At 68.4% G+C, this 54,129-nt stretch carries 56 protein-coding genes (1 of these 56 only partly in view); 28 read left to right on the top strand and 28 right to left on the bottom strand.

All coding sequences use genetic code 11. The features are described 5' to 3' along the window. Positions 1-137 precede the first annotated feature (137 nt). Entirely contained in the window at positions 138-1,715 is a 1,578-nt protein-coding gene (locus AVE30378_RS23950; protein ID WP_129244275.1) for an autotransporter outer membrane beta-barrel domain-containing protein, read from the top strand. Next, complete coding sequence (locus AVE30378_RS23955) at positions 1,715-2,560, top strand: alpha/beta hydrolase (RefSeq protein WP_129244277.1); 846 nt, start codon at positions 1,715-1,717, stop codon at positions 2,558-2,560. The genes AVE30378_RS23950 and AVE30378_RS23955 overlap by 1 nt, the downstream gene beginning before the upstream one ends. Here AVE30378_RS23955 and AVE30378_RS23960 read toward each other — a convergent pair. Together AVE30378_RS23960 and AVE30378_RS23965 are read right to left on the bottom strand one after the other, a co-directional pair. Next, positions 2,557-3,192 (bottom strand): hypothetical protein, encoded by a 636-nt coding sequence (locus AVE30378_RS23960; RefSeq protein WP_129244279.1) that lies wholly within the window; start codon positions 3,190-3,192, stop codon positions 2,557-2,559. The genes AVE30378_RS23955 and AVE30378_RS23960 overlap by 4 nt on opposite strands. 62 nt (positions 3,193-3,254) lie before the next feature. After that, positions 3,255-3,611 (bottom strand): hypothetical protein, encoded by a 357-nt coding sequence (locus AVE30378_RS23965; RefSeq protein WP_129244281.1) that lies wholly within the window; start codon positions 3,609-3,611, stop codon positions 3,255-3,257. A 294-nt stretch (positions 3,612-3,905) separates the two neighbouring features. Between AVE30378_RS23965 and AVE30378_RS23970 the strand changes: the two genes are divergently transcribed. Both AVE30378_RS23970 and AVE30378_RS23975 read left to right on the top strand, forming a co-directional pair. Next, positions 3,906-4,811, top strand: coding sequence for a PhzF family phenazine biosynthesis protein (locus AVE30378_RS23970; RefSeq protein WP_129244283.1), 906 nt, complete (start codon positions 3,906-3,908; stop codon positions 4,809-4,811). Positions 4,812-5,083: 272 nt separating this feature from the next. Next, the gene (locus AVE30378_RS23975; protein WP_129244285.1) at positions 5,084-5,518 is read left to right on the top strand and encodes a GNAT family acetyltransferase; all 435 of its coding nucleotides are present in this window, start codon (positions 5,084-5,086) and stop codon (positions 5,516-5,518) included. Between the two features lie 34 nt (positions 5,519-5,552). On the opposite strand, the gene AVE30378_RS23980 is transcribed toward AVE30378_RS23975, so the two are convergent. Continuing rightward, entirely contained in the window at positions 5,553-6,506 is a 954-nt protein-coding gene (locus tag AVE30378_RS23980; RefSeq protein ID WP_129244287.1) for a M14 family metallopeptidase, read from the bottom strand. 273 nt (positions 6,507-6,779) lie between these two features. On the opposite strand from AVE30378_RS23980, the gene AVE30378_RS23990 reads away from it, so the two are divergent. From AVE30378_RS23990 to AVE30378_RS24000, 3 genes are all read left to right on the top strand, one after another. Then, positions 6,780-7,646: a MurR/RpiR family transcriptional regulator gene (locus AVE30378_RS23990; protein ID WP_129244289.1), complete on the top strand. Its 867-nt coding sequence runs from the start codon at positions 6,780-6,782 to the stop codon at positions 7,644-7,646. Between the two features lie 169 nt (positions 7,647-7,815). After that, complete coding sequence (locus AVE30378_RS23995) at positions 7,816-8,073, top strand: hypothetical protein (protein WP_129244291.1); 258 nt, start codon at positions 7,816-7,818, stop codon at positions 8,071-8,073. Between the two features lie 125 nt (positions 8,074-8,198). Then, a complete protein-coding gene (locus tag AVE30378_RS24000; protein ID WP_129244293.1) occupies positions 8,199-8,792 on the top strand; it encodes a BPSL1445 family SYLF domain-containing lipoprotein in 594 nt (197 codons plus the stop codon). A 79-nt stretch (positions 8,793-8,871) separates the two neighbouring features. Here AVE30378_RS24000 and AVE30378_RS24005 read toward each other — a convergent pair whose 3' ends face one another. Together AVE30378_RS24005 and AVE30378_RS24010 are read right to left on the bottom strand one after the other, a co-directional pair. After that, complete coding sequence (locus tag AVE30378_RS24005) at positions 8,872-9,105, bottom strand: hypothetical protein (RefSeq protein ID WP_129244295.1); 234 nt, start codon at positions 9,103-9,105, stop codon at positions 8,872-8,874. 123 nt (positions 9,106-9,228) lie between these two features. After that, positions 9,229-9,699 carry an Lrp/AsnC family transcriptional regulator gene (locus AVE30378_RS24010; RefSeq protein WP_102771617.1) on the bottom strand — a complete coding sequence of 157 codons (471 nt, stop codon included), beginning with the start codon at positions 9,697-9,699 and terminating at the stop codon, positions 9,229-9,231. A 160-nt stretch (positions 9,700-9,859) separates the two neighbouring features. Here AVE30378_RS24010 and AVE30378_RS24015 point away from each other — a divergent pair, with 160 nt between their 5' ends. The 6 genes from AVE30378_RS24015 to AVE30378_RS24040 all read left to right on the top strand — a co-directional run bounded on the left by AVE30378_RS24015 (position 9,860) and on the right by AVE30378_RS24040 (position 14,019). Then, entirely contained in the window at positions 9,860-10,771 is a 912-nt protein-coding gene (locus AVE30378_RS24015) for a DMT family transporter (protein WP_129244297.1), read from the top strand. A gap of 97 nt (positions 10,772-10,868) precedes the next feature. Continuing rightward, complete coding sequence (locus tag AVE30378_RS24020) at positions 10,869-11,615, top strand: sulfite exporter TauE/SafE family protein (RefSeq protein WP_129244299.1); 747 nt, start codon at positions 10,869-10,871, stop codon at positions 11,613-11,615. A gap of 38 nt (positions 11,616-11,653) precedes the next feature. After that, the gene (locus AVE30378_RS24025; protein ID WP_129244302.1) at positions 11,654-11,878 is read left to right on the top strand and encodes a hypothetical protein; all 225 of its coding nucleotides are present in this window, start codon (positions 11,654-11,656) and stop codon (positions 11,876-11,878) included. A gap of 354 nt (positions 11,879-12,232) precedes the next feature. Continuing rightward, the gene (locus AVE30378_RS24030) at positions 12,233-12,445 is read left to right on the top strand and encodes a hypothetical protein (protein ID WP_006218759.1); all 213 of its coding nucleotides are present in this window, start codon (positions 12,233-12,235) and stop codon (positions 12,443-12,445) included. Between the two features lie 148 nt (positions 12,446-12,593). After that, complete coding sequence (locus tag AVE30378_RS24035; protein ID WP_129244304.1) at positions 12,594-13,700, top strand: AGE family epimerase/isomerase; 1,107 nt, start codon at positions 12,594-12,596, stop codon at positions 13,698-13,700. Positions 13,701-13,803: 103 nt separating this feature from the next. After that, positions 13,804-14,019, top strand: coding sequence for a hypothetical protein (locus AVE30378_RS24040; protein ID WP_129244306.1), 216 nt, complete (start codon positions 13,804-13,806; stop codon positions 14,017-14,019). A gap of 84 nt (positions 14,020-14,103) precedes the next feature. On the opposite strand, the gene AVE30378_RS24045 is transcribed toward AVE30378_RS24040, so the two are convergent. After that, a complete protein-coding gene (locus AVE30378_RS24045) occupies positions 14,104-15,039 on the bottom strand; it encodes a LysR substrate-binding domain-containing protein (RefSeq protein WP_129244308.1) in 936 nt (311 codons plus the stop codon). 112 nt (positions 15,040-15,151) lie between these two features. On the opposite strand from AVE30378_RS24045, the gene AVE30378_RS24050 reads away from it, so the two are divergent. The 8 genes from AVE30378_RS24050 to AVE30378_RS24085 all read left to right on the top strand — a co-directional run bounded on the left by AVE30378_RS24050 (position 15,152) and on the right by AVE30378_RS24085 (position 22,334). Continuing rightward, positions 15,152-16,141, top strand: a complete 990-nt coding sequence (locus tag AVE30378_RS24050; RefSeq protein ID WP_129244310.1) for a Bug family tripartite tricarboxylate transporter substrate binding protein — start codon at positions 15,152-15,154, stop codon at positions 16,139-16,141. 2 nt (positions 16,142-16,143) lie between these two features. Then, positions 16,144-17,013: an N-formylglutamate amidohydrolase gene (locus tag AVE30378_RS24055; protein ID WP_129244312.1), complete on the top strand. Its 870-nt coding sequence runs from the start codon at positions 16,144-16,146 to the stop codon at positions 17,011-17,013. A gap of 70 nt (positions 17,014-17,083) precedes the next feature. Continuing rightward, complete coding sequence (locus tag AVE30378_RS24060; protein WP_129244314.1) at positions 17,084-17,374, top strand: hypothetical protein; 291 nt, start codon at positions 17,084-17,086, stop codon at positions 17,372-17,374. A 133-nt stretch (positions 17,375-17,507) separates the two neighbouring features. Next, positions 17,508-18,536, top strand: a complete 1,029-nt coding sequence (locus tag AVE30378_RS24065; protein ID WP_129244316.1) for an ABC transporter substrate-binding protein — start codon at positions 17,508-17,510, stop codon at positions 18,534-18,536. Further along, complete coding sequence (locus tag AVE30378_RS24070; protein WP_129244318.1) at positions 18,523-19,539, top strand: ABC transporter permease; 1,017 nt, start codon at positions 18,523-18,525, stop codon at positions 19,537-19,539. Before AVE30378_RS24065 ends, AVE30378_RS24070 begins: the two co-directional genes overlap by 14 nt. Continuing rightward, positions 19,533-20,324: an ABC transporter ATP-binding protein gene (locus tag AVE30378_RS24075; RefSeq protein ID WP_129244320.1), complete on the top strand. Its 792-nt coding sequence runs from the start codon at positions 19,533-19,535 to the stop codon at positions 20,322-20,324. The genes AVE30378_RS24070 and AVE30378_RS24075 overlap by 7 nt, the downstream gene beginning before the upstream one ends. Further along, complete coding sequence (locus AVE30378_RS24080) at positions 20,318-21,757, top strand: c-type cytochrome (RefSeq protein WP_244235128.1); 1,440 nt, start codon at positions 20,318-20,320, stop codon at positions 21,755-21,757. The genes AVE30378_RS24075 and AVE30378_RS24080 overlap by 7 nt, the downstream gene beginning before the upstream one ends. Positions 21,758-21,800: 43 nt before the next feature. Next, positions 21,801-22,334 carry an OsmC family protein gene (locus AVE30378_RS24085; RefSeq protein ID WP_129244322.1) on the top strand — a complete coding sequence of 178 codons (534 nt, stop codon included), beginning with the start codon at positions 21,801-21,803 and terminating at the stop codon, positions 22,332-22,334. A 9-nt stretch (positions 22,335-22,343) separates the two neighbouring features. Here AVE30378_RS24085 and AVE30378_RS24090 read toward each other — a convergent pair whose 3' ends face one another. After that, positions 22,344-23,186 (bottom strand): LysR family transcriptional regulator, encoded by an 843-nt coding sequence (locus AVE30378_RS24090; protein WP_129244324.1) that lies wholly within the window; start codon positions 23,184-23,186, stop codon positions 22,344-22,346. Positions 23,187-23,293: 107 nt separating this feature from the next. Here AVE30378_RS24090 and AVE30378_RS24095 point away from each other — a divergent pair, with 107 nt between their 5' ends. After that, positions 23,294-24,304 carry a bile acid:sodium symporter family protein gene (locus tag AVE30378_RS24095; protein ID WP_129244326.1) on the top strand — a complete coding sequence of 337 codons (1,011 nt, stop codon included), beginning with the start codon at positions 23,294-23,296 and terminating at the stop codon, positions 24,302-24,304. Here the strand turns inward: AVE30378_RS24095 and AVE30378_RS24100 are convergent. Further along, entirely contained in the window at positions 24,253-24,642 is a 390-nt protein-coding gene (locus AVE30378_RS24100; RefSeq protein ID WP_129244328.1) for a Rieske (2Fe-2S) protein, read from the bottom strand. The two genes, AVE30378_RS24095 and AVE30378_RS24100, sit on opposite strands and share 52 nt — an antisense overlap. A 51-nt stretch (positions 24,643-24,693) precedes the next feature. Next, positions 24,694-26,499 (bottom strand): ABCB family ABC transporter ATP-binding protein/permease, encoded by a 1,806-nt coding sequence (locus tag AVE30378_RS24105; RefSeq protein ID WP_165360285.1) that lies wholly within the window; start codon positions 26,497-26,499, stop codon positions 24,694-24,696. A gap of 309 nt (positions 26,500-26,808) precedes the next feature. Between AVE30378_RS24105 and AVE30378_RS24110 the strand changes: the two genes are divergently transcribed. Next, positions 26,809-27,633 (top strand): aldo/keto reductase, encoded by an 825-nt coding sequence (locus tag AVE30378_RS24110; RefSeq protein WP_129244330.1) that lies wholly within the window; start codon positions 26,809-26,811, stop codon positions 27,631-27,633. A gap of 176 nt (positions 27,634-27,809) precedes the next feature. Here the strand turns inward: AVE30378_RS24110 and AVE30378_RS24115 are convergent, their stop codons facing one another. Continuing rightward, a complete protein-coding gene (locus AVE30378_RS24115; RefSeq protein WP_129244332.1) occupies positions 27,810-27,992 on the bottom strand; it encodes a hypothetical protein in 183 nt (60 codons plus the stop codon). Continuing rightward, positions 27,989-29,164 (bottom strand): PepSY-associated TM helix domain-containing protein, encoded by a 1,176-nt coding sequence (locus AVE30378_RS24120; protein WP_129244334.1) that lies wholly within the window; start codon positions 29,162-29,164, stop codon positions 27,989-27,991. The genes AVE30378_RS24115 and AVE30378_RS24120 overlap by 4 nt, the downstream gene beginning before the upstream one ends. A gap of 188 nt (positions 29,165-29,352) precedes the next feature. On the opposite strand from AVE30378_RS24120, the gene AVE30378_RS24125 reads away from it, so the two are divergent. Next, a complete protein-coding gene (locus tag AVE30378_RS24125; protein ID WP_129244336.1) occupies positions 29,353-30,054 on the top strand; it encodes a metallophosphoesterase in 702 nt (233 codons plus the stop codon). Positions 30,055-30,335: 281 nt separating this feature from the next. Here the strand turns inward: AVE30378_RS24125 and AVE30378_RS24130 are convergent, their stop codons facing one another. Both AVE30378_RS24130 and AVE30378_RS24135 read right to left on the bottom strand, forming a co-directional pair. Further along, positions 30,336-32,930 (bottom strand): penicillin-binding protein 1A, encoded by a 2,595-nt coding sequence (locus tag AVE30378_RS24130; protein ID WP_129244338.1) that lies wholly within the window; start codon positions 32,928-32,930, stop codon positions 30,336-30,338. Positions 32,931-33,051: 121 nt separating this feature from the next. After that, on the bottom strand, positions 33,052-33,861 hold the full coding sequence (locus AVE30378_RS24135) for an AraC family transcriptional regulator (RefSeq protein ID WP_129244340.1): 810 nt from the start codon (positions 33,859-33,861) through the stop codon (positions 33,052-33,054). Between the two features lie 165 nt (positions 33,862-34,026). Between AVE30378_RS24135 and AVE30378_RS24140 the strand changes: the two genes are divergently transcribed. Beyond that, a complete protein-coding gene (locus tag AVE30378_RS24140; RefSeq protein ID WP_129244342.1) occupies positions 34,027-35,274 on the top strand; it encodes an MFS transporter in 1,248 nt (415 codons plus the stop codon). Between the two features lie 43 nt (positions 35,275-35,317). Here AVE30378_RS24140 and pgaD read toward each other — a convergent pair whose 3' ends face one another. The 4 genes from pgaD to pgaA are packed head-to-tail and all read right to left on the bottom strand — an operon-like array spanning position 35,318 to position 41,574. After that, on the bottom strand, positions 35,318-35,764 hold the full coding sequence (gene pgaD / locus AVE30378_RS24145) for a poly-beta-1,6-N-acetyl-D-glucosamine biosynthesis protein PgaD (protein WP_129244344.1): 447 nt from the start codon (positions 35,762-35,764) through the stop codon (positions 35,318-35,320). Continuing rightward, entirely contained in the window at positions 35,761-37,098 is a 1,338-nt protein-coding gene (gene pgaC, locus AVE30378_RS24150) for a poly-beta-1,6-N-acetyl-D-glucosamine synthase (protein WP_129244346.1), read from the bottom strand. The genes pgaD and pgaC overlap by 4 nt, the downstream gene beginning before the upstream one ends. Continuing rightward, positions 37,095-39,131 (bottom strand): poly-beta-1,6-N-acetyl-D-glucosamine N-deacetylase PgaB, encoded by a 2,037-nt coding sequence (gene pgaB, locus AVE30378_RS24155; protein WP_129244348.1) that lies wholly within the window; start codon positions 39,129-39,131, stop codon positions 37,095-37,097. The genes pgaC and pgaB overlap by 4 nt, the downstream gene beginning before the upstream one ends. A 10-nt stretch (positions 39,132-39,141) precedes the next feature. Beyond that, positions 39,142-41,574: a poly-beta-1,6 N-acetyl-D-glucosamine export porin PgaA gene (gene pgaA, locus AVE30378_RS24160; protein ID WP_244235129.1), complete on the bottom strand. Its 2,433-nt coding sequence runs from the start codon at positions 41,572-41,574 to the stop codon at positions 39,142-39,144. Between the two features lie 585 nt (positions 41,575-42,159). Here pgaA and AVE30378_RS24165 point away from each other — a divergent pair. Next, positions 42,160-43,374 carry a GGDEF domain-containing protein gene (locus AVE30378_RS24165; protein ID WP_129244352.1) on the top strand — a complete coding sequence of 405 codons (1,215 nt, stop codon included), beginning with the start codon at positions 42,160-42,162 and terminating at the stop codon, positions 43,372-43,374. Here the strand turns inward: AVE30378_RS24165 and AVE30378_RS24170 are convergent. After that, positions 43,364-45,280, bottom strand: coding sequence for a S9 family peptidase (locus AVE30378_RS24170; RefSeq protein ID WP_129244354.1), 1,917 nt, complete (start codon positions 45,278-45,280; stop codon positions 43,364-43,366). The two genes, AVE30378_RS24165 and AVE30378_RS24170, sit on opposite strands and share 11 nt — an antisense overlap. A gap of 188 nt (positions 45,281-45,468) precedes the next feature. Between AVE30378_RS24170 and AVE30378_RS24175 the strand changes: the two genes are divergently transcribed. Further along, entirely contained in the window at positions 45,469-45,924 is a 456-nt protein-coding gene (locus AVE30378_RS24175) for a BPTD_2524 family lipoprotein (protein ID WP_129244355.1), read from the top strand. Between the two features lie 10 nt (positions 45,925-45,934). Here AVE30378_RS24175 and AVE30378_RS24180 read toward each other — a convergent pair whose 3' ends face one another. Beyond that, positions 45,935-46,357, bottom strand: coding sequence for a PaaI family thioesterase (locus AVE30378_RS24180; RefSeq protein ID WP_129244357.1), 423 nt, complete (start codon positions 46,355-46,357; stop codon positions 45,935-45,937). Between the two features lie 50 nt (positions 46,358-46,407). On the opposite strand from AVE30378_RS24180, the gene dinB reads away from it, so the two are divergent. Beyond that, the gene (gene dinB / locus AVE30378_RS24185) at positions 46,408-47,511 is read left to right on the top strand and encodes a DNA polymerase IV (protein ID WP_422393596.1); all 1,104 of its coding nucleotides are present in this window, start codon (positions 46,408-46,410) and stop codon (positions 47,509-47,511) included. Between the two features lie 33 nt (positions 47,512-47,544). Here dinB and AVE30378_RS24190 read toward each other — a convergent pair whose 3' ends face one another. The 9 genes from AVE30378_RS24190 to AVE30378_RS24230 all read right to left on the bottom strand — a co-directional run. Further along, positions 47,545-48,006, bottom strand: a complete 462-nt coding sequence (locus AVE30378_RS24190) for a GatB/YqeY domain-containing protein (protein WP_129244361.1) — start codon at positions 48,004-48,006, stop codon at positions 47,545-47,547. 95 nt (positions 48,007-48,101) lie between these two features. Further along, complete coding sequence (locus tag AVE30378_RS24195; protein WP_244235130.1) at positions 48,102-48,584, bottom strand: excinuclease; 483 nt, start codon at positions 48,582-48,584, stop codon at positions 48,102-48,104. Between the two features lie 8 nt (positions 48,585-48,592). After that, a complete protein-coding gene (locus tag AVE30378_RS24200) occupies positions 48,593-49,816 on the bottom strand; it encodes a beta-ketoacyl-ACP synthase (protein ID WP_129244363.1) in 1,224 nt (407 codons plus the stop codon). Next, entirely contained in the window at positions 49,816-50,547 is a 732-nt protein-coding gene (gene fabG / locus AVE30378_RS24205; protein ID WP_129244365.1) for a 3-oxoacyl-ACP reductase FabG, read from the bottom strand. Before fabG ends, AVE30378_RS24200 begins: the two co-directional genes overlap by 1 nt. Then, positions 50,544-50,999: a hotdog family protein gene (locus AVE30378_RS24210; RefSeq protein ID WP_129244367.1), complete on the bottom strand. Its 456-nt coding sequence runs from the start codon at positions 50,997-50,999 to the stop codon at positions 50,544-50,546. Before AVE30378_RS24210 ends, fabG begins: the two co-directional genes overlap by 4 nt. After that, entirely contained in the window at positions 50,996-52,195 is a 1,200-nt protein-coding gene (locus AVE30378_RS24215; protein WP_129244369.1) for a beta-ketoacyl-ACP synthase, read from the bottom strand. Before AVE30378_RS24215 ends, AVE30378_RS24210 begins: the two co-directional genes overlap by 4 nt. Next, positions 52,192-52,749, bottom strand: coding sequence for a DUF3261 domain-containing protein (locus AVE30378_RS24220; RefSeq protein ID WP_129244371.1), 558 nt, complete (start codon positions 52,747-52,749; stop codon positions 52,192-52,194). The genes AVE30378_RS24215 and AVE30378_RS24220 overlap by 4 nt, the downstream gene beginning before the upstream one ends. 8 nt (positions 52,750-52,757) lie before the next feature. Next, entirely contained in the window at positions 52,758-54,005 is a 1,248-nt protein-coding gene (locus AVE30378_RS24225) for an NAD(P)/FAD-dependent oxidoreductase (RefSeq protein WP_208742432.1), read from the bottom strand. A gap of 17 nt (positions 54,006-54,022) precedes the next feature. After that, positions 54,023-54,129, bottom strand: partial view of an MMPL family transporter gene (locus AVE30378_RS24230; protein ID WP_129244375.1) — the 3' end only. It continues 2,245 nt past the right edge of the window; only the last 107 of its 2,352 coding nucleotides appear in the window; its start codon lies beyond the right edge, outside the window; the stop codon is at positions 54,023-54,025.

Raw genomic sequence — 54,129 nt, forward strand, 5'->3', positions numbered from 1 at the left:
GCACTCCTGATGGCAAATACCTGCCGTCAAGAATACGAAAACTTGCCAAACCCCTCCACGCTATTGCGCGATGAACCAAATTCAATGCCGAGAACAATTTCGCGGTCGATAGCTTCACCGTCGCCTCGGGCGCCCGGTTGAGCACGTCCTTCTATGAGTTCGAAAGCCGCGCCAGGCCTTTCAGCAACCAGGGCCAGGTCTACGTGCTTCCGGGCGCCACCACGGCCATCAAGGGCGATTACGTCCAGTCGCGCGGCGCCAGCCTGGAGCTGGGCGTGTCCAGTCTTCTCGGTATGCCGCTGTACGGGCGGCTGGCGGTCCAGGGCAGGGCCAGCTTCGAGGATGGCACGGGGCTCTTCGTCAACGTGCTCAACGGCGACGCGCTGGGCAACGGAAAGACCCTGGCCTCGGTGATCAGCGCCACCACGCTGGAAGCGACGGATCGCACCTTCGTCACGACGGACAACAGCGAATTGTTCAACTTCAAGACCATCGTCAATGCCGATGGCACGGTGGACCTGCGCACCGTCGTGGACGAAGGTTCGGGCGGCGGTTCGCCCGTGAATTCCGGCGCGCCCAGCCGCGCGGTCTCCAACCGGGTCGCGGCGCAGGGCTTCGGCCAGGGCCTGGGGGCCGCGCGAGTGCTCGATGGCCTGCTGGCAAGCGGCGACAACACTGGCGACATGGCCACTGTGGTGGGCGCATTCGGCAGGCTGGGCAGCCAGCAGCAGGTGGCCGACGCCGTCGTGCAGACGCTGCCGCTCATGAGCGCCAGCCTGAACCAGGTGTCGGTCAGCGGCATGCAAGGCGTAAGCCGCGTAGTCCAGGCCCGGCAGAACGGCATGACCGGCCTGTCGTCCGGCGAAGGATTCCTTGCCGACAAGAACGTGTGGTTCAAGCCGCTGGCTTCGTATGCCGATCAGGACAACCGCAATGGCATGGCCGGCTATCGGGCCGATACCTATGGCTTCGTGCTCGGCGCCGATGCGAAGGTAGGGGAAGCCAGCCGCCTGGGCATGGGCTTTGCCTACGCGAGATCCGACGTGAAGGGCAAGTCCACGGCGGACACCAACAGCGCCGACATCGACGCCTACCAGCTCCTCGCCTACGGCAGCCACGGCCTCGGCGCCTGGCCGAATGCCTGGGTGAGCTGGCAGGCGGACGTGGGCATCAACCGCAATGACGGCCGGCGCTCGATGCGTTTCGGCGGACTCGATCGCACGGCCAAGTCGGATTTCGACAGCACGACCGCGCATCTGGGCGCGGCGATCGGGCGCGGATTCCAGGTCGGCGAGGACACGAGCTTCACGCCGTCGCTGCGCACGGACTACTTCCGCATTCACAGCGAGTCGTACACGGAACGGGGCGCCGGCGCGCTGAATCTGCGCGTGGGCTCGCAGACCAGCGAACAGTTGATCGCCATGGTCGAGGGCCAGTTGCAGCACCGGCTGACGGACCGCGCCTCGCTGACGGCCAGCCTGGGCGTGGGCTATGACATGCTGGGCGAAGGCAACAGCATCGCCTCCAGCTATGTGGGCGGCGGCGCCGCCTTCCAGACGCCGGGCGTCGAGCCTGCGCGCTGGATCGGCCGCGCGGGCCTGGGCCTCGCGTTCCAGGCCGCGGAAAACACCCAGGTTACGGCGCGCTATGACCTGGAGGCCCGCAGCGGCCTGGCGGCCCAGACGGCGTCGATCAACGTCCGCTGGGCGTTCTGATGCGCTTGCCGGCCGTCCTGCTGGCCTGCGCATTGATCGCGGGCTGCGCGGGCACGGCCGTGCAGGAGCGGCGGCAGGCCGCCGCGCGGGTCGCGCAGCAGGCGGGCTGGCAAGGCCTGGAAATGGACGCGGGGGCGTTCGTCCTGGCCGCGTTCGTGCCGCCGGGGTTGTCGCGGGCCGGCACGTTGACGGTGTATATCGAGGGAGACGGGGCGGCCTGGGTGGATGCCGGAACGCCATCGTTCGATCCGACGCCGCGCGATCCGCTGGCGCTGCGGCTGGCCATCGGCGATCCGCGGCGCCAGGCGGTCTACCTGGCCAGGCCGTGCCAGTACGTCGAGGGGCCCAGCCGCCGCCATTGCGAGGCGCATTACTGGACCGCGGGGCGTTTCGCGCCCGAGGTCGTCGCCGCCAGCGGACTGGCCATCGACCGGTTGAAAGCGCGCTATGGCGCCACGCGGATCGAACTGGTGGGCTATTCCGGCGGCGGCGCGGTGGCCGCGCTGCTTGCCGCGCGGCGCTCTGACGTCGCGCGCCTGATTACCGTGGCCGCCAATCTGGACACGCAATCCTGGACTACGGACCTGGGCCTGAGCCCCTTGCGCGGCTCGCTGAATCCCGCCGACGAGTGGCGGGCGCTGTCGGCGATACCGCAGCGGCATTACGTGGGCGCCAGGGACCGGGTCATGCCGCAGGGCATCGCGCGGTCGTATGCCAGCCGTTTCCCCGCCAGCGGCAAACCGGAGATCGTCGTCGTTCCGGACTTCGATCATCGGTGCTGCTGGGAGCAGGCGTGGCCGGCATTGCTGGACGGCTTGCCGCGAGCGTCGGGCGCGGAGCGCTAGAACCACACCGCGGTGACGAGCAGCGCGCAGCCGGCGGTGGCGGCTGCGGCCATGGCCACGGCCAGGCGGACCGCGAGCTTCCGTTCCTTGCGGCCCACGTTGGGGTTGGCGTCGTTGGCGGACCGTAGCTGTTCCCACGTCGATGCGCTGCCGGCTTCGCGGCTTTGGGTGGCGGCGGCATTGGCGCTGGCGCGCGAGATGCGGATAAGCCTGAGCGCGGGATAGGCCAGGACCGCTCCCGCCAGGAACAGGACGCAGGCGCCGGCCGCGCCGGCCGTGTAGGCCGAGCCGCCGCGCGCCGCGAAAAGAACGGCCGCCGCAAGCAATCCGATGAAGTTCAGGCCGGCCAGGGCCTTGAGCGCCTGCACTCCCCAGACGCCGGTGGCTTCTTCGGAGAAGTCGCCGACGGACTGCCAATAGGCGGCGTCCTTGGAGGACGCCTGGAAAAAGAATTCCAGGTCCCGGAGCAAGGCGTCGCCGCGCCTGTCGGCGGGAAGGGCGTCCCGGTGCCATTGGATGGCGAAGTTCCGGCTTCGGTCCGCATCCGCGTGATGCGCGGCCGCCCAGGTCCGAGCCAGGCACACCGCGTCGTCGGCGCTGAGTTCACCCGCGTATACAGCTCTGTCTCTCATTGTGAGCATCCCCATATATGGGATAGTTTACGGCGCCGGCGCGGGCGGCGAGATGCGCTGCGTCAAGCGCGCGCGGTGGACCGGCGGTAGCAGACTTCCAGCAGGCTGTTGCTGCGCAGGGTGATGATCAAGTCGGCACGCGGCCCGGCCAGGGCGCTTGCGGACAGGAGCGCGGCCGCCAGGGTGACGATCCAGTTGGGCAGAAGAAAAAGCAGGTCCCAGCCCGATAGGCGGGGGCTGCAGGGCTGTTTGCGTACCTGGCTGGTCAGGCCATGCGCCCGGCAATGCTGCTGGATCGCGGCCACGGTTTCGCTTATGTCGCCGACGTTTTCCAGGAAGAACCGTTCATGGCGGAGCAGGATGCGTGCAAGCTCGCCGGGCGGCAAGCGGCTCTGGAAATAGGTACGCGCGTTGGCCATCGAGGGTTCCTGCGGTGCGAAACCGGGTTTGCTTGCGGCCAAGCCGGTTTGCGGTTTTTGGCCACAGTCTAGCCGTTTCGCGCGCGGGCCGGCAATGCGCAAACAGCTCGCTCGCATTTGCCCGGCCGGAAACGGCCACGAGACACAAAGCGATCGAGGAATCGATGGCCGAATCGGCCTTGGCGGCCTGCTGTTACGGCTCCGATTCCGCGGCTCTGTGCCTGGCGGGCGGAGCGCCCGCGCCGCACACTTTCCGGGTCGCCGCCACGTCCGCGCGGATCGAGAGGATGCTCCATGCGCTACCGTTATGTCACCGCCGATGTTTTCACCCACCGCGCCTATGGCGGCAACCCGCTGGCGGTCGTGCTTGGCGCCGAGGGGCTCGCCGCCGCGCAGATGCAGCGCATCGCGCGCGAATTCAATTATTCGGAAACCAGCTTCGTCCTGCCCGCCCGCGATGCCGCGCATACGGCCTGGGTGCGCATCTTCACGCCCGACCGGGAGGTGCCGTTCGCCGGGCATCCGAACGTGGGCACGGCGGTGGTGCTGGCGCGCGAGTGGCAGGCGGCGGGGCGGCCCGTGCCGGATGCCTTCGTGTTCGAAGAGGAGGCGGGCCTGGTCCGCATCGCGCTGCGGGCGGGCGCGCAGGGCGTGGAGGGAGCGGAACTGCTGGCGCCGCAACCGCTGTCGCGCGGCGGCGTGGCGCCGGTCGCGGCGGTGGCGCGGGCGCTGAAGCTCGGCGTGGCGGACATCGACACGTCCGAGCATCCGCCGCAGGTGGTGTCGGTCGGCCTGGCGTTCCTGGTCGTGCAGTTGGCGAGCCGCGACGCCCTGCGGCGCGCCGCGCCCGACTCGGAGGGCTACGCGGCCATGCTGCCGCTGGACGGCGCCAAATCCATCTATGTCTACACCACGGACACCGCGGGCGATCCGCGGACAGACGTCCAGGCCCGCATGTTCACCGGGCGCATGACGGAGGATCCCGCCACCGGCAGCGCGACGGCGGCCATGACGGCGCTGCGCGCCGCCTTGCGCGGCGACGGCGTGTTGCGCCTGCGCGTCGGGCAGGGCGTGGACATGGGCCGCGCCAGCCTGTTGTCGGCCCACGCCGAGCCGCGGGCCGACGGTGTGTGGGCGGGCGTGGCGGGCCAGGCCGTGGCGGTCATGGAGGGGACCTTGCCGGCGCCCGACCTGGCCTGAGAGCGGCGCGGCGGCTGGCGGCCTGTTGGCGGCCGCGCCGGCCTCCTGTATGCTTGCGTTCATGGAAGCCCCGCATTTCGCGCCGTTGTCCGGCGCCTCCAACCGACGAATCACTCGACGCCTGCGTTGAGTGGCTGGTCGCATCCGCGCTGAATCTTCAGCGCTTTTCCCCGAAAGCCACGATACCCCTCGTGGCTTTTCTGTTTCCGGCCGTTCTTCCCGCTATCGAGGCGTATCGCAAGGCTTTCGTTTCCCCTACCAAGGAACGAAGCATGAGTTCTCAAGATATCGCCATCCGGCCCTACCATCCTTCCGACGAAGCCGCGATCATCCAGTTGTGGCGCGACTGCGGCCTGACGCGCCCGTGGAACGACCCGCAGAAGGACATCGCCCGCAAGCTGACGGTGCAGTCGGACCTGTTCCTGGTGGGAGAGGCGGACGGCGCGATCGTCGGGACGCTGATGGGCGGCTACGACGGCCACCGCGCCTGGATCAATTACCTGGCGGTGTCGCCGGCGCACCAGCGCCGCGGCCATGCGACGGCGCTCATGCGCGCCGTCGAACGCAAGCTGCTGGAGATGGGCTGCCCCAAGATCAACCTGCTGATACGGTCCGGCAATATCGCGGTGAAGGATTTCTATGAAACGCTGGGGTTCCAGCAGGACGAAGTCATCAGCCTGGGCAAGCGCCTGATCCCGGACCTCTGACGGACCGCGGGCCGGGCGCCTGCCGGCAGGCCCGTCAGACCGCCACGGTCAGGTACACGGCTTCGCGGCCGACGATGGGCATGCGCGTCGGCATGAAGATCGTGCAGTCGTCGCAGGGCGAACGGATTTCCTCGGTGCCGTTCATGGCGATCAGTTCGTCCTTGCCGAAGGTCTCGAAGCCGATGACCGGGCGCGTGAAGGTGAAGTCCGGCGACTTCACCATGTGCACTTCGAGCAGGCGATAGCGCCGCGGGGCCGGGGGCGGCGCCGTGCCGGCCGGGGCGTCGATCAGGCCCAGGTGCGCCAGGAAGCGCAGCGTGACGTCGGTGGCGAGCGCGGCGGCGGACTGCGCGAAATGCTGGCCGCATTCGACCACCAGCGAGCCGCCGCTGTCGGATTCCGGATCGCCGTGGCGGCCATAGCCCATGACGCCCGTGCCGGGGAAGATGCCCGGGGGCATCACGAGGTGGACTTCCGGCGTGCCGACGGCGCTGGCGAGCGCGGTGTTGCGGTCCATCTCCGTGTAGACCCAGAACGGCTGCACCGGCGCGCGCGTGGAGTGGATGTCCAGCACATAGTCGGCGGCGTCCAGCACGGGGCGCAGTTCCCGGGCGCGGCGCAGTTCGGGGCTGTCTTCCGGTCCGTCCAGCATGTCGTCCGACCAGATGCGGTTCAGGTTGTGCACAAGCTGGCGGTTTTCATAGGGGTTTTCGATGTCGAAGGCCTGGTAGGCCTCGACGTGCGCGAAGCTCACCGTCAGCGTGCCGATCTTGGGCCGCACGCCGCTGTCCAGCAGGTGCGTAGCGGCCACCATGCCGCAGATTTCGTTGCCATGGGTGATGGCGTTGATCAGTACGTGCGGGCCGGGCAGGCCCGACTCGAAACGATGGACGTAGGGAATTCCGACGTTGCCCTCGCGGTAGGCCGCGAGGTCGCGCGGCAGGACTTCCAGCGGAGCGGTGTCGGGTTCGAAAGCGGGAGTGTTCATCAGGGTCGGGCCTATTCAGGACGGATGCCGGCGCGGTCGATCAGGTCTTTGTACAACGCCAGGCGCTCGGACATCATGGCGGTGAACTGTTGGGGCGTCTGCGCTTCGAGGGGCAGGACGCCTGCTGTTTCCAGGGATGGTGGCTGCCGTCCTGAAAGCCTCTTGTGGGGATGGCGTGTTTGGTCTACTTTGCAATGAAGATTGCAGATTGAAATATAAGATGCAATGCGCGTTGTGAGATTTGGGGTTATCACCTAGGGCCTGTCCATACCTATGAATTTGAACCAGCGCATCGCCAGCTATGGCAGGAAACTCAGCAAGACCGAGCGCCTGCTGGTCGAGGAAATGCAGGCGCGCTATCCGCAAGGCCTGCTGGAATCGGCGACGGCGCTGGCGAAGAAGGTGGGAACCAGCCCGTCCACGGTGGTGCGCCTGCTGGCCAAGCTGGGCTATGAAAGCTATGCGCAGGCGCAGATGGAGGCGCGTTCGGAAGTGACGGCGCGGCTGGCCTCGCCCGGCGAGCGCGCCGATGCCGTCGGCGCGGACAACCCTACGGCGCGCGCCTGCCTGAACAACGCCTTGCTGCATGACCTGCACAACCTGAAGGAGACGTTCGCATCCATCGACGCGGCGGCCTTCGAATCGGCGGTGCGCCTGCTTACGCAGCGCAAGGCCAGGGTGCACGTGCTGGGGTTCCGGCAGGCCGCGCCGCTGGCGAGCCACGTGGCGCTTTACCTGAACATGTGCCTGCCCGCCGTGAAGCCGATGGCGGCGGCCGGCCCGCTGTCGCTCGAAGACCAGTTGCTCTGGATCGACGAGGCCGACGTGCTGCTGGCGTTCACGTTCAGGCGCTACTCCGTCGCCACGGCCGGCGCGGTGAAGTATTTCCGGCAGCGCGGCGGCAAGGTGGTGCTGATCACGGACTCGGCTTCGGCGCCCGCCGCCGCCTCGGCGCACCATGTGCTGGTCGCGCGCAGTTCCAGCGCCTCGCCCTTCGATTCCTACACGGCGGCGTTCTCCGTCTGCAATGCGCTGCTCGCGGCGGTGGCCCAGCGCCGCAAGCAGGCGCTGGGCGATGCGCTCGAACGCGGCGAGGGACTGTGGGACGCGCAATGGATACGGTCTCCGGGCGCCGAGTAGGCCGGCGCGCAGCGGTCTGAAAAACGGCTGGATCGGGGCGTTTTCAGCGCTTGCAAGATGCGCTCGCACTAGCTGTTCTAGTGCTTGATTACCCCTTGAAAACATTGCTTTCCAAGGCGATTTATTTTTGGCATATTGCGCCCGGATGAGCACATTTCAGGAGGGTGGCATGGGCGCGTGGCCGCGGCGTCAGATCGATGGCTTCCAGGTGGAATGCCAGGTCGTCAGGCTGGACGACGGCGTGCTGGCGATCGAGGTCGCCGTCTGCCGGGCCGAGGCCGCGGACGATGTTCCGCGGCGCTGGTCGCTGCCGCGCTTCGTGACCTTCGCGGACGCGGGGATTGCGCTGCGCCATGCCGAACTGGTGCTGTCGGGCATCGTATCGATCGACGAGTCCACGGGCGAACCCCGCTACGGAATTTTGTAGCAGGAAGTGCAATCCGGCGCGACGCCTCCGGCAGGTTTTGTTTCGTTTGGCACAATCGTGTGCCTTGCGCTGGCGGATTTGCCCGGTACATTGGTAGAGTAGGTGACAACAACAAGGAGAGTTCCATGCTTGATACTTTTCCTGTCTTGCGTCGCGCCGGCCTGGCCGCCGTGACGATCGGCGCGGCCGGCCTGCTGTTTGCCGGCTGCACCACCACCAGTCCCAAGTCCGCCGCGACCGCGAGCGAGCAGCGCCAGTCCCTCAGCAGCGCGGCCGATGCGACGCTGGGCAAGCTCTATGAAGCTTCGCCCCAGTCCAAGGACCTGGTCGCGCGCGCCAAGGGCGTGCTGGTCTTTCCCGACGTGTTGAGCGGCAGCTTCATCGTCGGCGCGGAACATGGCAAGGGCGTGTTGAAGGTGGGCGGCGCGAACGCCGGCTACTACAGCACGACGGCGGGTTCGATCGGCTTCCAGGCGGGCGCGCAATCCAAGGCCATGGTGTTGCTGTTCATGACCGACGAGGCGCTCAACAAGTTCCGCAACAGCAGCGGCTGGACCGTGGGCGCAGACGCCACGGTCGCGGTCGTCAATATCGGCGCCAACGGGCGCATCGATACGAATACCGCCCAGCAGCCCGTCGTGGGGTTCGTGATGAACAACGGCGGCCTGATGGCGGGCGTGTCGCTGGCCGGCACGAAGATCTCCAAGCTGGATCTCTGATCGGGCCTTGCCCGTAAAAGCGAAACGCCGCGGATTTCCTCCGCGGCGTTTCGTTTTGCCGTGCCGCCGCGCCGGCGGCTCAGCCGATCAGCGAGTCGCCGTTGTTGCGCACGGCGCTTTCGCGCTGCATTTCGGCCGCTTCTATTTTCGGATCCAGGCCGCGCCAGCGCCTGATCCGGCCGCGGTTCTCCTCGGGCTCCCAGCCCAATATGCCGTAGCGCGTGATTTCGGTTTCGCCCGTGTCGTATTCCACTTCGAAGTAGCCCTGACGATCGGGTAGCGTGCCGCCAGGGAACCAGTCGGTTTCAGGCATGGTGTGCTCCTTGCTAGACGATGGGAGGGAGGCCGGCGCGGGCTCGGCGGCCCGCGCCGGCGCTTTCATTGTGGGCTGGCCCGGACGATCCCGCAAGCGGCGGGCGGAATTGGCCGGGGCGCTTCAGGAGAGCGGCACCGCGGTGGTGTAGAGCACCTGCTTCAGCGCGAAGCTGGACCGGATGCTGGCCACGCCGGGGATGCGGGTGATGTGTTCGACGATGAGGCGTTCCAGCGCGTCGACGTCGGGAACCAGGGCGCGGATCAGGTAGTCGGCATCGCCCGACATCAGGTAGCACTCCATGATCTCGGGCAGCACGGCGATTTCGCGTTCGAATACGTCCAGCGCGGCCTTGCGCTGCTTGTCCAGGGATATCTGGATGAACACATTGACCTTCAGCCCCAGCTTGCGCGCGTTGAGCAGCGTGACGCGGCGGTCGATCAGCCCTTCGGCCTCGAGCCGGCGGACCCGCGCGAGACAGGGCGACGCCGACAGGTTGACGCGGGCCGCCAGCTCGACGTTGGTCAGGCGCGCGTCGCGCTGGAGTTCGTTCAGGATACGGATGTCAGTGGCATCTAGGTTGATTTCCAGCATAAGTCACCTGGTTGTCTTCAATCGGCAGTTCGGATGTGCTGAGTATGCCGTTTATCGCAGTGAATTGAGGTGAAATGTGCTGGGGTTTACCCTATAGACTATTCCTTCGTTTGGCCATTCGGCCAAAACGCGGAATATTCATGCGGTAAGTCGAGCAGTAATGAGTCAGCAGAGCAGGTGGGTCAGGTTTTTGCCGCTGGTGGGCGCGGTGGCGGTCTGGGGCGGCAATTGGCCCGTCATGAAACTGGGCTTGGCGCACATGAGCCCGCTGTGGCTGGCCGCCAGCCGCTTCGGATCCGCCGCCGCGATCAGCGTGCTGGTGCTGGGCCTGCTGGGGCGCCTGCGCCTGCCCACGCGCCAGGAGCTGCCGCTGGTGGCGGGCGTGGCGCTGCTGCAGATGGGCGCGTTCACCGCGCTGGCCTTGTGGGCGATGCAGTATGTGGCGCCCGGACGCGCGTCCGTCATCGCGTACGCCACCTCCATCTGGGTGATCCCGCTGTCCTCGCTGGTCCTGAAAGAGCGCCTGTCCTTGGCCCAATGGCTGGCGACGGCGCTGAGCTACGCGGGCATCGCCGTCATCGTCGCGCCCGCCTTCAGCCCGTGGCAGGCGCACACCGTCATCGGCCTGGCGATGCTGCTGGGCGCCTCCTTCGCCTGGGCGTGCAACATCATCCAGTTGCGCGGCAGCCGCCACGTCCGGCTGGGGGCGGAAATGATCCCGTGGCAGACCGCCATCGCCGCCGTGCCGCTGGCCGCGCTGGCCTGGATGCGCGACGGCGCGCCGGCGTTCCTCGCGGTGCCGGACGCCTGGCCCGTGATCCTGTACACGGGGCCGCTGGCCACGGCGCTCACTTTCATCGTGGTGCTGGGCATGACGCAGAAGATGCCGCCGGTGGCGACCTCGATCGCGATGCTCTGCGTGCCGGTGATCGGCTTGCTCGTGTCCGCGCTGGTCTTCCACGAACGCATTTCGGCCGACCTGGCGCTGGGCCTGGCCTTGATCGGGGCGAGCGTCGCGGCGTCCGCCGCGGCGGCCCGCTACGGGCGTCCGATGCTGTTGCGCCCGTCGTAGATCGTCCCCGGCCCGCGCGAGGCGCCTTTCGGCGCCGGCAGGCCCTAGAATGGCAGGCGCCGGGGAGGGCCCGGCTTCATGCGGGCGTGCGGCGGATATGGATTCGTTATATGTGTTGGTCGTGGCGGGCGCCATGACGGCGGGTTTCGTGCAAGGCCTTTCCGGTTTCGGTTTCGGCATGGTGGCCATGTCGTTCTGGGCCTGGACGGTGGACCCCAGGCTCGCGGCCGCGATGGCGGTGTTCGGATCGCTGACCGGGCAGTTGCTGGCGGCGTTCACCGTGCGCCGCGGCTTCGCGGCCGAGCGTCTGCTGCCGTTCGTCGCGGGCGGATTGCTGGGCATTCCGCTGGGCGTCAAATTGCTGCCGCACCTGGACCCCTTGGTGTTCAAGGCTTGCATCGGCGGGCTGCTGGCGATCTGGTGTCCGGTCATGCTGTTCGCGACGCGCTTGCCGCGCATCGCGGCGGGCGGGAAGGTGGCCGATGGCGTGGTGGGGGCGGTCGGCGGGATCATGGGGGGCATCGGCGGCTTTACCGGCGTGATTCCCACGCTGTGGTGCACCTTGCGCCGTTTCGACCGGGACGTGCAGCGCTCGGTCATCCAGAACTTCAACCTCTCGATGCTGGCCGTGACGATGGCCAGCTACATCTACGCGGGCGTGGTCACCCGCGACATGCTGCCGCTGTTCGCCGTGATCGTGCCGGCGATGCTGGTGCCCACGCTAGTGGGCACGCGCATCTACGCCGGCATCAGCGATGCGGCCTTCCGCCGCATCGTGCTGGGCCTGCTGACGGCGTCGGGCGTGGCCCTGCTGGTGTCGTCCGTTCCCAAGCTGCTGGCGTAGGACGTGCTATCGTTGGAAGCTTCTAGAGAGAGTCACGCATGGCATTGCATCGTTTCCAGAAAGGCGAACTGGGTCATTGGTTGCGCGTCGTCGCCGACAACGGCGAACCGGGCGCCGAACAGACCGAAGTGCCCGAGCACGTAGCGACGGCGCTGGAGACCTTGCGTTGCATCGAAGCCGGCGCCGACGGGCGTTGGCTCATCACTGGCAAGGGCAGGCTTGCCCTGCGCATGGAAGAGCCGGGCGCCATCCACGTGAGATAGCGCCGCGCGGCGCGGCAGGCCCGGCTGGCCGGAACACAGAGCACGCGTATCGTCCCTCGGCTATGTCCGAAGGCCGCGGTATTGTTGCGTCTCGATCGCCAGCCGTACTGAATTCCGCACAATTTGCGAATGTTTTCGCAGTATTTCTCGCATTTGCGACCATTTGCCACCGGGTACGGGAATCTCCTGAGACAGAATGCGCGATTTGGTCGCTTTCGGCATATCGCGGGCATGGCGTCGCCAGTAAGATGAACTTGCGTGACGTTTGCAGGTCTATTCATTTGCGCGGGAAGAATGCTCCCGCAATGTCACGCGTGGTTCACGCGGTTTAGGTAACCGACTGGGAGGTAGCACATGCAGCATCGTGACCAGGAAGTACTGATCGACGTTTCCACGGCGGCCATGGATACCGGCGGATATGGCGTATTGCTGACGGTAACGGCCGAGGGCGGCACCGAAGTGGATGCCGCGTTTTCCCACTTGGGCAACTGCGCTTCGTTGGACGAAGCACGCGACCGCGCGGAGATCTTCGCGCAGAATTGGGTAGAGGAAAACATCTTCCGATAGGGCATCCTGCCCTGGATGGAACTGATCAGCGGGACCGGTCTGTGCGTGCATGAAACTACGGAGAATGCTCAACGATTTGCGGCGAAAATTTCGGTTATCGTTGCTGCTCCAAAACCTGGGGCCCCGATCGGGCATGCGCCGTTCCAAGATGACTGCCGCACAGACCAATTCCACTCTCGCGGCCCACATCCGCGCATTGCGCGAACATTTCGATTCCGTCATCCTGCCCATGTGGATGGAGCAGGGATTCAATGGCGCGTTGGGCCTGCCCTTCGAATCGCTGGATTCCGCTTCCGGCGCCCCGCTGCCGGCGACGCGCTATCGCGCCATGGCCTGTGCGCGCCAGTTGTACGTCTTTTCCGAGGCGCCGGGCGCAGCCGCCGCCAGGCACGCGGATACGCTCTTCGAATCGCTGCGCCGTGTGTTCCGCGACGAGAAGCATGGCGGCTGGCGCTACAGCGTCGACGCCGAGGGGCGGCCGCTCGATGAAACCCAAGACCTGTATACGCACGCGTTCGTCGTGCTGGCCTGCGCGGCGTACTTCCGCCAAAGCCGCAACGCCGACGCGCGCAAGCTCATGCTGGCCACGGCGTCGGCCATCGAGGCGCGCTTCAAGACCACGGATTCCCTGTATCACGCCGCGCTGAGCGCGGACCTGGACCAGCCCTTGCGCCTGCCGGCGCAGAATCCCATGATGCACCTGACCGAAGCGTATCTGGCGGCCGCGCAAGTGGCGGAGCCGGCGCTGTTCGCGCAGCGCCTGCGCAGCCTGGCGCAAGGCATCAGCCACCGCTTCGTGCACGCGCCCACGCAATGCATTTCGGAAGAGCGGCAGGGCACGGCCGGCAACCGGCTGGAACCGGGGCACCAGTTCGAATGGCTGTCGCTGGTGCAGGGGTCGGCGCCGGTGTTCGAAGGCCTGGACCTGGCGGAATCGCTGCCGCGCGCCGTGCAATGGTCCCGCAGCCATGGCGTGGACGAGGGCGGCGTGGTGGCGTCCCTGGACGAATCGGGCGCCGTGATCGACGACACCCGCAGGATCTGGGCGCAGACCGAATACCTGCGCGTGTTGGCGGTGCAGGGCGATCTGCCCGCGCTGGCCGCCGGCCTGGCCGCTTTCCGGTCCCGTTTCCTGCATCCCGGGGGTTGGTACGAATGCCTGGACGCGGGCGGGAAGGTCGTGCGCCCCGACATGCCTTCGACTTCGCCCTACCACCTGGCGACCTGTCTGTCGGCGCTGCCAGACGTTGTTTAATTGCGGCGTTAACAATTATTTGCGGTCCTATAGACATAAAGCGATAGAAAAGCATTGGTGAAATCCCTTACAATTTGGTAACTATGTTTGTGGGGAAGCATCAATGAGCGTTATGTGCTTGGCTTGCCAACGCATTAACCCGGGGCTTGCTGGCGTTGCGCCGCATGCCCAACTCGGACATCAAGGATTCACCAATCCAACCCAGAGAGGGCGCGAGGAAAGCCGCGAGGACCATTTCCGCTGCCTGAATTGCGGCGCCAAATGGCTGCGCGAAACCGACAAGTGGGGCGTCGACCTCGGCTTCAAGCTGGCGCCGTGAACATAGCGCCGCGCGATTGAAAACGGGCTCCGGAGGAGCCCGTTTTATTTGGAATAATAGGCCGGGGCCGGCGGGAAACCGGTGTTATCCCGGCGCGCCGGCCGCCAGCACGTCGGGATCGCGGCCGGCGGTCTCCAGCAGCCACAGCCGGAAACAGGCCAGCGCATAGTGATCGCGGCGCTGGGCCGGGGCGCACAGGTGGTAGCCGCGGGCGATGCGTATGGGCAGGTCGGGGAAGGGGGCCGCCACGCGCCCGGCCTGCAGGTCGTCGCGGACCAGGCAGCGCTGCAGGACGGCGATGCCCATGTCGGCCATGACGGCGCGCACCAGGATGGACACCTGGTCGAAACCATTGGACAGCTTGACCGATTCGCGGGGAACGCCGGCGGCGGCGAACCACTGCGCCCAGTTGTCCACGCCATTCGAGTGATACAGCAGCGCTTCGCCGAGCAGGCCGGCGGGCGTGTTCCAGAGCCCCTGCGCCCGGCGCGCGGCCAGCCGGCCGGGGTGGCAGATCACGACCATCTCGCGGCCGATCACATAGTCGGCATGCCAGCCGGGCCATTGTTCGGGCGTGCCCGACAGGATGCTGGCGTCGGGCGTGGCGCCCGAGAAGTCTTCGTTGCGGCGATACGCCGCGAAGCTGAGCTGGATGTCGGGGTGGCGCTGGTGGAAGTCGGGCAGGCGCGGCACCAGCCAGGCGCTGGCCAGCGTGGGGACCGAGGACAGCGTAAGGCGCAGCCGGCGGTCGTCGGCGCGCAGTTCGGCGCTGAGCGCCTCGATCGCCTGCAAGGGGGCCTGGGCCCCGTCGTACAGGCGGCGGCCGGTGTCGGTCAGGGTCAGGCCGTGGGCGTTCCGGTGCATCAACGGCTGTCCGAAATGCGCTTCCAGCCTGGCGATGGCGCGGCTGACCGCGCCCTGTGTGACGCACAGGGCCTCGGCGGCCTGCGTGAAACTGCCCAGGCGCGCCGCCGTCACGAAGGCATGCAGTTCGGACATGGATGGCGATTGCAGGCGCATCCAGCATGACCTTTGGTAATGAAAGAGTGCAATATAGTCGTTTGAAAGGGGACCGTAAAGTTCGGACACTGGCGGCCTTGTCGATAGACCTTCACCTTTCGGAGCCATCCCCATGTCCCGCCGCCTTTTCGGCCGGTCCGCGCGCTTCGCGCTCGCCGCCTTGTTCGCCAACCTGACCTTCGCCGGCGCCGCCCAGGCAGCCGACTATCCCGTCCGTCCGATCAAGCTGGTGGTGCCCTTCGCCGCGGGCGGTTCGACCGACATCGTGGCCCGCCTGGTCGCCGAGTACGCGGGCCGCGACCTGAAGCAGACCATCGTGGTCGAGAACAAGGCCGGCGCGGGCGGTTCGCTGGGCATGGAGCAGGTGGCGCGCTCGACGCCCGACGGCTACACGATCGGCATGGCCACCATGAGCACGCACGGCTCGAACCCGGCCGTCTACCGGAAGATGAACTACGACCCGGTCAAGGATTTCGTGCCGGTGGCCAACGTGGTGGCCGTGCCCAGCATCTTCGCGATCAACCCGAACGTCCCGGCCAAGAACATGGCCGAATTCGTGGCCCTGGCCAAGGGCGCGCCGGAACGCTACAGCTTCGCCTCGCCGGGCGTGGGCTCGCTGGGCCACGTGAACATCGAGAACTTCATGATGCTGGCCGGCATCGAGCTGCTGCACGTGCCGTACCGCGGCGCGGGCCCGGCGCTGAACGACGTGATGGGCGGCCAGGTGGACGCGATCACCGACAACCTGTCCTCGACCTTGCCGCAGGTGCAGGGCGGAAAGCTGCGGGCGCTGGCGGTGCTGGGCGCCGAACGCTCGCCCTTGCTGCCGGACGTGCCGACCTACATCGAACTGGGCTACCCCGACATGGGCACGGGCGGCTGGTTCGGGCTGGTGGCGCCCGCGGGCACCCCGCAGGCCGTGGTCGACCGCCTGAACCAGGCCGTCCGGGCCGCGCAGCAGGATCCGGAATTCCGCAAGAAGGCCGAGGACGTAGGTGGTACGCTGATGCCCACCACGCCCCAGGAATTCCAGGCGCAGATCGAGCAGGCCCTGGCCCGCTACGCCAAAGTGGCCAAGACCGCGAACATTCAGGCTGATTGACGATGACCCACGCCGACTTCGACGCAGTTTCCGTGCATGAACCGGCAGGCCCGGCATTGCCCCTGGTCTGCGATTCGCCGCATAGCGGCGAGCGCTATCCCGGGGATTTTGGGGCGGCGGCAACCCTGGCGCAACTGCGCCAGGGCGAGGACACGCACGTGGACGCGTTGTGGTCGGCGGCGCCCGCCCTGGGCGCGACGCTGATCGCCGCGAACTTTCCGCGCGTCTATATCGATCCCAACCGCACGCTGCAGGACCTGGACCCGGAACTGCTGGCCGAACCCTGGCCCGAGGCCCTGGATCCGGGCGAGAAGACCCGGCTGGGCAAGGGCCTGATCTGGCGCAGGATGGACAAGGCGACGCCGATCTACGACCGCAAGCTGACGCTGGCCGAGGTGCGGCACCGCATCCAGGCGTACTACCAGCCCTACCATGCGGCCCTGTCGGCGGCGATCCAGCGGGTGGTCCAGCGGTTCGGCGCCGTGTGGCACCTGAACCTGCATTCCATGCCCAACGACGCCTACGAGCGCCTGGGCCGCCAGAGCGAGCATCCGCTGGCGGACTTCGTGCTGGGCGACCGCGACGGCACGACGTGCGAACCGGAATTCATCGCGTTGATCGAAGCGGCGCTGCGCGACAAAGGGTATACGGTTGCGCGCAACGATCCCTACAAGGGCGTGCAACTGATCGCGCAGATCGGCCAGCCGGCCTTGAACCGCCATAGCCTGCAGGTGGAGATCCGCCGCCCGCTGTACATGGACGAGGCCACGCGCGAGCGCAATTCGGGTTTCGCGCCGCTGCAGGCCGACCTGTCCGACGTGCTTGCGCAGGTGGCGGCATACGTGCGGGCGCGCCAGGCCGCGCCGACTTAAGTTTTCAGATGACGGGCCGTAGTCTGTAACAGGAGCCGCGCCGCTTTCGGAGCGGCGATACGGAGCCGCCATGGCTGAGAAGATCATCAATGGGTTCTCGGTGGTCGCGTACGCGACGCAGCCCGAGGGACGCACGCCGCCGCGCGCCTTTCTGGAAACGCGGCGGCTCGGCAAGAAGGACGGCGCGGAAATCGAGGCGGGCGGCCAGGATGACGATTCCGAGCCGGACAACCAGGCGTTCGAGATCTTCGCGAGCCGCCGCTTCCGCAGCACCGTCGAAGCCATGTCGGCCGCGCGCAACGCGCTGGACCGCATCGAGGACGTGGACGCCGACGGCGTGCCGGACCACCTGCCCGAATAGCGGCGCGCGCGGGCGAGGCCGGCCGCCGCCCCATATTGTTATCCCGACTTTGTATTTGTCGAACCCCTGAGCGCAGGCCGATGATGCCGCATGGCAATCATCGCCATTCACAGTCTGCTCAAAAGGAAGGTTGATGAATACGAACGTCCATTCCGGCGCCCTGGCGCGGGGGCTCTCGCGTCGCGCGCTGTTGCGCGCCGCCGGCATCGCGGGGCTGGCCGCGCCGCTGGGCATGCTCGGGTCGCGCGTGCTGGCGGCCGGCGGCGCGCCGCGCGAATTCAAGATTGCATGGAGCCAGACCGCGGTCTGCCAGTCGCCCGTATCCGTGGCGCTGGAGCGCGGCTTCTTCGACAAGTACGGCCTGAAGGTCGAGCGGATCAACTTCAGCGGGTCCACGGATCAGTTGCTGGAGGCGATCGCGACCGGCCATGCCGATGGCGGCATCGGCATGGCGCTGCGCTGGCTCAAGCCGCTGGAGCAGGGCTTCGACGTCAAGCTGGCGGTGGGCACGCATGGCGGCTGCATGCGCCTGCTGACGGCGGCGGATTCGCCCGTCAAGAGCGTGAGCGACCTCAAGGGACGCCGCGTGGCCGTGTCGGACCAGGCCAGCCCGGTGAAGAATTTCTTCGCCATCCGCGTGGCGCAATTGGGCATCGATCCCGAATCGGTGGACTGGCGCCAGTATCCTCAGGACCTGTTCGGCGAAGTCCTGCGCAAGGGCGAGGTCGACGCCATCGCCGGCGACGATCCGCTGATCTACACGCTGCGCGAAGACAACAAGCTGCGCGAGATCGCGACCAATATCGAGGGCGACTACGAGAACCGCACGTGCTGCGTGCTGGGCTTGCGCGGCGACCTGGTGCGCAACGATCCCGAGGCCGCCGCGGCCATCTCGCGGGCGGTGATCGACGCGCAGCGCTGGACCGCCTCCAATCCGGACGAGACGGCCCGCATCTTCGCGCCCTACGTGCCCGGCAAGGTGCCGGCCGAGCGAGTGGCCGCGATCCTGCGCAGCCATAGCCATGGGCACGCGTCGACCGGGGCCGCGCTGCGCGAGGAGATCGTGGGCTACGCGAAGGACCTGAAGACCATCAAGGTGCTCAGCCCGGGCCTGGACATCGACAAGTACGCGCTGGCGGTGGTGCCCAATGTCCTCGGCTGACGTGCTGCCCGCGGCCGCGGCGGGCGGGAACGCGGCGCCGCGCGGCTGGCGGGTGTGGAAGACCGGCGTCGCGGCCGCGGCGCTGTGGGCTGGCGTGGGCGGCGTGACGCTGGCGTGGCCGAACGTGCAGGTGGGCTTTTCGTCCTGGGGCTACACGCGCGAATTCGGCGCGGCGGCGGTGGCGCTGGCGGCGCTGCTGTTGCTGGCGGCCGTGCCCGGCGCCGGCCGGCTGCGGCCGGTGCGCGCCCTGCACCGGGCCGGACCCTGGCTGTCGGCGCTGGCCGTGGCGGTGGGTGCCTGGGAGATCGCGACGGCCAAGCTCGCGCTCCTGCCCAGCCCGTTCTTCGCGCCGCCGCAATCGCTGATCGAGGTGTACGCCACCGACTACCAGCGCCTGGCCGACAGCCTGGCGAATTCGCTGTGGCTGCTGGCCAACGGCTTCCTGCTCGGCGCGGCGGCGGGATTCCTCACGGGGGTCGCGATCGGCTGGTCGCGGGGGCTGGGCTACTGGGTGCATCCCGTGCTGCGCTTCCTGGGGCCGGTTCCTTCCACGGCGCTGCTGCCGATGGCGTTTTTCTTTTTTCCATCGAGCTGGTCGGCCGCCGTATTCCTGATCGCGCTGGCGACCTGGTTCCCGGTCACGGTGCTGACCTGGTCGGGCGTGGCCGGAGTGAACCGGGCGTACTACGACGTGGCCCGCACCATGGGGGCCAGCGAATGGTTCCTGGTGCTGCGGGTGGCGATTCCGGCGGCGCTGCCGCAGGTCTTCGTGGGCTTGTTCATGGGGCTGGGCGCGTCGTTCTCGGTGCTGGTCGCGGCCGAGATGATGGGCGTCAAGTCGGGGCTGGGCTGGTATCTGTCGTGGGCGCAGGGCTGGGCGTCCTACGCCAACATGTACGGGGCGCTGATCGTGATGGCGCTGGTGTTCTCCGGGCTGATCAGCCTGCTCTTCCTGGGGCGCGATCGCCTGTTGGCATGGCAGAAGGGAGTCGTGAAATGGTAGGGGCGGCGGTGGCGGAAAGGCCGGATGCGCGCGGCGCGGCGCTGGCCGTGCGCGGCGTGAACCATCATTTCGATCTGGATGGCGCGGCCCTGCCGGTGCTCGACGGCATCGACCTGGACGTGAAGGCGGGCGAGTTCGTGGCCTTGCTGGGCCCCAGCGGCTGCGGCAAGTCGACGCTGCTGCGGCTGGTGGCCGGCCTGGAGCCGCCGGCCGAGGGCGGCCTGCTGGCGGACGGCGAGCCGATAGCGGGGCCGTCGCCGTCGCGCATCGTCGTCTTCCAGGACCCCACGCTGTATCCCTGGCGCACGGTCTGGAACAACGTGGCCCTGGGCCTGCAGGCGCGGGGGCTGCTGAAGGCGCAGCGCGGCCGGGTGGACGACGCCCTGCACCGCGTGGGCCTGAAGGCGTTCGGCCAGGCATATCCGCACCAGTTGTCGGGCGGCATGGCGCAGCGCGCCGCGCTGGCGCGCGCGCTGGTCAACGACCCGCGCATCCTGATCCTGGACGAACCGCTGGGCAAGCTGGATTCGTTGACCCGCATCGCCATGCAGTCGGAACTGGTGGAACTCTGGCAGCGCTCGGGCTTCACGGCCCTGCTGGTCACGCACGACGTGGAAGAGGCCTTGTTCATGGCGTCGCGCATCGTGGTGCTGAGCGAGCGGCCCGCGCGGATCAAGGCCGAGATCGTGAACGACCTGCCATACCCGCGGCACCGCGGAGATCCGCGCCTGGCCGAGCTGCGCCATCGCGCGCTGGCCCTGCTGGGGCTGGATGCGACGTGGTGAACACCGGAGGGCTGGCGCTCGCCGCCGTGGCGGCCGGCGCCGCCATGCTGGCGTGGTCGCGGTCCGCGCGGCGCGTTCCGCAGGCAGGCGCGGCGGGGCCGGGCCTGCCATGGCTGGCCGCGGGGGCGCTGGGCGCGGCGGGCGGACTGCTGGTCCTGGGATGGCGGCAGGCGCAAGGCGTGCCGGGCCTGCTGGGATCGCGCCTGGGGCACCTGGTGCTGGCGGTCGTGCTGGTCCTGCTGCTGGCGGCCGTGGGCGCGGCCTGGCTGCATCGGCGCCAGGCATCCGCGTCCGCCGCCGAGCGGCCCGCCTGGCGGCGCCTGGAAGCCATGCTGACCGGCGCGCTCGCGCTGCTGGCGCTGGTTTTCGGAACCGCGATATGGCGGTTGCCCGGCGAGGCGCTGGCGATCGCCCACTGGCCCTTCGCTTGGCGCTACGACCCGGACCTGCCCGTCAGCCCGCACACCTGGCGCCGGCTGTGGGCGGCGCTGGCGCAGACCGGGGCCGCCGCGGTCCTGCTGGCGGCCGCGCTGGCGGCGGGGCGTTGGCGCCTTGCGTGCCTGGCCGCCGCCGCCGCGCTTGCGCTGGCCGCGGACTGGCCGCGTCCGCAGATGCTGTTGACCGAAGCGAACCGCTCTTCCTATCAACGTTCCGCGCTGCCGTTCTCCGACGCCAATCTGCTGGACGGCGGGCGCCTGTACCAGGCGCATTGCGCCGCCTGCCATGGCGCGGCGGCCGACGGGCGCGGCGAGCGGGCGGCGGGGCTGCCGGTGTGGCCGAGCGTGCTGGGCCCGGCGCTGTTCGAGAACCGGCTGGAGGGCGACCTGCACTGGCGGGTGGCCGAGGGCGGGCAGGTTCCGTCCGGCCGGCCCGCGATGCCGGCGTTCGGGCAGGCACTGGATCCGCGGCAGATCTGGCAGGTGCTGGATTACTTGCGCTTGCGGGCGTACGCGGCGGGCGGGGGCGCCGGGATGCCGGCCGTTCCCGCGCCGGTCGTGGCGCTGGACTGCCGCGATGGGCGCGCAACGCGCCTGAGCGGATTGCGCGGATTGCCCCTGCGCGTGGTCGCGTATGCGCCGCGGGCCCCCGAGGAACCGCAGGATCCGCGCCTGCTTACCGTGGCGTTGACGCGCGACGGGGCGGGCCGGCCGGACGCGGACTGCGTGGCGGCCGGCGCCCAGGCCTGGGATGCGTACGCGCTGGCGGCGGGCGTGCCGCCGGACGAACTGGCGGGCGCGCAGTTCCTGGTCGACCGCCGCGGCTGGCTGCGGGCGCGCCGCCTGCCTGGCGCGGCGCCGGCCTGGACCAGCGCCGACAACGTCTGCGGGCCCGCCGGACGCATGGAAGACGGGTCGGCCGGCGGCCTGGGCGAACTTTTGCTGGCGATGGATCGTGCGCCCATCGCCTTGCCGGATATCCGCCGCGAACAGTAGGCGCGTATCCCAGCACATTCCAATCCTATGCGAGGTCTGCAAGATGAGTACGTTGAACGAGTACCTGGGCCAGAAGCGCGATGCCGTGCTGGCGCGCAACGCGCGCGATCCGCAAACGCTGGCGCCGGTGAAACTGCGCGCGCAGGTCAGCGCCGAAGGACGCAGCGGCGTGCGCCGCATCCGCATCCGGGACCACCAGGTGGTCAGCGACAGCCCGGCGGATTTCGCCGGCTACGACCTGGGGCCCAGTTCTCCCGAACTGCTGCTGGGGTCGCTGGGTAGCTGCCTGACGCACATCTTCCTGATCAAGGCGGCGGAACTGGAACTGCCGCTGGAATCGCTACAGGTGGAGATCGAGGGCGACCTGGATCCGCGCGGCGGCAAGCCGGGCTACGAGAAGGTCCCGTTCTTTCCGCACAATATCCGCTACACGGCCCACATCGTCTCGCCGGCCGACGAGAGCGCGGTGCGCGCGGTGCACGAGGCGGTGGAGCAATGGTGCCCGATCCTGAACCTGCTCAAGCAGCCGCAGCCGCTGGAAGGCAGCGTGCGGCATACGCGCCCGGCCGCGAGCTGAGGCCGGGGGTCAGGTCAGCGTGCTGCGCATGAGGATGTCGGTCAGCGCGCGGGTGGGCCGGTTCGGCGAGGGCGCCGAAATCACGATGAATTCCACCTGCGGCAGCGCCGGCAGTTGCGCGGCGCCCGCGGGCGCGGCCAGCCCCGCGGTGGACAGGTGCGAGGGCTGCACGGTGATGCCCAGGCCCGCGCGGGCGGCGGCCTGGCAGCCGGCGTAGCTGGTGCTGGTGCAGACGATCTGCCAACTGCGCCCGGCCCGCGCGAGCGCGTCCAGCGCCAGCGTGCGCGTGACGCTGGGCTCGCGCAGCAGGATCAGCGGCAGCGGCATGTCGGGCGCCACGCGCAGCCCCTCCTTGGCCTGCCACAGCAGGGCTTCCTTGTGCAGCGTCTGGCCGCGGCGGTCGCCGCGGCGGCGCTTGCCGATCATGACGTCCAGCCCGTTGTCGTCCAGCAGCTTGTATAGCTCGCTGGTGACGCCGATGGTCAGGTCCAGTTCCACTTCGGGGTGGGCCAGCCGGAAGGCGGCCAGCACGTCGGGCAGCGGGCCCATCGCCAGGTCGTCCGAGGTGCCCAGGCGCACGCGGCCCCGCAGGCGCGGCGCGTCGAACAGGCGTTCGGCCCGTTCATGGGCGTCCAGGATGATTTCGGCGTGCACCAGCAGGCTGCGGCCGTCGCTGGTGAGGGCGAGCGAGTGCGTGTCGCGCAGGAACAGGCGGCGGTTCAATGCCAGTTCCAGTTGGCGGATGTGTTCGCTGACGGTCGGCTGCGTCAGGCCCAGCCGCCGCGCGGTTTCCGTGAAGCTGGGAGCGGCGGAGGCGGCGGCGAAGGTTTTGAGCCACAAGGGATTGAGCATTGTGCCTGGTCATAGGGTATTCCGATGACAGTTAAAGTACTCAATGGCCTTCACGATGACAAGCCGCGCGCCTATAGTTTTCCGCAAGTTCCACGGAAATCCCTGCCATGCGCCGCTTTCTTCCCGACCAATTCACGCTCGTCCTGATCGCCACCGTGGCCTTCGCCAGTGTCTTCCCGGCGGTGGGCAAGGGGGCGTCGTTCATGATGGTGGCGAGCAACCTGGCGATTTCGCTGCTGTTCTTCCTGCACGGCGCGCGCCTGTCCACGGAGGCCATCGTGGCCGGGGTGAAGGACCTGCGCCTGCACGCGCTGATCCTGGCCTGCACCTTCCTGCTGTTTCCCGCGCTGGGGCTGGGCCTGCGGGCGCTGTTTCCGGGCCTGCTGGCGCCGGCGCTGTGGCTGGGCGTGCTGTTCGTCTGCACCTTGTCCTCCACCGTGCAGTCTTCCATCGCCCTGACGTCCATGGCGCGCGGCAACATCCCGGGCGCGATCTGCGCGGCCACCGCGTCGAATCTGCTGGGCACCGTGCTGACGCCGCTGCTGGTGGCGGTGCTGCTGCACCGCCAGGGCGGGGGCCATGGCCTGGCCGACGCCGGCCGCATCCTGTTGCAGCTACTGCTGCCGTTCGCGATGGGCAGCCTGTTGCGGCCGTGGATCGGCGCCTGGGCCCAGCGCAACAGCCGGACGCTGGCGAAGGTGGACCGCAGCTCCATTCTGCTGGCGGTCTACACCGCGTTCAGCGAAGCCGTGGCGCAAGGAATCTGGCATGCGTTCCCGGCGATCGACATGGCATCCATGGTGCTGGTGAACGCCTTGCTGCTGGGGTCGGCGCTGTTGATCACGACGTGGGGCGCCCGCAAGCTCGGATTGTCCAAGGAGAACGAGATCACGCTGGTCTTCTGCGGTTCGAAGAAGTCGCTGGCCTCGGGCATCCCGCTGGCCACCGTCCTGTTCGGCACGTCGCAGATGGGGGTGGTGGTGCTGCCCCTGATGATCTTCCACCAGATGCAGTTGATGGTGTGCGCGGTGCTGGCGCGCCGCTATGCGGAGCGGCCGGTTCCCGGTCAGGCGGCCGCGTCGTCCAGCGGCCGGATCTTGCCGGCGGGCCGCCAGTAGACGCCGCCCTCGCGTTCCTCGACCGACAGCGCGGTCAGTCGGCCGTTCTTACAGGGTCCGCCCACGCACAGGCCGGTGTCGGGCTGATAGGTGGCGCCGTGGCGCGCGCACATGAGCAGGTCGCCCGCGCGGGTGAAGAAGCTGCCTTCCCAATCCAGTTCCACGCCCACGTGGGCGCAGCGGTTCAGGTAGCCGTGCACGCGGTCCTGGTAGCGCACGAAGAACGCGGTCGTGCGGCCGGCGCCATCGGACACGGGGACTTTCACGCCCAGGCCGCCATTGACGAGGTCGGTGGCGGCGCAGACGCGGACTTCGGGGGCGGCGGGAGAGTCCTGCATGGAAGGCCTGGAAATCAAAGGGGAGGATAGTCGTCCAAGGGGGTGGGCTTGTCAATCCGCCGGGACGGCGGGGGCGCGTTCCTGCTGGCGCGCCCACATGCTGGCGTACACGCCGTCTTGCGCGAGCAGGTCGGCATGGCGCCCGCGCTCGACGATGCGGCCTTCGGCCAGCACGATGATCTCGTCGGCGTCCGCCACGGTGGACAGCCGGTGGGCGATGATCAGGGTGCTGCGGCCCTGGCTGACTTCGCGCAGATTGGCCTGGATCTCGCGCTCGGTGTGGGTGTCCAGCGCGCTGGTGGCCTCGTCGAACAGGAAGATGGCGGGATTCTTGAGGAGGGTGCGGGCGATCGCCACGCGCTGTTTTTCGCCGCCGGACAGCTTCAGGCCGCGCTCGCCGACCAGGGTCCGGTAGCCGTCGGGCATGGCCATGATCAGGTCGTGGATGTGCGCCAGGCGGGCGGCCGCCTCGATTTCTTCGTCGCCGGCTTCGGGGCGGCCGTAGCCGATGTTGTAGCGGATGGTGTCGTTGAACAGCACGGTGTCCTGCGGCACCACGCCGATCGCCGCCCGCAGGCTGGCCTGCGCGACGTCGCGCACGTCCTGGCCGTCGACCAGGATCGCGCCGCCGTCGGCGTCGTAGAAGCGGAACAGCAGGCGGGCGATGGTGGACTTTCCGGCGCCCGACGTGCCCACGACGGCCACCGTCTTGCCGGCGGGGATGGTGAAGCTGACGCCCTTGAGGATGGGCCGGCGCGCGTCGTAGCCGAAGCGCACGTCGCGGAACTCCACCTGGCCGCCCGCCACGCGCAGGGGCCGGGCGTCCGGACGGTCGGCCACTTCCCGGTCCTGGCCCAGCAGCTCGAACATGCGTTCCATGTCGACCATGGCCTGCTTGATTTCGCGGTAGATGAAGCCGAAGAAGCTCAGCGGGGAGTACAACTGCAGCAGGTAGGTGTTGACCAGCACGAAATCGCCCAGCGTGTAGCGGCCCTCGGCGATGCCGGTGGCGGCCATCCACATGACGAGGGTCAGCCCGGCCGAAATGATCGCGGCCTGGCCGATATTGAGGATCGACAGGCTGACCTGGCTGCGCACGGCGGCGCGTTCGTAGCGGGTCAGCGACGCGTCGTAGCGGCGGGCTTCGTGCTCTTCGTTGCCGAAATACTTGACCGTTTCGTAGTTCAGCAGGCTTTCGATGGCCTTGGTGTTGGTTTCGGAGTCGGTCTCGTTCATCAGGCGCCGGAACTTGGCGCGCCATTCCGTGACGACGAGGGTGTAGCCCATGTACAGGATGACGGTCGCGCCGGTGGCCAGCGCCAGCCAGGCGTCGAACATCTTCCACAGCACGATGCAGACCAGGCCGATTTCGAAGAAGGTCGGCAGGATGTTGAAGAGCAGGAACGACAGCAGCGTCTGGATGCCTTTGGTGCCGCGCTCGATGGCGCGGTTCAGGCCGCCGGTCTGGCGTTCCAGGTGGAAGCGCAGCGCCAGCGCGTGCAGGTGCCGGAAGATCTGCAGCCCGACCGCGCGGATGGCGTGCTGGCCGACCCGGGCGAAGATCGCGTCGCGCAGTTCGGAAAACAGCAGGGAAAGCACTCTGGCGCTGCCATAGGCCAGGATCAGGCCCAGGGGCACCGTGACGGTCCCCGGCGCGCCCTTGCCGAGTTCGTCCACGGCCTGCTTGTACAGCAGCGGCACGTAGACCGTGGCCGCCTTGGCGGCGAACAGGCACAGCAGCGCCGCGACCACGCGGGCTTTCAGGCCCGTCCTGCCGGGCGGCCAGAGGTAGGGGAAGAGGGTGCGCAGCGTATGCAGATTGCCGCCGTTCTTGGGCCGGGTTTCAGGAGGATTCATGGGGCGGGTGAGGGTGGTTGCGCAGGGCCGGGCGCGGGGCGGCGGGCCGGGTGAACGGCATTATCGGGCACCTGCCGCATTCTTGCCCGGGACCGCGGCGCGCTGGCCCTGGGGGTATTATCGGGATCATGGCGCCGGGATGGGCAGGTCTCTCCCGGCGCTTCCAATCCGGTATCGCGACACGGGCGCAGCCTGGAGGGCCCGCATTTTTACTGTTCCAACCAAGGATCGAGCCCGGCTGCCCCTTGGTTGCGCGACCTGGCGCGTATTCGCCGCGCGAGCGTCGCGTTGCAAGCTACGGAGGGTCTTATGGCGAAAGTACCCGCAGTGAAATTGAACGACGGCGGCAGGATCCCGCAACTGGGCCTGGGCGTCTGGCAGGTTCCGGACGAGCAGGCGGCCTCCAGCGTGAAAGAAGCGCTGGCGGCAGGCTACCGCTCCGTGGACACCGCGGCCATCTACGGGAACGAGGCCGGCGTGGGCGCGGGCCTGCGCGGCTCCGGCGTGGCGCGCAAGGACCTGTTCATCACGACCAAGCTCTGGAACGACCGGCACGGCTACGACGAGGCCCACAAGGCCATGGACGAGAGCCTCGGGAAGCTGGGCCTGGCGTACGTGGACCTGTACCTGATCCATTGGCCGGTCGCCGGCGGCGAGACGTTCCTGGATGCCTGGCGGGCCATGATCGAGATGAAGGAAGACGGCCGCGCGCGCTCGATCGGCGTGTCCAATTTCACGCAGGCCAACCTGGAGCGCCTGATCGACGCCTCCGGCGTCACCCCGGCGGTGAACCAGATCGAGCTGCACCCCGGGTTCCCCCAGCGCGGCTTGCGCGCCTTCCATGCCAGGCACGGCATCGCGACCGAATCCTGGAGCCCCCTGGCCCAGGGCGGGGTGGCCAAGGAAAAGGCCATCGTGGACCTGGCGCGGAAGTACGGCAAGTCGCCCGCCCAGGTGACCCTGCGCTGGCACCTGCAGAACGATCTGATCGTGATCCCGAAGTCGGTCACGCCGGCCCGCATCCGCGAGAACATCGACGTCTTCGACTTCGAATTGTCGGCGGCGGACATGGCCGCCATCGACGGCATCCCGGACGGCAAGCGCCTGGGACCGGACCCGGAAACGTTTGGGTAGGATGGGTGGAGCGCGAGAGTTCTTAAGCTAGAACACCGCCCTCCAGCGCGCGCAACCCATGCGGCCGTAGGCAGATTGTGCCTGGCATCGGCCGGAAAACAAGCGATTGCGGCCGCATGGGTTGCGCGCGCTGGATACCTGAGTTCTTGCCCAGGAACTCTCGCGCTCCACCCATCCTACTTGATCGGGAATGCCCAGTAGCGCACGATCACCACCAGCAGGATGGCCAGGGCGACCCAGGACGCCCAGTGCCAGCCGCCGGTGCCGAGCAGGGCGGCCATCAGGCCGAACACGCTGAGCACGCCCAGCACGATCGGCGCGCCCCAGACAAACATGAAACCGCGGGTCGTCTTCGTCATGCGGGGGTCCTGTCGGGAATGGCGGCGGCCTGGTGCTTGCGCACGAGTTCGGCGATGCGCGCGTCGGTGGCGCGGCGCCGCGCCAGCCAGAGATAGAGCCCGCTGACCAGGACGACGATGGTGATGATGTCCAGCAGCGCCCAGAGGATCTTCAGGGGCATGCCGGCGTAGTCGCCGAAGTGCAGCGGGCGCGACAATTCAAGGGCGGTCAGGTACCAGGGCATGCGGGCCACGGTCGTCAGTTCGCCGGTCTTGCCGTCAATCAGGACGGGCGTGTTCAGGCGCGAGGTCAGCGGCGAATCGCCGCGCATCCAGGCGATGTAGTGGTGGGGGCTGCCGAAGGCGTTGCCGGGGAAGGCGATGAACGACACTTCGTTGCCGGGCAGGGCCTTCCTGGCCGTGTCGGCGGCGGACTGGGCCGAGGCCAGTTCGGTGGGCACCGTCTCGCCCTTGTAGGGTTCCAGGATGCGCACCAGTTCAGTGGACTGCCACAGGCGGAACAGCGGCGTCGACAGTTCGTTGATGACGCCGGTGACGCCCACCACGAAGGCCCAGACCAGCGTCACGATGCCCAGCAGGTTGTGCAGGTCCAGCCATTTCAGGCGCGTGGAACGGGCCGCGCGCACCGTGCCGAATTCCAGTTTCTTCATGAACGGGCCGTAGAGCACGACACCGGAGACGATGGCCACGCAGAACAGCAGGCCCATGAAGCCCAGGAACAGCTCGCCGGGCAGGCCGGCGAACAGGTCCACGTGCAGGGCCAGCATGATGCCCATGAACGAAAAGCGGTCCTGGGCATAGGGCGGGCCGTCCAGCAGCACGTCGCCCGTGCGGCCGTCCATGCGCACGGCGTGGCCGGACACCTGGCCGTCGCCGGGTTTCTTCGCCATGCCCACGTAGACCTGGGGTTCGTCGGGATCGAAGAACAGGTAGTCGACGGCTTCGCCCGGGTACATGGACTTGGCGGTGCCGATCAGTTTGTCGAGATTGGCGGGCGGCGTCGAGGCGGGCACGTCCGACAGCGGTTTGCCGTCGTCCAGCCAGTGTTCGATCTCGTGATGGAACACCAGGGGCAGGCCCGTCAGGCAGATGATGAGCAGGAAGATCGTACAGACCAGGCTGGTCCATTTGTGGACCAGATACCAGGTTTTGATGGTGGACGCGGCTGTCATGGAACTGGGCAGTGGCGGTTCACGCGGCCCTTCGAGGCGCGTGTTGGGGAAAGTCCCGACATTATCACGAATAATATCGATTCTCGTCACGTGGTTTTTCCACGGCGTGGCGCGGGCGCGCGGCGGGGACGGATCGAAAGCGGGTTAAAAAGAAGGTTCAGGCATCAATACGGTGGTAGTTCCGGATCATGGAGCAGCGTTTTCTCAAAGTCCCGCGCAACGAGCACGGCCGCGATTTCGCGGTGGGCGACCTGCACGGCCATTTTTCCCGCCTGGAGGACAGCCTGGACCAACTGGGCTTCGAGCCGTCCAGGGACCGGCTGTTCTCCGTGGGCGACCTGGTGGACCGCGGCCCGGAAAACGAGGCCGCGTTGGATTGGCTGGCCCGTCCCTGGTTTTACGCGGTGCAGGGCAACCACGAGGACTACGCCATCCGGCACGTGCGCACGGGGCGGGTGGACGTGGAGAACTGGCGCGGCTACGGCGGCGGCTGGTTCCTGGATTTGCCGCCGGAACGGCAGGAGGTCTTCGCCGAGGCCTTCGCGCGGCTGCCCATCGCCATCGAGGTCGAGACCTCGGCCGGCGCGGTGGGCCTGCTGCACGCGGACTGCCCGGTGCTGTTCTGGCCGCGCCTGGAATCCGCGCTGCAGGACCGCTACCAGCGCACCAGCGAGGCCTGCCAGTGGTCGCGCGACCGCCTGCGGCAGATGAACCGGACCGGCATCCAGGGCGTGCGGGCGGTGGTGGCGGGGCATACCCCGGTCGCGGCGCCGCTGCTGCTGGGGAATGTCTATCACATCGACACCGAAGGGTGGAAGTCCGGCTACTTCACGTTCCTGGAACTGGAGACGCTGCAGGCCTGGCCGCGGGAGGTGGTGACGGAAGCTTGATGCTCCGTGTGTCAGACACCAGCCGAGCCTTCCGTGTGTCAGACACGGTGGTGTCTGACACCGGCTGAATGTGAAACGCCTTCCGAAGTATCAAGCACCTGGCCAGTGCGATGGGTGTCAGACACCCGGAAACGTTGTTGCGGCCTGGCGTCTGTCTCGTATGGGTGTCTGACACCTGCGCGAGCGGTGGCTGGGTGTCAGACACCCGTGTAGCGCCGTCTCGAGCCTGTCGCGTTTTGCCGTACGGGTGTCTGACACCCGCGGGAGGCACTGCGATCAGGCTAGAGCGGCCGCGCCACGACCGTTCCGGGGCCGCTGACGGCGCCGGGTTGCGCGGGGGCGTCGGCGTCGACGCGCGGCACGGGGATGGGCGGGAAGAACGGCGTGTTGCCGGCCGGCGCGCCGTCGGCGCGGGGGACCGGGATCGGCAGCGCCTGCGGCGTCTGGACGGGGGCGTCGAGCGGCGCCGCGCCGCCGTTGGGCGGCAGCGGCTTCACCGAGGTGTCGGCGCCGTCCGTCGAACGGTTGTTGTTGAGGAAGTCCGTCAATTCGTCGCCGGACGACAGGTCCAGCGACGCCACGGCCTGCCCGGGCGGGAATTCCGAGAAATAGTATTCGCCGTTGTCCACCAGCAGCCCGTCGGGGCGCGGCGCGGGCTTGCCTTCCGGGACGCCCTTGAGCACCGGCTGCATGTAGTCCAGCCAGGTGGTCAGGGCCAGGCCGCTGCCGAACTCGTTGGTTCCCAGCGAGCGGGGCTGGTCGAAGCCCATCCAGACGGTGGTGGCCAGGTTGGGCGTGAAGCCCGAGAACCAGACGTCCACGGCTTCGTTGGTGGTGCCGGTCTTGCCGCCCACGTCGTTGCGCTTGAGCACCTGGTGCGCGCGCGCGGCCGTACCGCTGACCGTGACGCCGCGCAGGATGTCGTCCATGACCCAGGCGGTGCGCGGGTCGATGGCGCGCGCCTGCTCGTCGCCGGCGACGACCGGCTGCGCCTGCATCAGCACGTGGCCGGAGCGGTCGGTGACGCGGTCCACCAGGTAGGGGGTGACGCGGTAGCCGCCATTGGCGAACACGCCGTAGGCGTTGACGACCTGCAGGGGCGTGGCGCCGCCCGCGCCCAGCGCCAGGGGCAGCACGGCGGGCCAGCGGGATTTGTCGAAGCCGAAGCGGGTCAGGTAGTCCTGCGCGTACTGCGGCGTGATGGCCTGCAGGATGCGGATCGACACCATGTTCCTGGAGCGCACGAGGCCCTGGCGCAAGGTCAGCATGGGCTCGTACTTGTTGCCGTCGTTCTTGGGCTGCCAGGCCTTGGAGCCGGTCTGTTCGGCGGTCAGCATGAAGGGCTGGTCCGAGATCTGGGTGGCCGGCGTCAGGCCGCGTTCCAGGGCGGCCGCGTAGACGAAGGGCTTGATGTTGGAGCCGGGCTGGCGCCAGGCCTGGGTGACGCGGTTGAAACCGCCGCGGTTGTAGTCGAAGCCGCCGATCATGGCGCGGATGGCGCCGTCCTGGGGCGCCATGGACACCAGCGCGGCCTGCAGCGCCGGCATGTTGATGATTTCCCAGTTGTCGCCGTTCTTGTGGAGGTACACCACCGAGCCGCGGCGCAGGCGCTGGCTGTCGCCGGCCTTGGGGTTCAGCGCGCGGGCGACGACCGCCAGGGCCTTCTTGTCGGAGATCGTGACGATGTCGCGCGCGCTGCGGGCCAGCGTCACTTCGGTGGGGCTGGCGGCCAGCACCACGGCGGTCAGCAGGTCTTCGCTGTCGGGCGTCTTTTCCTGCACCCCGTCCAGGATCTCGTCCAGCGCGGCCGGGTCCTTTTCGACGCCTTCGGGCAGGTCGATCTGGTCTTCCGGGCCGGGATACGGCGCGCGGCGCGTGTAGTCCAGCACGCCGTCGCGCACCGCGAGGTAGGCGGCTTCCTGGTCCTTGGAGTCGATGGTGGTGTAGACGTCGATGCCCTTGGAATAGGTTTCTTCCTGGAACACGCCGTACATCAACTGGCGGGCTAGTTCGGCGGGATACTCGCCGTGCACCGCGAAGCCGCGCGCGCTCGTGCCGTCCGCGCCGCGGATGGTCAGGCGCTGTTTCAGGGCTTCGTCCGCCTGTTCGGGCGTCAGGTAGCCGAGCGTCTTCATGCGGCCCAGCACGTAGTGCTGGCGGATCTCGGCGCGCGGGAAGTTGGTGATGGGATTGAAGCGCGAGGGGGCCTTGGGGATGCCCGCCAGCATGGCGGCTTCGGCGGGGGTCACTTCGGACAGGGGCTTGCCGAAATAGGTGCGCGAGGCGGCCGCGAAGCCGTAGGCGCGGTGGCCCAGGTAGATCTGGTTCATGTAGAGCTCGAGGATCTGGTCCTTGGTGAGCTCGGATTCGATTTTGAAGGTCAGCAGCAGTTCATAGAACTTGCGCGAATAGGTCTTTTCCGAAGACAGGTAGAAGTTGCGCGCCACCTGCATGGTGATGGTGCTGCCGCCCTGCGTCTTGGATCCCTTGACCACGTTGGTCAGCACCGCGCGCGCCACGCCCATCCAGTCCACGCCGCCGTGGCTGTAGAAGCGGTCGTCCTCGGCGGCCAGCACCGCCTGGCGCATCACGGGCGGGATCTCGTCGAAACGCAGGACGTTGCGGTGTTCTTCGCCGTATTCGCCGATCAGCACCTTGTCCGCCGTATAGATGCGCAGCGGCACCCGGGGGCGGTAGTCCGTCATGGCGTGCAGGTCGGGCAGGCTGGGCCATGCCAGGGCCAGCGCCAGCCCGAGCAGGACGGCGCCGCACACGCCGGCGCCGGCGGCGGCGATGCCCGTCTTGACGAGGAGTCGTTTCCAGGGGAAACCCGGTTTGCCGCCCGGGGTGGCGGGAGATTGCTGGGGGGTGCTCATTGCAGGCGATTCTAGGACAGAACGGTATAGACCGCCCAGCGTGCAATAAGGTTTCGGTAACCAAATTTGTATCGCGGGCCGTGACAAACGGCAAGGCCGGCTGCCGCGGCCGCGCGCCCGTTCACCCTTTCGGGGCCGGCCGCAGGTAACGCTGGGGCGGCGCGCCCAGCGCGCGGTGGAACATGGCCGAGAACGCGCTGGCGCTGCGGTAGCCCAGGCCGGAGGCGATCCGCGCGATGGGCTCGCCGAGGGACAGGCGGCACACCGCGTCGGCCAGCCGCACCTGCTGCACCCACTGGCGGTAGTTCAGCCCCAGTTCGGCCTGGAACAGCCGGATCAGCGTGCGGGCGCTGGCGCCGACCTCGCTGCCCCAGTCCTCGATGCCGCGTTGCAGGCCCGGCTGGTCCAGGATGGCCGCGCAGATGGTCTGCAGGCGGCGGTCGCGGGGCCAGGGGATCTGGATCGGCGCGACGCGGGCGGCGGACAGTTCGGACAGCGCCAGGGCGGCGATCTGCTCGGCCCGGCCGCCCAGCGGGTAGTCGATGGGTTCCGCCGTGAGCGCCAGGACCAGTTCGCGCAGCAGCCCGCTGACCTCGACCACCTGGCATTGGGGCCAGTAGCGCTCCGCGGCCTCGGCCTGGAGATAGAGCGAACGCATGGAGACGGCGCCCACCATGTCCACGCCGTGCGGCACGCCCGCCGGCACCCATAGCGCGCGCAGCGGGGGCAGGGCCCAGAAGCCGCTGGGCGTGGTGACGCGCATGATGCCCTCGACGGCGTAGATCAACTGGGCCCGGGGGTGGGAGTGGGTGCCCGTCTGGGCGCCGGCGGGGAACTCCTTGGCCATGGCCGTGACCACGCGCGGCCGGTCCTGGTAGTCCTGCGCGTTGACGCTGCGGGCGGGGTCGGGCAGGGCGGGGCGTGCGGGCATGGGTGTCACTTCCGACATAAGGATGAGCAGGATGCCAAAAGGGCGATATCCGCATTTTGTCACTTATACGACGAAAATTGGCATGTCGGGCCGGCGCGGGATTCCTACACTGTCCACAGGTCCCGGCGCGGCGCCGGGCAGGCCATCCCATTATTGTCCGAGACCATGAACTCCGCCCAGAATCCCGCTGCCGTTGCCGACGGCAATCCCGCCCCGCCCGCGGCCCCGGCCGCCGCCTCGGATCCGTCCACCGCCTTCAAGGTGCTGGGCGCGATCAGCGTGGCGCATCTGATGAACGACATGATCCAGTCGATCCTGTTGGCCATCTACCCCATGCTGAAGGATTCGTTCAGCCTGTCGTTCGCGCAGATCGGCCTGATCACGCTGGTGTATCAATTGGCGGCCTCGCTGTTGCAGCCTTTCATCGGCTTCTACACCGACCGCAATCCCAAGCCGTATTCGCTGCCGGTGGGCATGGGTTTCACGCTGGTGGGGCTGCTGATGCTGTCGGTCGCGCCGTCGTTCGGCTGGCTGCTGGCGGCCGCGGTGCTGGTGGGCACGGGCTCGTCGGTGTTCCATCCGGAATCGTCGCGCGTGGCGCGGATGGCGTCGGGCGGCCGCCACGGGCTGGCGCAGTCGCTGTTCCAGGTGGGCGGCAACGTGGGGTCGGCGCTGGGCCCGCTGCTGGCCGCGCTGTTCATCATTCCGCACGGGCAGCGCAGCGTGGCGTGGTTTTCGCTGGCGGCGCTGTTCGGCATCGTGGTGCTGACGGGCATCGGGCGCTGGTACAGCGCCAACCGCGTCAGGCTCAAGCCGCGGGCGCGCCGCGAGGGAGCCGGCCACGGGCTGTCGCAACGGCAGGTGATGGGCGCCCTGGCCGTGCTGGGCGTGCTGGTGTTCTCCAAGTATTTCTACCTGGCCAGCCTGAACAGCTATTTCACCTTCTACCTGATGGACAAGTTCACCCTGTCGGTGCGCGAGGCGCAGCTCTTCCTGTTCCTGTTCCTGGCCGCGGTGGCGGTGGGCACCCTGGTGGGCGGCCCCGTCGGCGACCGCATCGGCCGCAAGATCGTGATCTGGGTGTCGATCCTGGGCGTGGCGCCGTTCACGCTGCTGCTGCCGCATGCGAACCTGTTCTGGACGGGGGCGCTGGTCGTGGTCATCGGCATGGTGCTCGCCTCCGCCTTTTCAGCCATCGTGGTCTACGCGCAGGAACTGGTCCCGGGCAAGGTGGGCATGATCGCCGGCCTGTTCTTCGGCTTCGCCTTCGGCATGGGCGGCGTGGGCGCCGCGGCGCTGGGCAAGCTGGCGGACGCCACGAGCATCGGCTACGTGTATCAGGTCTGCGCCTATCTGCCCTTGCTGGGCGTGGTGGCGATCCTGCTGCCGGACGTGGAAAAGGCGCGCGCCTGAGCCGGCGCGCGAGGGGCGGGACGGCGCCGTCCCGCCTTCGGGCTCAGCCTGTCCGCAGGGCGTTCAGGAGGGGGCTGCGGGTGTCGATGCTGGTGATTTCCCCGTCCTCCCCGTGGTGGACGACGGCCGAACGGCTGGACCGCAAATGCGTTAGCTGCGCCGGCGTGAGGGCGAAGCTCATCGCCAGCCCGTGGTCGCTCAAGGGCTTGATCGGCTTGCGGCGGTCCTTGCCGGAAAAGCGGCGATGGTTGTAGACCGCCCACGCCACCAGCACGGCGGCGTTGGCCGCAGCGAGCAGGGCATAGCCCGACAGCGTGCGCAGGGTGGGCACGAAGGCCGGCCACGGCGACATGCCGGGGCCTTCCGCCGCGCCGCTCAGGATGGCCAGGATGCCCGCGCCGAACAGGTAGACGAAGGCGAACCAGCCGATGCCGGTCAGGACGAGGTCGAACAGATAGCCCGCGCGGGACCGTTGCGTGGTGATGATCATGATGCGTCCGGTGATTTGATGCCCCGGTCCGGGCTGGTCCAGCGCGCGCGCTGGGCCTGCTTGCGGAGCATGACTTTGGGGAAACTGACGAGGGTGGTGAACAGGCTCACCATCCAGAAGGCCAGCGGATACCAGATGACCCAGTACAGGGCGCGCGGCAGGCCGGGTTCGTAGCGGCGGTCGATCAGGATGCTGACGGCGAATTGCAGCAGGCACACCATCGCGAGCATCATGCCGGTGAAGGCGGGAGGCATCAGGCTGGCGATGTGCATGTTGTTGGGCAGATCGACCACCTGGCTGACGGCCCACAGCAGCACCGATATGGCGAAGGCGAAGGCCCAGGCGGTGGACAGGCAGAATTCCGCCACCAGGGGCCACAGCCGGCGATGGCGCCAGCTCCAGATGGAGCGCAGGTTCTTCAGGAAGACCTCGGCGCCGCCCTGCGCCCAGCGCAGCCGCTGCTTCCACAGCCCGCGCAGGGTCTCGGGCATCAGGATCCAGCACAGTCCGCGCGGCTCGTAGAAGATCGACCAGTGGTCGCGCTGCAGCTTCCAGCTTATGTCGATGTCTTCGGTGATCATGTCCAGGCTCCAGTAGCCCACGCGGTCCAGCGCGGCGCGGCGGAACGCGGCGACCACGCCGGACACGGTGAAGACCTGTCCATAGACTCGCTGCGTGCGTTTGATGAGGCCGATGATCGAGGAGAATTCCCCCACCTGGATCCGGCCTATCATCGTCGAGCGCGTGCGGATGCGCGGGTTGCCGGTGACCGCGCCCACGCGCGGATTGTCGAGCAGCGGCGCCACCAGATAGGCGGCCGCGTCCGGATCCAGCATCGCGTCGCCGTCGATGCAGACCAGGTATTCGCTGCGCGCCGCCAGCGCGCCCATGCGCAGTGCCATGGCCTTGCCCTGGTTCTGCGCCAGGTGGACCACGCGCAGCCGGTCATGGATGGATGCCAGCCGGTCCAGCATGTCCGCCGTGCCGTCGCTGGAGCCGTCGTTGATGGCGATGACTTCGATGTGCGGATAATTCTGGCCCAGCGCGGCCAGCAGGGTCTCTTCGCCATGGTCCGCCTCGTTGAAGCAGGGCACCAGGATGGAGACCAGCGGATTGCCCGCCAGCGGCGGCGGCTCGCGGTCCTTGCCCCATTGCCAGTGCCGCTCCCAGTGCCACCAGAAATAGAGGCCGCCGGTCATCCACATGCCGGACATGAACAGGGGGTAGAAGAACACGAAGCCCAGGAGCGCCTCGCCGGTCAGCATCAGGGTGAAGCCGAAGGGCGCGCCGAGCATCGCGCAGAGAATAATCAGGGCGATCAGTCGGTCTATCATCGGATGGGATACCACGCATCGGAAATGGCGGGCCGGATGTCTTGCAGCCGGGGCTGGTCTTGCGAGAAGTCGTCGGGGTAGTAGCCGAAGCTGCGGGCGCCGCGCAGTTGCAGGCGCTTCATCCAGCCGGCGAGCACGGCGGTGTCGACCGGCGCGGCTTCCGGACGGCCGGGGCCCGTGCGCCAGTCGCGCGCCTGCAGTTCGAACACGGTCCTGTCCAGCGCGCCGGGCCGCCTGGCGACGGCGTCGACCATCCGGTCCAGCCAGGCGTTTTCGCGGTTCTCGGGCACGTTCTCCATGCGCGGCATGGCCATCGGCGCGGTCCAGTCGTAGGAGCCCAGGAAGTCGTCCAGGTTCTGCGCGAACCAGGTCTCGCTGGCGGGGTTCAGGATGGGTTCGGCGTAGATATTGCGGGCCGTCTTGATCTGCGGGCCGCGCACCGCGCGCACGCGTTCGGCCAGCTCGGCCGTGAAGTCGACCAGCGCGCGGCTTTTCAGGCGCGTCCAGCGCTGCAGCGTGTCCGGGTCCGCGCGCAGTTCGGCGACCGACCCGGGCAGACCGGCCTTGCGGTAGGCCGCCAGGGCGCCGGGGCTGGCGTCCTCGAAGTCGCTCAGGACGGCATCGTCATGGAACAGCACGCCGTCGAACAGGGTGTAGCGCGCCAGGTCCTCGTACAGATCGCCGATGCGCCGGCGCGCCACCGGATCGAAGGGCGACAGGCGCAGGTACTGGTCCGGATCCGGCGCCGGGGCGGCGTCGGGATGGGCGGGATCCCAGCGCGTGACACGCCCGATGGAGGGGTCGAGGTCGACCGCCAGCACCGGCATCCAGGCATAGACATTCACGTGCGCCCGGTTCTGCAATTGCCAGGAAACGCGGTTGAACAGGTCCGCGCGCATGGGCAGCCAGCGGTTGGGGAAGTACACGGACTTGACCAGCCCGTCGGCCTCGGGGTCGGCGAACGCCTGCAGGAACACCGTATTGATCTGCATGTCCACGATGCGCTGCACCAGTTCGCCCAGGTTGCGGTCGGCTTGGTCCGGATCGGGATCGTAGACATAGTCCAGGTCCACGTGCGCCACGCGCATCATGGGCAGGGCCTCGATGCCCGCGATGCTGTCGGCGAAGGGCCGCAACCGCGGGTCGTTGGCCAGCAGCAGGCGCGGCGTCGACATGAGGCGGGACACCCGGCTGGGGCCGTCCTCCAGCGTGAGCGCCATCCGGTAGCCATGCTCGTCCGCGATCTTCAGGGTCGAGCCGCCTTCGGCGCCGTAGGGCCACACCCAGACGCGCGGCGACTTGCCGGTGGCGCGGCGGATCTTGTCGGTGATTGCGGCCACGTCCCGTCCCATGCGGGCCTGGAACTGCGCCTCCGATTCGTACTGGCGGCCGCGGCCGTCGTAGACCCGGATGGCGGCGGCCGGTTCGGTGTTGCCTTGCGGATTGGCCAGCGCGCCGTAGTGGGAGGCGTCCGTGTGCGCGGCGATCTCCACCAGGCCGGACTGCGAGATCTCGCGGACCTCGTTCCAGTCCAGGAAGCGGCCGCGCGGCTGGGGGCTGCCGCCGAAGTCCACCTGCCTGCCGGCGGGCGTATCCATCCACATGCCCACGGGCGCCAGCAGGGCCGGCCACCGATAGGCTTTCAGGATGGGCAGGACTCGGGTAAGGAAGCTGCGGTAGCCGTCGTCGAAGCTCAGCAGCACGGCCCGCTCGGGCAGGGGCTTGCCGCCATTGCGCGCGTCCAGGATCTGGTCCACGGACACGGCCTGGTAGCCGTTCTCGCGCAGCCAGGCCAACTGGTCGACCAGGCGGTCGGTGCGCACGCTGAGGAAGCCCTGGTCGGGGTCTTCGTCTTCGACGTCGTGGTAGGCGAGGGCCAGGAACTGGCCGGATGCCCAGGGCTTGTCGACGGGTGCGACGGTCCGTTCGGCCGGGGGCGTGTAGACGGGGATGTCCTTGGCGCAGGCGGTCAGGAGCAGGATGACCAGCAACAGCAGGCCCGCCAGGAGGACACGGGTATGGGTTTTAAGCATGGAGGCGGTCTCAGAAGCGGTAGGCGAGGTCGAAGACGATGCGCAGTTCGCGCTCGCGGTCGCCGTCGTACGGGCGGCTGATGCCGGTGATCATCGCGCCCATGTCGAGCACGTCATTGGCGCGGTAGCGCTGGCCGTAGCCCAGCGCGATCACGCCGCCGGTACCGTAGCCCTGCTGGGCGTACGCGCCGGCGCCGACGGTGCCGATCTGTTCCCAGGCGGTTTCGTAGCGGCGGTACAGTGTGTGCGTCAGCCGCAGGCCGGGCAGCAGCATCAGGTCGGAGCGCGGATTGAAATAGGGCACGTCGCTGCCGCCGCTGTTGCGCTGCGTGGAGATGTCGAATTCCAGGTCGGCTTTCAGGTGCGGCGCGGTGTAGACGCGCTCGCGTCCGTTCAGGCCGAGCGACCAGCGGTCGTTGCCGTCGCTGAAATGCGAAGGCGACAGCGACAGCGTCCATTCGCGGCGCTCGTTGGCGAGCCAGCGCACGTATCCCGACAGGCTGTTGGACGTGACCCCGCTGGCCAGGGCGCGCAGCGGCGTTTCGCGCGACATCAGTTCGGCCGAGCCGCCCACCTGCCAGTGGTCGTCCACGTCATAGGCGGCGGTCAGGCGCAAGCCCGGCTTGACGCCATGGCCGTAGTCATGGGTGGAGACCTCGCCCTCGACCGTCAGGTCGCGGCCGCGCCATTGCACGCCGGTGCGGACCCAGCGGTAGGTGCCGCGGCCTTCTTCGAAGTCGCCGGCCGCGTATCCGCCTCCGCCGAACACGCGCCAGTTGTAATCCAGCGGCCTGGAGTACAGCACCGCGTCGATGCCGAAGTCGCCGCTGCCGGAAACCGGGCTGTCCGATGCCAGTCCGCGATAGCCGTTGATCTGGAGTTCGGCCTTGTTGTGCACCTCCCATTGCCGGGCGAGCCGGCGCGACACCAGGTCTTCGGGGGCGCGCGCGAGGGTGTCCCGGCTCAGGGCCTCGGCCTGGCGCCATTCCTGCAGTTCCAGCGCGCCGAAGCCCTGGCCGTTCTCCACGCCCAGGTTGCGGGGCGTCAGCGTCTCCGCCATTTTCAGCGTGCGTTCCGACGCGCGCGGCAGCGAGCGAGCCCGGTACGTCGCCGCCAACTGGGCGAGCAGGGTGGAGTTGTTGGGCGCCTCGCGCACCATGTCTTCCAGGCCGCGCTGGGCGGTCTCGGTGTCGTCCGACATCAGGCTGGCCGCGGCGTCGGTCTGCAGGCGTTCCAGGTGCAGGTCGTTCGGGATGCGGCTGGGCTGGCCCTTGGCGTAGACCCAGGCCGGATAGCCGTCCCGCATGGCGTCCAGCGTTTCCGAGGCTTCCTCGAACGTTTCGGCTTCGGCCAGGGAGTAGTACAGGCCGGTTTCGTTGTTCAGGCGGTCCTCGGCGTCGTCGTCGCGCGTGGCGCCGCCGGCGGCGACCTGCCGGTAGATGTCGCGGGCCTTCTCGGGCTCGCGCAGGTACAGGTAGGCCGACGCGACGTCGTTCAGGGCGTAGCGCGGCACCTCCGCGCCTTCCGCCCGCAGCGCCTCGTATTCGCGCACGAGGTCCGCCATGCGCACGCGGGCATGCAGGGCGTGGAGCCGGTCGATGCGCGCGCGCAGCACGTCGCCGCGGGCGGTTTCGCCCGCTTCGCGCCAGGCGGGAATCAGTTCGTCGTAGCGGGCCAGCGCGCGGTCGGCGATGGTGAAGCGTCCGGCCTCGCCGCGCGTGGGCATGGAGGCCAGGCGCACTTGCTGGGCCACGGCGTCGGCTTCCAGGCGCCGCATCTGCGCGGCGTCGAGCAGGCCGGGATGTTCGCGGGCCCGCGCCAGCGCCTCGGCCGGCATGCGGGCGCGCTGCAACGCGTGGACGTATTCGCGCTGGACGTAAGGCGCGCCGGGGGCGATGGCCAGGGCCTGGTCGGTCTGGCGCAGGGCGTCGAACGGGCGGCCCTGGCGGGCGTGGACGTAGGCGAGCGCCAGGCGCGCATCGGCGTCCCGGGGCTGGCGTCCGACCCAGCGCTCGCCCGCCGCAAGCGCGGTTTGCGCCTGGCCGGCGTCGGCCAGCGTCATGATTTCGCCGGCCTGGAACGCCGCCAGCCGGGGATGCCGGCGCAGGCCCGCCCGGTAGGCGGCCAGCGCCTCGGGCCAGCGCCGCAGGTCGCGGTAGGCGCGCGCCGCGGCGAGCTGGACGTCGGCGGGCGGGGTGGCGCCGGCCGGCAGCGTTTCGTAGGCGGCGGCCGCTTCGGCCGGCCTGCCGGCCCAGCCGGCGATGACGATGCGGTCGAGGATGGCCCGCTGGCCGGCGGCCGGACCTTGCTGGCGCAGCATGGCCAGCGCGGGTTCGTATTCGCCGGCGCGGGCGCGGGCGATCAGGCTGTCGTAATCGTCATTGCCGGGGCTGGCCAGGGCCAGGGCAGGCGCCAGGGCGGCGCAGGCGGCAAACAGGCTCAAGCCCGCCGCGGCAATGCAGGGAGATGGCGGCCGGTCGGCGGCTTTCTCCGTGGGTCTTCCTTTGCATGGCATCTGTAGTACTTCCGCAGTTGCAACTAAGGGCGTTCGCGACCTCCGCCGGATGCGCGCGGCCGGCACGACGGCCGGACGCCTCGCGGGCGCAAGGCGCCGGCGACGGAGATGGAAACATGGGTTTTGGTTGCGCGGCGCCCGCTTCGGGGACCTTCGCACTCGCGCAATGGGAGTGCATGGCTAGTACGCGCCACGCCCGCAGGGCGTGGTTGCGGCGCTCTCGCGGCGTCGTCAACAGGACGGACTTTAGGGGTTTTCGAAGAAGTTAACTGTCAATTACTGCAAAGAGAGGGCCGCGCGGGTCGACCTTGACGTATTCTTCATCGCTCGTACCGCGTCCGTCTTGGCGCGGACACGGCGGCTGCGGGCCTATGCACAAGCGTGCCCCTTTGCCGCACAAGTAACAAAAAGCATCAAAAATGCTGAGGTGTAACGCGTTCCGCGGTGCGGACCCTGGGCAACGGCAATTCCGAGCGACGGCGGACGCCGCGAAAGCGCGAGCCGGCAAGAACCATGACGACTTCCTTATTCTTCCTGATGTGGGGCCTGGCCACGGGATTGGCATTGCCATTGTTCGTGCCCTTCCACGCCAGCAACGTGGGGGGCATCAGGGCGTTCACGGCCGCCAACGCGCTGGCCGTCCTGTCCCTGCTGGCGTATGCGTCCTCGCGGATCCTTCCGCCGGGCGTCTACGTGATCGTGTCGAACGCGGCATGGGTCTGCGCGCTGAGCCTGGTCTACGTCGGCGTGCGGCTGTTTTTCGGCCTGCGTCCGCAAGTCCTGCGCACGGCCGGCCTGGGCGCGCTTTGCATCCTGGCGTTCGCGTTGCTGCTGTACGGCGGAGACGACCTGCGCGGACGCATACTGCTGTTCTCCGTCTATACCTGTACGGGCGCCCTGGCGACGGGGCGGGTGATTTTCCAGCAGCGCAAGCGGCTCAAGACCCGCGGCGTGATGCTGTACCTGATGCTGGCGATCTTCGGGCTGGCGGGGCTGCATGCGCTGCGCGTGGCGGTCTATACCATTGGCGGGCAGATGCCCGTGTCCTTGCTGGATCCGTCGCCCTGGGCCCTGTTCTTCATCGTCTGCGGAGTGGTCACCGTGCCGGCGCTGTTCCTGGCGCTGCTGCTGTTGGTCCAGACCAGCCAGTCCGAGCAGATGCAGGCCGCGCTGACTTTCGACAGCCTGACGCGGGCCTATTCGCGGCGCAGCATCCTGGACGAACTCGGCCGCGAGCTGCGGCGCTGCAAGCGCGTCGGCGGAAAGCTGGCCGTGCTGGTGCTGGACATCGACCATTTCAAATCCATCAACGACCGCTACGGGCACGCGGGAGGCGATACCGCGCTGCGCCACTACGCGCAGGTCGTCCAGCGGGCCGTCCGGAGCAGCGACCGCTTCGGCAGGCTGGGCGGCGAGGAATTCGTGCTGCTGATGTATGACTGCGACTCGGCCCGCGCGCTGGTGCAGGCGCAGCGAGTGTGCGACGTCCTGCGCGACGCGCCCCTCTACCTGCAAGGGGCGGAAGTCCCGATGACGACCAGCGGCGGCCTGGCCGTGTACCTGCCGGGCGACACCGCCGACGGCATCCTAGCCCGCGCCGACGCCGCGCTCTACCGCGCGAAGCAGCAGGGCCGCGACCGGGTGGAGATGGCCTGGCCCGGGCGCGCCCCGGGCCGCCCGGCGGACGCGGCGCCGGCCGCCCACGAGGGCGCGGAGTCTACGGTTTGAGGTGTTCCTTCAGGAACTTTTCCATGGCCTCGTAGAACTCGAACTTGTTCTCGTCGTTGTGGAAGCCGTGGCCCTCGTTGTCCTTGACCATGTATTCGACCTCGACGCCGCGCGCGCGGAGCGCCTTGACCATCTGGTCGCTCTCGTCCTTGTTCACGCGCGGATCCTTGGCGCCCTGCGCCACGAACAGCGGCGTCTTGATCCTGTCGGCGTGCAGGGCGGGGGAGGTCGCGGCGAGGCGTTCGCTGTCGCGCTCGGGGTCGCCCACCATGTCCTGCATCTTGGCCAGCATGGGCTTCCAGTACGGCGGAATCGACTTCATGAACGTGAACAGATTGGACACGCCCACGTAATCGACCGCGGCCGCGTAGAGGTCCGGCGTGAAGGCGACGCCGGCCAGCGTGGCGTAGCCGCCGTAGCTGGCGCCGTAGATCCCGATGCGCTTGGGATCGGCGATGCCTTGCCCCACCAGCCATTGGACGCCGTCCGTGATGTCGTCCTGCATCTTCAGGCCCCATTGGCCGAAGCTGGCTTCCCAGAAGGCGCGCCCATAGCCGGTGGAGCCGCGGAAATTCATCTGCAGCACGCAGAAACCGCGGTTGGCCAGGAATTGCACCTCGGGGTTGTAGCCCCAGCCGTCGCGCGCCCATGGGCCGCCATGCGGATTCACGATGCAAGGCAGGTTCGTGGGGGCGCGCCCGGCGGGCAGCGTCAGGTAGCCGTGGACGGTCAGGCCGTCGCGCGTCTGGTAGCTGATGGGCTGCACGCGGGACATGTCCGCTTCGGGGATGGCCGGGTTGATGTCGGCCAGCTTGGTCAGCGTGTCGGAGGCGGCGTCGTAGATGTAGCGCGAACCGGGAGTGCGGTCGTTGTAGGCGGCGACGATGAACTTGTTTTCGTCGCGGTTGGAGCCCTGGATGGCGAATTCGTAGCCTTCCAGCCTGGCCGACAGCTTCTTGAACAGCGTCTCGGTCTCGGCGTCGAAAAACCGGTACTGCGGCTTGTCGGTCTGGTAGGCGGCCAGCGTCAGCACGCGGCGCTTGCGCGAATAGGCCGCGGCGTCCAGGTCCACCGTGTCGGGGGTGAAGATGGTTTCTTCGACGTCGGGCGCGGCCGGGTCGATGACCACCAGCGCCAGCTTGTCGCGGCCGCGGTTGGACAGGGCGTAGAACTTCTTGTCGTCGAAGGTGAAGAACGCCGGGCTTACGCTGGTCCGGTAATCGGTGGTGATCAGCGGACGGAACTCGGAGGCTTCGTCGTCGCGGTAGAGCAGGGTGGTGTTCAGCCCGTCGCTGGCGACCGCCGCGCGCACCTTGCCGGCGTGGTCGGTCTGCCAGCCGACGATATTGCCGGGATTCTGCGCCACCAGCACCGCCGCGCCGGTGTGGACGTTGACGCGGTAGACGTCGAAGACCTCCGGGTCGCGCTGGTTGTGGCTGATCAGGACGTGGTCGGGGTCGTCTTCGAGGTCGTCCTCGATCCCGGCGCGCACCCCTTCGTAGGGCGTCAGGTCGGTGATCTTGCCGGTCTTGGCGTTGACGGCCAGCACGTGGAAGTTCTCGTCGCCGCCGAAATCCTTCTGGTAGAGCACCACATCGGCGCCTTTCCAGAAGAAATTGCTGATGTCGCGCGCGGTTTCGCTGGTCAGTTGGCGGGGGTCTCCCACCGGCGTGCTGCCTTGCAGGGGCTGCACATAGATGTTCATGCGGGCGGGGTTGCCGTCCACGCTGGTGGGCTGCATGAAGCCCAGCGTCCTGCCGTCATCGGCCAGCCGGAAAAAACCGCGTTCCGGATTGCGGAAGAAATCCTTCAGGGGGTAGGCGCGGGGCGGTTGCGCGGCGCTGGCGCCCAGCGATGCGCTGACGATGCCGGCGGCCAGGACGGTGCGCTTCAGGAATGAGAACAAGGGGAACCTCCGAGGTTGCTGCGGCCGCGGGCAGGGCCGGCTGCCGGCTGGTCCACCGATAATGCCATAGCGGCGCCGGCGGTGTCGAACCGCCGGCGCGCGAGGTCCCCGCCCCGCCCCGGCTCCCGGCGGGCACGCGTGCCGGGCCGATATGCGGGATAATCGCGGGCACTGATTTGGAGATACACATGTACAGGAATCTGGTCGCGGCATCGGCGCTGGCCCTGGGCCTCGCGGGATGCTCGATGGGCATTTCGCAGAACGGCTCGTCCCCGCACAGCGAGTTCAAGGCGCCGGTGGCCTTCAAGGACGCCTACGCGACGGCGATCCGGCAATCCCGGGATTGCCTGCGCAGCACGGACAACGCCTACCGCGTGATAGCCGACCTGAACGAAAGCGCGCAGTCCGGCGTGGTGCGGGTGCTGGCGCCCTACACCGACAATGAAATGTCGCGGGTCGAACTGAAGGCCGCCGGCGCCAAGAGCACCGACGTGCGCATCGCCATGTGGGGCAAGGGCACCTGGGACGCCGCGGCGATGCGCGCCATGCAGGATGCCGTCTATTACAGCCTGGTGTCGTGCAGCAGCTACATGCCGCTGGATCCGCGCCCCAAGGTCAAGCCCTCGCGCGACCTGAAGGACTGAGCCAAAGGCGTCAATCGCTGCCCGGGCGGCGGCGGATGATCTTGAACGTGGCGGTGGCGCGCGCGACCAGTTCGCCGTCGGCGCGCCGGACGTCGCCCTCGCAGAAGGCAATGGAGGCGCCGCGGCGCAGGCAGCGCCCCTCTATGGTCAGGTCGCCCGTGCCGGGCGACAGGAACGAGGTGTTCATGTCGATGGTGGCCATGCCTTCCAGGCCGTCGGCCGAGCCGCGGGCGGCGGCGCTGAGTGTGAAGTCCAGCACGCTCATCAGCGTGCCGCCGTGCACGTCGCCGCGGCTGTTGGTCAGGTCCTGCCGCCAGGGCAGGGTGGTGCGGGCGTAGCCCTGCTCGATGTGCTCGGGCACCAGGCCGAGGAAATTCATGAAAGGAATGGCGAGGCCGAAGTAATCGGTCTGGGCAGTTGCGGATGCAGTCATGGAACCGTTATGGACGGAAAGGGATAGCGGGTTGTCGCCGGTCATAATATATGTTTTTGCCACGGGGTTTCAGGGTGTCTGAGGCGCGCAAGATCGTGCATGTGGACATGGACGCGTTCTATGCGTCCGTGGAGCAGCGCGACAACCCGGACCTGCGCGGCCAGCCGGTGGTGGTGGCCTGGACTGGCCCGCGCTCGGTCGTCTGCGCCGCCTCGTACGAGGCGCGGCGCTTCGGCATCCATTCGGCCATGTCCGCGGCGCGGGCGGAACGGCTCTGTCCGCACGCCGTCTACGTGCCGCCCGATTTCAACCGCTACCGCGAGGTCTCGCGCCAGGTCCGGCAGATATTCGCCAGGCACACCGACCTGATCGAACCCCTGTCGCTGGACGAGGCCTACCTGGACGTCACCGTCAACAAATGCGGGCTGCCTTCGGCCACCGAGGTGGCCCAGGTCATCCGTCACCAGATCCGCGAGGAAACCGGCCTGACTGCCTCGGCCGGCGTGGCGCCCAACAAATTCCTGGCCAAGATCGCCTCGGACTGGAACAAGCCGGACGGCCTGTTCGTGGTCCGGCCCGGCAAGGTGCTGGCCTTCCTGGAGCCCCTGCCGGTGCGCAAGGTGCCGGGCGTGGGCAAGGTCACCCAGGCGCGGCTGGAGCAATTGGGCATCCATACGGTGGGCGACCTGGCCACGCACAGCGCCCAGGAACTCGAACATCATTTCGGCCGCTACGGCCGGCGCCTGTACGAATTGGCGCGCGGCATCGACGAACGCGAGGTGCAGACCGACGCGCCCTTGCAGCAGGTGTCGGCCGAAACCACGTTCTCGCAGGACGTCCGCCTGGACGCGCTGGGCGAGGCCATCGACCGCATGGCGCAGAAAGTGTGGGACCAGGCGCTGAAGAAGGGCGCGCTGGGCCGCACCGTGGTGCTCAAGCTGAAGACCGACCGCTTCCGCATCCTGACGCGCAGCCAGACCAGCCTGAACCCGCCGGGCTCCGCGGCCGAGCTTGCCGCGGCGGCGAAGCTGCTGTGCGAACGCGTGGAACTGCCGCCGGCGACGCTTTACCGGCTGGCGGGGGTGGGAATGAGCAATTTCGCCGATCCGGCGGAGTTGTCGCGCCAGCCGGACCTGTTCGGGGGCGCGTTCTGAGGGCGCGCCCGCGCGCGGCGGGCCGCCCGGAGATCAGGCCAGGCGGGCCTTCACTTGCTGCGACAGCGCGGTCATGTCGGCGCGGCCGGCCAGGGACTGCTTGAGCAGGGCCATGACCTTGCCCATGGCGGGCGCGCCCGTCACGCCTTGCGCGGCCACGTCGGCCAGCGCGGCGTCGATGGCGGCGGAGACTTCCTCGGGCGTGGCGGCCTGGGGCAGGAATTCCTGCAGCACCGCCAGTTCGCCCTTTTCCTGCTCGGCGGTTTCCGTGCGGCCGGCCTGTTCGAACGCGGCGATGGATTCGCGGCGCTGCTTGACCTGCTTTTCGATGATGGAGGTGATCTCGGCGTCGGTCAGGTCGCGGCGTTCGTCCACTTCCTTCTGCTTGACGGCGGCCAGGAGGAAACGCAGCGTGGCCAGGCGCTCGGCGGCCTTGGCGCGCATCGCTTCCTTGACGGAATCGGAGAGGCGGGTCTTGAGCGTAGCTGTGCTCATGGGTGAACCTTTGTGGTGTTGCGGCAAAGAAACAGTGTAAACCGGCGGCCTGCGGTTCGCCCCCGGGATGTTCGGCGGAGCGGTCGGACCCGTCTCTACTTTACCTTGGCGAGATCGCCGCGCAACGCCACGCCCGCGACCATGGCGCCGGCATGGCACTCGTAATCCGTCTTGCTGCTGTATTCGCTCTTGCGATAGTAGCTAACGATGTTGGTGACCGCGTTCGCGCCCGCCTTTTTCGCCGCTTCGTGCAGCGCGATGACGGCGGATTGGGCGACCCACAGGCAAGCCTCTTCGTCTTTCTTCGCGAACGCATTGGTCTTGCGGTTGGTGACGACGTTCGCTTCCAGCACCTTCCCCCTGGGTCCGGTGCCCGCCAGGTAGAAACTGACGCTGCCGTCGATTTTTCCGGCCGCCTGCGCGGCTTCGATCGCCGGCTTCAGCGGCAGGTGGACAGTGCGGTCCGCCGCGACGGCTTGCGTGGAGCAGACGAGCGACAGAGCCAGGGTTCCAAACAGCTTGTTAGACATGTTCATGGCGGGGATTCCAATGGTGAAACGGGAAAAAAGCGGCGGCATGGGGCAACTCAGCGCCAGCGGCGGAAAATCAGCGACGTGTTGATCCCGCCGAAGGCGAAGTTGTTGTTCATGACGTATTCGTTGTTCATGCGGCGGCCTTCGCTGAGGTAGTCGAGCTCACCGCAGCGGGGGTCGACATTGCGCAGATTCAGCGTCGGAGCGTACCAGTCGCCGTTGAGCATTTCGATGCTGAACCACGACTCCAGCACGCCGCAAGCGCCCAGCGTGTGGCCCAGATAGCTTTTCTGCGAGCTGATCGGCATGCGGCTGCCGAACAGGCCGTGGGTCGCTTGCGTTTCGGCGATGTCGCCCTGTTCGGTGGCGGTGCCGTGGCCGTTCACGTAGCCGATGGCCTCGGGCGGCAGGCCGGCGTCCGCCAGCGCCATCTCCATCGCGATGCGCATGGTCTTCGCCTCCGGGCGCGTGATGTGCGTGCCGTCCGAATTGCTGCCGAATCCCACGACTTCGGCGTGGATGCGCGCGCCGCGCGCCAGCGCGTGGTCCAGCGATTCCAGGACCAGCATGCCTCCGCCTTCGCCGATCACCAGGCCGTCGCGGTCGCGGTCGTAGGGGCGCGGAGTGAGTTCGGGCGTGTCGTTCTTCTGGCTGGTCGCGTAGAGCGCGTCGAACACCAGGGCTTCGCTCGCGCAGAGTTCCTCCGAACCGCCCGCCAGCATCAGGTCCTGGCGTCCGTACCGGATCGCCTCGTAGGCGTAGCCGATGCCCTGGCTGCCCGAGGTGCAGGCGCTGGAGGTCGGGATGATGCGGCCCTTCAGTTCAAAGAAGATGCCCACATTGGCCGCGGTGGTATGGGGCATCATGCGGACGTAGGAGTTGGCGTTCAGGTCGTCGGTGACGCCGTTGAGCAGCATGTTGCCGAACGCGCGGATTTCCGCCGTGCTGCCCACCGAAGAGCCGCAGGCCACGCCCATGCGGCCATCGGCGATGGCGGGATCGCCCAGCAGCGCGGCGTCGGCCAGCGCCAGTTCCGCGGCCCGCACCGCCAGTTGCGACACGCGCCCCATGCTGCGCAGTTGCTTGCGGGTCCAGTGCGAGGGCACCTGGAAGTCCTCGATGGGGCCGGCCAGGCGGGTGTTCAGTTCCGCGTAGCGCGACCAGTCCGGCATGATCCGGATGGCGCTTCGGCCCGCCTCGAACGCCTGCCGCACGCTGGTCCAGTCGGACCCGAGCGCGCTGATGCCGGCCATGCCGGTGATCACGACCCGTTTCATCAGCACAGCCCTCCGTTGACGGCAATGACCTGGCGCGTGATGTAGGCCGCGCCCGCGGACATCAGGAAGACGACCGCGGCGGCCACTTCCTCGGGCCGCCCCATGCGTTGCGCGGGCACGGCCTTCAGGATTTCCTCGACCGGCACGTGCTCGTCGATCATGTCGGTATCGATCAGCCCGGGCGCCACGCAGTTCACGGTGATCTGGCGCTTGGCCAGTTCCACGGCCAGCGCCTTGGCGGCCCCGATGAGGCCGGCCTTGGACGCGCTGTAGTTGACCTGGCCGCGGTTGCCCACCAGGCCGGATACCGACGCCATGCAGACCACGCGGCCCGGCGCGCGGCGGCGGATCATGGGCATGGCCAGCGGGCTGAGCACGTTGTAGAAGCCGTCCAGGTTGGTGCGCAGCACTGCGTCCCAGTCATCGCCGCTCAAGGCGGGGAACGCGCCGTCCCGCGTCAGGCCGGCATTGAGGACCACGCCGTAATAGGCGCCGTGCCCGTCGATGTCGGCCTGCAGCGCGGCCGCGCATTGCTGGCGGTCCGCCACGTCGAATTGCAGCACGCGCGCCTGCCGGCCTCGCGCCTGTATTTCGGCTTGCACGGCTTCGGCCTGGCCGCGTTGCTGGCGGCAGTGCAGCACCAGATCATGGCCGGCGTCGGCCAGGGCCAGCGCGATCGCGCGGCCGATGCCGCGGCTCGAACCGGTTACGAGGATGGGGGCAGCGCTCATTCGGGTGACTCTTCCTGGATAAAAGCGGCGGGGTCCTTGGGCTGGTAGACATTCAGCCTGGCCTGGGCCAGCAGGCGGGCTTCATCGTGCAATTCGCATTCGAAGACGCTCATGCCGCTGACGTCGACCAGCCCCCGGCGCACGTGGATGGTGAGGCGGGCGCCGGCAGGGATCGCGTCGGCGTGGCTTTCGTAGCGCCTCGTGCCAAGGAGGAAGCCCAGTTTGACGGGTTCGCCCGCCTGGCGGGCCTGGCAGCCGGCCCAGGCGCCCACGGCCTGGGCCATGAGTTCCATGCCCAGCCAGGGCGGCAGCGAGCCGTCGGGCAGGGAGTAGGGGCCGGGCCTGACGACGGCCAGCGCGCAGAGGCTGTCCGCATCATAGCTGCGGACCTGGTCGAGCAGGATCATGTCGCCGGCGTGCGGCAGCAGGCTGGCGATGGACCACGGGATCATGGCTGCGCTCCGAAGAGCAGGCTGACATTGTTGCCGCCGAATGCAAAGGAGTTGCTCATCGCCACGCGCGGCCGGCCCTGCGCGTAGCGGTGGGCCGCCGTGCTGAATTCCAGCGCCGGAAGCGCCGGATCGGGCACACCGTCCCAGACATGGGGCATCAACCGCCCGCCGGTATTGCCGGAGGACAGGGTCGCCCATGCCAGCGCCGCTTCCAGCGCGCCGGCGGCGCCCAGCGCGTGGCCGGTGAGCGCCTTGGTCGAGGAGCAGGGCACGCCCTGCGGGAAGACGGCGTGCATCGCGTGGCTTTCCATGGCGTCGTTGTGCGGCGTGCCGGTGCCGTGCAGGTTGACCCAGCCGATCTGGCCGGCCTCGATGCCGGCCGATTCCATGGCGGCGAGCATGGCCTGGCGCGCGCCGGCTCCGGTCGGCTCGGGCGCAGACATGTGCCAGGCGTCGGAACTGGCGCCGCCGCCGAGAAACGCCACGGAGCGGGCGTCGGCCCGTTCGCGCTCCATCAGGAACAGGACGCCGGCCTCTCCGATATTGATGCCGCGGCGGTTGGCCGAGAACGGCAGGCAGAGCGCGTCGTCCAGGGCGTCCAGCGTGGCGAAGCCATTGATGGTGAGCCGGCAGAGCGTGTCCGCGCCGCCGCAGACCACCGCGTCGCACAGGCCCAGTTCAAGCAGGCGGTGCGCGGACAGCAGCGCGCGGGCGCTGGAAGTGCAGGCCGTGGACAGAGTATAGGCCGGGCCGCGCGTCCCCAGCCAGTCCGCGAAGAACGCCGAGGGAGACGAGAGGGCCTGGCGGCGATAGTCGTAGTCTTCAGGCCAGGCGCCTTGCGCCGCCAGTTGGCGGAAGGCGGGGGCGTTGTCGTTTACGCCGGAGGTGCTGGTGCCCAGCACGACGGCAACGCGCCCCGGGCCATGCCGCGCGACGGCGCCGCGCAATTGCGGTTCGATCTGCAGCGCCGCGGCCAGCAGCAATTGATTGTTGCGGCTGCGGTGGTGCGCGGGCAGGGCTTCGCCAATGGGAGGCAGCGTTCCGGCATGGCCGCCCAGCGTCAGCGTGCGGCCCTGGACCCAGCCGGTCCGCGCGCGCATGCCGGAGGTGTCGCCGGCAAACGCCGCTTGCGCCACGGCGTCCATGCCCGAGCCCAGCGCGCACACGACGCCAGGCATGCCCAACCAGGTGTTCATGGCTGTTCCTTCAATGGCGAAATCCGCCAGGTAATGCCGTCGGCATCGACGACGGTGAACGTGTCGGCTTGCGCGGCTTGCGGCCATCGCACGGTCCAGCGCGGGCGGCCATGCTGCCGCAGTTCGCGCTCCGCCGCGCCGTCTTCCTGGGCGCGCGCGCGCCAGTTGCCCGCGCCATAGGCGGCGTCCAGCTCCGCCTCCGGCGTCCAGGCGAATATCAGGGCGGCGAACAGGTCGCGGGCCTGGCTGTTCGGCCTGACGAATCCGTCATTGCGCCATCGGCCGTCCTGAAGCATCTGCCTGGCCTGGGGCACGCCCATGGGGTCGAACAGCGACCAGCGCAGGGCCGGGCCTTCGCGCTGCACCACCAGCAGCGTGTCCAGGGACGGCTGGCCGGCGGCCGCCTGCTCGACATGGAGCCGGCGCGGCAGCGAAAACGTCGCGTCGCGCCCGGGCACCGGCGGCGCGCCCGCGCAGCCCGCCAGCAAGGCCAGCAGCGCCGCCGCGGCCAGGGCGCGGCCGGTCGCCAACAGGGAGCGGGGGCTGGCTGCCATCGGACGGATCACGCGGATGCCGGCTGCGCTTCGGCGCCGCGGCAGAGTTCGCTCAGTGTGCGCAGGCGGCGCTGCGGACTGGCGACAAAGGGATTGGTCCGGTCCCAGGCGTAGCCCGCCAGGATGGAACTGATCATACGGCGGATTTCCGGCTGCGCGTGTTCGTAGAAAACCACGTCCTGGAATTCGCCCGAGTACCAGCCCTGCACGTAGGCGCGGAATGTTTCCACCCCCACCATGAGCGGATCGGCGAACTCGGCCTGCCAGTCGACCTGGGCGCCGGTCAGTTGGCGGTGCAGCGCATCGGCGGCCAGCTTGGACGAGCGCAGGGCGATGGTGACGCCGGAGGAAAACACGGGGTCCAGGAACTCCGCCGCGTTGCCCAGCAGCGCATAGCCGGGGCCGTGCAGCCGCTGCACGCTGGCCGAGTAGCCGCCGATCGTGTTGGCGGGGGTATCCCAGACCGCGTTCTTCAGGATGCGTTTCAGGTTCGGCGCGGCGTCCGCCATCGCGCGCAGCGTGGCCATCAGGTCCTCTCCGGGGCCGCCGAAGAGAGTCTCGCCGCCCACGACGCCGAACGAGCAGCGGCCATTGGAGAACGGGATCAGCCAATACCAGATGCCGCGTTGTTCGGGATGCACGCTGATCAGGATCTTCTCGCGGTCGAAGCCGGGGTCGTCGATGCGGTCCTCGATATGGGTGAAGATGGCTTTGCGCGGCGGCATCGAGGACGGGCGTTCGAGGTCGAGCAGGCGCGCCAGCACGCGTCCGTAGCCGCTGGCATCGAGGACGAAGCGGGCCTTGACCTGGTACGACGCGCCGTCCGCGCCGCGCACGTCGAGCAGCGGACCGTCTTCGCCGAAGTCGGCCGCGGTGACTTCCTGCAGATAGCGCACCTCCACGCCCTGGCGCGCCGCGTCGTCGGCCAGCACCTTGTCGAAGTGCGCGCGTTGCACCTGGAACGTGGTGCCGGGGCCGGGGGTGAACTTGTCGCGGAAGTCGAAGTAGGTATAACGGTCTCCGCAGGCGAAGGCGGCGCCGTTCTTGACCTGGAAGCCGGCGGCCTGGACGGCCGGCAGCATCCCCGCTTCCTCCACGAATTCCAGGCAGTGGGCGAGAAGGCTCTCCCCGATGGAAAAGCGAGGGAACTGCTGGCGTTCCAGCATCAGGACGTCATGCCCCTGGCGTTTCAGCAGGGCGGCGGCAACCGCGCCGGCCGGGCCCGCCCCGATTACTACGACTTCCCGATGTTCCATATCCAATGTATCCACATTCAGTGATTGACGGAGGAGTGCTGCCCGGCCTTCCGGGGCCGCCGGATCCATGGCGCCCACAGCAGCGAAAAGGCGACTCCGAGCGCCACCGCCAGTCCGAAATTGG

It is taken from the genome of Achromobacter veterisilvae, from assembly GCF_900496975.1.
GTDB classification, from domain to species: domain Bacteria; phylum Pseudomonadota; class Gammaproteobacteria; order Burkholderiales; family Burkholderiaceae_B; genus Achromobacter; species Achromobacter veterisilvae.

Excerpts from the sequence above, each read along its gene's own strand:
- AVE30378_RS23955 (WP_129244277.1), top strand. The coding sequence starts at position 1,715 with ATGCGCTTGCCGGCCGTCCTGCTGGCCTGCGCATTGATCGCGGGCTGC.
- AVE30378_RS23960 (WP_129244279.1), bottom strand. The coding sequence starts at position 3,192 with ATGAGAGACAGAGCTGTATACGCGGGTGAACTCAGCGCCGACGACGCG.
- AVE30378_RS23965 (WP_129244281.1), bottom strand. The coding sequence starts at position 3,611 with ATGGCCAACGCGCGTACCTATTTCCAGAGCCGCTTGCCGCCCGGCGAG.
- AVE30378_RS23970 (WP_129244283.1), top strand. The coding sequence starts at position 3,906 with ATGCGCTACCGTTATGTCACCGCCGATGTTTTCACCCACCGCGCCTAT.
- AVE30378_RS23975 (WP_129244285.1), top strand. The coding sequence starts at position 5,084 with ATGAGTTCTCAAGATATCGCCATCCGGCCCTACCATCCTTCCGACGAA.
- AVE30378_RS23980 (WP_129244287.1), bottom strand. The coding sequence starts at position 6,506 with ATGAACACTCCCGCTTTCGAACCCGACACCGCTCCGCTGGAAGTCCTG.
- AVE30378_RS23990 (WP_129244289.1), top strand. The coding sequence starts at position 6,780 with ATGAATTTGAACCAGCGCATCGCCAGCTATGGCAGGAAACTCAGCAAG.
- AVE30378_RS23995 (WP_129244291.1), top strand. The coding sequence starts at position 7,816 with ATGGGCGCGTGGCCGCGGCGTCAGATCGATGGCTTCCAGGTGGAATGC.
- AVE30378_RS24000 (WP_129244293.1), top strand. The coding sequence starts at position 8,199 with ATGCTTGATACTTTTCCTGTCTTGCGTCGCGCCGGCCTGGCCGCCGTG.
- AVE30378_RS24005 (WP_129244295.1), bottom strand. The coding sequence starts at position 9,105 with ATGCCTGAAACCGACTGGTTCCCTGGCGGCACGCTACCCGATCGTCAG.
- AVE30378_RS24010 (WP_102771617.1), bottom strand. The coding sequence starts at position 9,699 with ATGCTGGAAATCAACCTAGATGCCACTGACATCCGTATCCTGAACGAA.
- AVE30378_RS24015 (WP_129244297.1), top strand. The coding sequence starts at position 9,860 with ATGAGTCAGCAGAGCAGGTGGGTCAGGTTTTTGCCGCTGGTGGGCGCG.
- AVE30378_RS24020 (WP_129244299.1), top strand. The coding sequence starts at position 10,869 with ATGGATTCGTTATATGTGTTGGTCGTGGCGGGCGCCATGACGGCGGGT.
- AVE30378_RS24025 (WP_129244302.1), top strand. The coding sequence starts at position 11,654 with ATGGCATTGCATCGTTTCCAGAAAGGCGAACTGGGTCATTGGTTGCGC.
- AVE30378_RS24030 (WP_006218759.1), top strand. The coding sequence starts at position 12,233 with ATGCAGCATCGTGACCAGGAAGTACTGATCGACGTTTCCACGGCGGCC.
- AVE30378_RS24035 (WP_129244304.1), top strand. The coding sequence starts at position 12,594 with ATGACTGCCGCACAGACCAATTCCACTCTCGCGGCCCACATCCGCGCA.
- AVE30378_RS24040 (WP_129244306.1), top strand. The coding sequence starts at position 13,804 with ATGAGCGTTATGTGCTTGGCTTGCCAACGCATTAACCCGGGGCTTGCT.
- AVE30378_RS24045 (WP_129244308.1), bottom strand. The coding sequence starts at position 15,039 with ATGCGCCTGCAATCGCCATCCATGTCCGAACTGCATGCCTTCGTGACG.
- AVE30378_RS24050 (WP_129244310.1), top strand. The coding sequence starts at position 15,152 with ATGTCCCGCCGCCTTTTCGGCCGGTCCGCGCGCTTCGCGCTCGCCGCC.
- AVE30378_RS24055 (WP_129244312.1), top strand. The coding sequence starts at position 16,144 with ATGACCCACGCCGACTTCGACGCAGTTTCCGTGCATGAACCGGCAGGC.
- AVE30378_RS24060 (WP_129244314.1), top strand. The coding sequence starts at position 17,084 with ATGGCTGAGAAGATCATCAATGGGTTCTCGGTGGTCGCGTACGCGACG.
- AVE30378_RS24065 (WP_129244316.1), top strand. The coding sequence starts at position 17,508 with ATGAATACGAACGTCCATTCCGGCGCCCTGGCGCGGGGGCTCTCGCGT.
- AVE30378_RS24070 (WP_129244318.1), top strand. The coding sequence starts at position 18,523 with ATGTCCTCGGCTGACGTGCTGCCCGCGGCCGCGGCGGGCGGGAACGCG.
- AVE30378_RS24075 (WP_129244320.1), top strand. The coding sequence starts at position 19,533 with ATGGTAGGGGCGGCGGTGGCGGAAAGGCCGGATGCGCGCGGCGCGGCG.
- AVE30378_RS24085 (WP_129244322.1), top strand. The coding sequence starts at position 21,801 with ATGAGTACGTTGAACGAGTACCTGGGCCAGAAGCGCGATGCCGTGCTG.
- AVE30378_RS24090 (WP_129244324.1), bottom strand. The coding sequence starts at position 23,186 with ATGCTCAATCCCTTGTGGCTCAAAACCTTCGCCGCCGCCTCCGCCGCT.
- AVE30378_RS24095 (WP_129244326.1), top strand. The coding sequence starts at position 23,294 with ATGCGCCGCTTTCTTCCCGACCAATTCACGCTCGTCCTGATCGCCACC.
- AVE30378_RS24100 (WP_129244328.1), bottom strand. The coding sequence starts at position 24,642 with ATGCAGGACTCTCCCGCCGCCCCCGAAGTCCGCGTCTGCGCCGCCACC.
- AVE30378_RS24105 (WP_165360285.1), bottom strand. The coding sequence starts at position 26,499 with ATGAATCCTCCTGAAACCCGGCCCAAGAACGGCGGCAATCTGCATACG.
- AVE30378_RS24110 (WP_129244330.1), top strand. The coding sequence starts at position 26,809 with ATGGCGAAAGTACCCGCAGTGAAATTGAACGACGGCGGCAGGATCCCG.
- AVE30378_RS24115 (WP_129244332.1), bottom strand. The coding sequence starts at position 27,992 with ATGACGAAGACGACCCGCGGTTTCATGTTTGTCTGGGGCGCGCCGATC.
- AVE30378_RS24120 (WP_129244334.1), bottom strand. The coding sequence starts at position 29,164 with ATGACAGCCGCGTCCACCATCAAAACCTGGTATCTGGTCCACAAATGG.
- AVE30378_RS24125 (WP_129244336.1), top strand. The coding sequence starts at position 29,353 with ATGGAGCAGCGTTTTCTCAAAGTCCCGCGCAACGAGCACGGCCGCGAT.
- AVE30378_RS24130 (WP_129244338.1), bottom strand. The coding sequence starts at position 32,930 with ATGAGCACCCCCCAGCAATCTCCCGCCACCCCGGGCGGCAAACCGGGT.
- AVE30378_RS24135 (WP_129244340.1), bottom strand. The coding sequence starts at position 33,861 with ATGCCCGCACGCCCCGCCCTGCCCGACCCCGCCCGCAGCGTCAACGCG.
- AVE30378_RS24140 (WP_129244342.1), top strand. The coding sequence starts at position 34,027 with ATGAACTCCGCCCAGAATCCCGCTGCCGTTGCCGACGGCAATCCCGCC.
- pgaD (WP_129244344.1), bottom strand. The coding sequence starts at position 35,764 with ATGATCATCACCACGCAACGGTCCCGCGCGGGCTATCTGTTCGACCTC.
- pgaC (WP_129244346.1), bottom strand. The coding sequence starts at position 37,098 with ATGATAGACCGACTGATCGCCCTGATTATTCTCTGCGCGATGCTCGGC.
- pgaB (WP_129244348.1), bottom strand. The coding sequence starts at position 39,131 with ATGCTTAAAACCCATACCCGTGTCCTCCTGGCGGGCCTGCTGTTGCTG.
- AVE30378_RS24165 (WP_129244352.1), top strand. The coding sequence starts at position 42,160 with ATGACGACTTCCTTATTCTTCCTGATGTGGGGCCTGGCCACGGGATTG.
- AVE30378_RS24175 (WP_129244355.1), top strand. The coding sequence starts at position 45,469 with ATGTACAGGAATCTGGTCGCGGCATCGGCGCTGGCCCTGGGCCTCGCG.
- AVE30378_RS24180 (WP_129244357.1), bottom strand. The coding sequence starts at position 46,357 with ATGACTGCATCCGCAACTGCCCAGACCGATTACTTCGGCCTCGCCATT.
- dinB (WP_422393596.1), top strand. The coding sequence starts at position 46,408 with ATGTTTTTGCCACGGGGTTTCAGGGTGTCTGAGGCGCGCAAGATCGTG.
- AVE30378_RS24190 (WP_129244361.1), bottom strand. The coding sequence starts at position 48,006 with ATGAGCACAGCTACGCTCAAGACCCGCCTCTCCGATTCCGTCAAGGAA.
- AVE30378_RS24195 (WP_244235130.1), bottom strand. The coding sequence starts at position 48,584 with ATGCCGCCGCTTTTTTCCCGTTTCACCATTGGAATCCCCGCCATGAAC.
- AVE30378_RS24200 (WP_129244363.1), bottom strand. The coding sequence starts at position 49,816 with ATGAAACGGGTCGTGATCACCGGCATGGCCGGCATCAGCGCGCTCGGG.
- fabG (WP_129244365.1), bottom strand. The coding sequence starts at position 50,547 with ATGAGCGCTGCCCCCATCCTCGTAACCGGTTCGAGCCGCGGCATCGGC.
- AVE30378_RS24210 (WP_129244367.1), bottom strand. The coding sequence starts at position 50,999 with ATGATCCCGTGGTCCATCGCCAGCCTGCTGCCGCACGCCGGCGACATG.
- AVE30378_RS24215 (WP_129244369.1), bottom strand. The coding sequence starts at position 52,195 with ATGAACACCTGGTTGGGCATGCCTGGCGTCGTGTGCGCGCTGGGCTCG.
- AVE30378_RS24220 (WP_129244371.1), bottom strand. The coding sequence starts at position 52,749 with ATGGCAGCCAGCCCCCGCTCCCTGTTGGCGACCGGCCGCGCCCTGGCC.
- AVE30378_RS24225 (WP_208742432.1), bottom strand. The coding sequence starts at position 54,005 with ATGGAACATCGGGAAGTCGTAGTAATCGGGGCGGGCCCGGCCGGCGCG.